The sequence below is a fragment of the Paenibacillus thalictri genome (assembly GCF_004307995.1).
GTDB lineage: Bacteria > Bacillota > Bacilli > Paenibacillales > NBRC-103111 > Paenibacillus_AF > Paenibacillus_AF thalictri.
Map to the genome: position 1 here is coordinate 230,687 of NZ_SIRE01000011.1, position 57,671 is coordinate 288,357.

48 protein-coding genes (2 of these 48 running past the window's edge) are annotated in these 57,671 nt (G+C 53.6%); 37 read left to right on the forward strand and 11 right to left on the reverse strand.

All coding sequences use genetic code 11. The features are described 5' to 3' along the window. From EYB31_RS17065 to EYB31_RS17115, 11 genes are all read left to right on the forward strand, one after another. On the forward strand, positions 1 to 711 hold the 3' portion of the coding sequence (locus EYB31_RS17065; RefSeq protein WP_206105461.1) for a multidrug effflux MFS transporter. 507 nt of this gene lie to the left of the window's left edge; the window shows 711 of its 1,218 coding nt (coding positions 508-1,218); its start codon lies off the left edge, out of view; it ends in the stop codon at positions 709 to 711. Positions 712 to 738: 27 nt separating this feature from the next. Continuing rightward, positions 739 to 1,338, forward strand: coding sequence for a L,D-transpeptidase family protein (locus EYB31_RS17070; RefSeq protein ID WP_131014573.1), 600 nt, complete (start codon positions 739 to 741; stop codon positions 1,336 to 1,338). Between the two features lie 1,074 nt (positions 1,339 to 2,412). Beyond that, the gene (locus EYB31_RS17075) at positions 2,413 to 3,729 is read left to right on the forward strand and encodes an ABC transporter substrate-binding protein (protein ID WP_131014574.1); all 1,317 of its coding nucleotides are present in this window, start codon (positions 2,413 to 2,415) and stop codon (positions 3,727 to 3,729) included. 23 nt (positions 3,730 to 3,752) lie between these two features. Further along, the gene (locus EYB31_RS17080; RefSeq protein WP_131014575.1) at positions 3,753 to 4,850 is read left to right on the forward strand and encodes a dipeptide epimerase; all 1,098 of its coding nucleotides are present in this window, start codon (positions 3,753 to 3,755) and stop codon (positions 4,848 to 4,850) included. Positions 4,851 to 4,853: 3 nt separating this feature from the next. After that, positions 4,854 to 5,798: a C40 family peptidase gene (locus tag EYB31_RS17085; protein ID WP_131014576.1), complete on the forward strand. Its 945-nt coding sequence runs from the start codon at positions 4,854 to 4,856 to the stop codon at positions 5,796 to 5,798. A 65-nt stretch (positions 5,799 to 5,863) separates the two neighbouring features. Continuing rightward, a complete protein-coding gene (locus EYB31_RS17090) occupies positions 5,864 to 6,799 on the forward strand; it encodes a carbohydrate ABC transporter permease (RefSeq protein WP_131014577.1) in 936 nt (311 codons plus the stop codon). Between the two features lie 48 nt (positions 6,800 to 6,847). After that, positions 6,848 to 7,669 carry a carbohydrate ABC transporter permease gene (locus EYB31_RS17095; protein ID WP_131014578.1) on the forward strand — a complete coding sequence of 274 codons (822 nt, stop codon included), beginning with the start codon at positions 6,848 to 6,850 and terminating at the stop codon, positions 7,667 to 7,669. Further along, positions 7,669 to 8,439: an HAD family hydrolase gene (locus EYB31_RS17100; protein ID WP_165452456.1), complete on the forward strand. Its 771-nt coding sequence runs from the start codon at positions 7,669 to 7,671 to the stop codon at positions 8,437 to 8,439. Before EYB31_RS17095 ends, EYB31_RS17100 begins: the two co-directional genes overlap by 1 nt. An 18-nt stretch (positions 8,440 to 8,457) precedes the next feature. After that, entirely contained in the window at positions 8,458 to 9,369 is a 912-nt protein-coding gene (gene murQ, locus EYB31_RS17105; protein ID WP_131014580.1) for an N-acetylmuramic acid 6-phosphate etherase, read from the forward strand. A gap of 265 nt (positions 9,370 to 9,634) precedes the next feature. Continuing rightward, on the forward strand, positions 9,635 to 11,659 hold the full coding sequence (locus EYB31_RS17110; protein ID WP_131014581.1) for a Na+/H+ antiporter: 2,025 nt from the start codon (positions 9,635 to 9,637) through the stop codon (positions 11,657 to 11,659). Between the two features lie 122 nt (positions 11,660 to 11,781). Next, positions 11,782 to 12,888: a GntR family transcriptional regulator gene (locus EYB31_RS17115; RefSeq protein ID WP_131014582.1), complete on the forward strand. Its 1,107-nt coding sequence runs from the start codon at positions 11,782 to 11,784 to the stop codon at positions 12,886 to 12,888. 360 nt (positions 12,889 to 13,248) lie between these two features. On the opposite strand, the gene EYB31_RS17120 is transcribed toward EYB31_RS17115, so the two are convergent. The 6 genes from EYB31_RS17120 to EYB31_RS17145 all read right to left on the reverse strand — a co-directional run bounded on the left by EYB31_RS17120 (position 13,249) and on the right by EYB31_RS17145 (position 20,206). Next, the gene (locus tag EYB31_RS17120; RefSeq protein WP_131014583.1) at positions 13,249 to 14,937 is read right to left on the reverse strand and encodes an IlvD/Edd family dehydratase; all 1,689 of its coding nucleotides are present in this window, start codon (positions 14,935 to 14,937) and stop codon (positions 13,249 to 13,251) included. Positions 14,938 to 15,064: 127 nt separating this feature from the next. Next, the gene (locus EYB31_RS17125) at positions 15,065 to 16,240 is read right to left on the reverse strand and encodes a UxaA family hydrolase (RefSeq protein ID WP_240762513.1); all 1,176 of its coding nucleotides are present in this window, start codon (positions 16,238 to 16,240) and stop codon (positions 15,065 to 15,067) included. Then, entirely contained in the window at positions 16,241 to 16,555 is a 315-nt protein-coding gene (locus EYB31_RS17130) for a UxaA family hydrolase (RefSeq protein WP_131014584.1), read from the reverse strand. A 90-nt stretch (positions 16,556 to 16,645) separates the two neighbouring features. Continuing rightward, the gene (locus EYB31_RS17135; RefSeq protein WP_131014585.1) at positions 16,646 to 17,905 is read right to left on the reverse strand and encodes a nickel pincer cofactor-dependent isomerase, group 22; all 1,260 of its coding nucleotides are present in this window, start codon (positions 17,903 to 17,905) and stop codon (positions 16,646 to 16,648) included. Between the two features lie 4 nt (positions 17,906 to 17,909). Continuing rightward, positions 17,910 to 18,965, reverse strand: a complete 1,056-nt coding sequence (locus tag EYB31_RS17140) for a zinc-dependent alcohol dehydrogenase (RefSeq protein ID WP_131014586.1) — start codon at positions 18,963 to 18,965, stop codon at positions 17,910 to 17,912. A gap of 56 nt (positions 18,966 to 19,021) precedes the next feature. After that, a complete protein-coding gene (locus tag EYB31_RS17145) occupies positions 19,022 to 20,206 on the reverse strand; it encodes an ROK family transcriptional regulator (RefSeq protein WP_131014587.1) in 1,185 nt (394 codons plus the stop codon). Between the two features lie 410 nt (positions 20,207 to 20,616). Between EYB31_RS17145 and EYB31_RS17150 the strand changes: the two genes are divergently transcribed. From EYB31_RS17150 to EYB31_RS17200, 11 genes are all read left to right on the forward strand, one after another. Continuing rightward, a complete protein-coding gene (locus tag EYB31_RS17150; RefSeq protein ID WP_131014588.1) occupies positions 20,617 to 21,426 on the forward strand; it encodes an HpcH/HpaI aldolase family protein in 810 nt (269 codons plus the stop codon). Between the two features lie 82 nt (positions 21,427 to 21,508). Then, positions 21,509 to 22,468, forward strand: coding sequence for a phosphoglycerate dehydrogenase (locus EYB31_RS17155; protein WP_131014589.1), 960 nt, complete (start codon positions 21,509 to 21,511; stop codon positions 22,466 to 22,468). A gap of 36 nt (positions 22,469 to 22,504) precedes the next feature. Next, on the forward strand, positions 22,505 to 23,938 hold the full coding sequence (locus EYB31_RS17160; RefSeq protein WP_131014590.1) for an NAD-dependent succinate-semialdehyde dehydrogenase: 1,434 nt from the start codon (positions 22,505 to 22,507) through the stop codon (positions 23,936 to 23,938). Positions 23,939 to 23,965: 27 nt separating this feature from the next. After that, a complete protein-coding gene (locus EYB31_RS17165) occupies positions 23,966 to 25,165 on the forward strand; it encodes a Gfo/Idh/MocA family protein (protein WP_131014637.1) in 1,200 nt (399 codons plus the stop codon). 7 nt (positions 25,166 to 25,172) lie between these two features. Next, on the forward strand, positions 25,173 to 25,910 hold the full coding sequence (locus EYB31_RS17170) for a ThuA domain-containing protein (RefSeq protein ID WP_131014591.1): 738 nt from the start codon (positions 25,173 to 25,175) through the stop codon (positions 25,908 to 25,910). A 26-nt stretch (positions 25,911 to 25,936) separates the two neighbouring features. After that, entirely contained in the window at positions 25,937 to 27,337 is a 1,401-nt protein-coding gene (locus EYB31_RS17175) for an ABC transporter substrate-binding protein (protein ID WP_131014592.1), read from the forward strand. Between the two features lie 159 nt (positions 27,338 to 27,496). Continuing rightward, on the forward strand, positions 27,497 to 28,444 hold the full coding sequence (locus EYB31_RS17180; protein WP_240762515.1) for a carbohydrate ABC transporter permease: 948 nt from the start codon (positions 27,497 to 27,499) through the stop codon (positions 28,442 to 28,444). A gap of 14 nt (positions 28,445 to 28,458) precedes the next feature. Beyond that, positions 28,459 to 29,337, forward strand: a complete 879-nt coding sequence (locus EYB31_RS17185; RefSeq protein WP_240762517.1) for a carbohydrate ABC transporter permease — start codon at positions 28,459 to 28,461, stop codon at positions 29,335 to 29,337. A 31-nt stretch (positions 29,338 to 29,368) separates the two neighbouring features. Then, positions 29,369 to 30,142: a sugar phosphate isomerase/epimerase family protein gene (locus EYB31_RS17190; RefSeq protein WP_131014594.1), complete on the forward strand. Its 774-nt coding sequence runs from the start codon at positions 29,369 to 29,371 to the stop codon at positions 30,140 to 30,142. 124 nt (positions 30,143 to 30,266) lie between these two features. Then, positions 30,267 to 30,641: a VOC family protein gene (locus EYB31_RS17195; RefSeq protein ID WP_131014595.1), complete on the forward strand. Its 375-nt coding sequence runs from the start codon at positions 30,267 to 30,269 to the stop codon at positions 30,639 to 30,641. A gap of 40 nt (positions 30,642 to 30,681) precedes the next feature. After that, on the forward strand, positions 30,682 to 31,791 hold the full coding sequence (locus tag EYB31_RS17200; protein ID WP_131014596.1) for a Gfo/Idh/MocA family protein: 1,110 nt from the start codon (positions 30,682 to 30,684) through the stop codon (positions 31,789 to 31,791). Between the two features lie 177 nt (positions 31,792 to 31,968). On the opposite strand, the gene EYB31_RS17205 is transcribed toward EYB31_RS17200, so the two are convergent. After that, positions 31,969 to 32,844, reverse strand: coding sequence for an AraC family transcriptional regulator (locus tag EYB31_RS17205; protein WP_131014597.1), 876 nt, complete (start codon positions 32,842 to 32,844; stop codon positions 31,969 to 31,971). A 233-nt stretch (positions 32,845 to 33,077) separates the two neighbouring features. Between EYB31_RS17205 and araD the strand changes: the two genes are divergently transcribed. The 9 genes from araD (at position 33,078) to EYB31_RS17250 (ending at position 46,575) form a co-directional block, all read left to right on the forward strand. Further along, positions 33,078 to 33,797 (forward strand): L-ribulose-5-phosphate 4-epimerase, encoded by a 720-nt coding sequence (gene araD / locus EYB31_RS17210; protein ID WP_131014598.1) that lies wholly within the window; start codon positions 33,078 to 33,080, stop codon positions 33,795 to 33,797. Continuing rightward, the gene (locus EYB31_RS17215) at positions 33,787 to 35,454 is read left to right on the forward strand and encodes a ribulokinase (protein WP_131014599.1); all 1,668 of its coding nucleotides are present in this window, start codon (positions 33,787 to 33,789) and stop codon (positions 35,452 to 35,454) included. Before araD ends, EYB31_RS17215 begins: the two co-directional genes overlap by 11 nt. 211 nt (positions 35,455 to 35,665) lie before the next feature. Then, a complete protein-coding gene (araA, locus tag EYB31_RS17220) occupies positions 35,666 to 37,159 on the forward strand; it encodes an L-arabinose isomerase (RefSeq protein ID WP_131014639.1) in 1,494 nt (497 codons plus the stop codon). A gap of 226 nt (positions 37,160 to 37,385) precedes the next feature. Then, positions 37,386 to 38,063: a response regulator transcription factor gene (locus EYB31_RS17225; protein ID WP_131014600.1), complete on the forward strand. Its 678-nt coding sequence runs from the start codon at positions 37,386 to 37,388 to the stop codon at positions 38,061 to 38,063. Next, positions 38,060 to 39,481, forward strand: coding sequence for a HAMP domain-containing sensor histidine kinase (locus tag EYB31_RS17230; protein ID WP_131014601.1), 1,422 nt, complete (start codon positions 38,060 to 38,062; stop codon positions 39,479 to 39,481). The genes EYB31_RS17225 and EYB31_RS17230 overlap by 4 nt, the downstream gene beginning before the upstream one ends. Before the next feature lie 175 nt (positions 39,482 to 39,656). Then, entirely contained in the window at positions 39,657 to 42,776 is a 3,120-nt protein-coding gene (locus tag EYB31_RS17235) for an efflux RND transporter permease subunit (RefSeq protein ID WP_131014602.1), read from the forward strand. 78 nt (positions 42,777 to 42,854) lie between these two features. Then, complete coding sequence (locus tag EYB31_RS17240) at positions 42,855 to 44,216, forward strand: efflux RND transporter periplasmic adaptor subunit (protein WP_131014603.1); 1,362 nt, start codon at positions 42,855 to 42,857, stop codon at positions 44,214 to 44,216. Between the two features lie 23 nt (positions 44,217 to 44,239). Beyond that, complete coding sequence (locus EYB31_RS17245; RefSeq protein WP_131014604.1) at positions 44,240 to 45,979, forward strand: hypothetical protein; 1,740 nt, start codon at positions 44,240 to 44,242, stop codon at positions 45,977 to 45,979. 122 nt (positions 45,980 to 46,101) lie between these two features. Continuing rightward, positions 46,102 to 46,575, forward strand: coding sequence for an SRPBCC family protein (locus EYB31_RS17250; RefSeq protein ID WP_131014605.1), 474 nt, complete (start codon positions 46,102 to 46,104; stop codon positions 46,573 to 46,575). Positions 46,576 to 46,874: 299 nt separating this feature from the next. Here the strand turns inward: EYB31_RS17250 and EYB31_RS17255 are convergent, their stop codons facing one another. Then, positions 46,875 to 48,314, reverse strand: a complete 1,440-nt coding sequence (locus tag EYB31_RS17255) for a glycoside hydrolase family 18 protein (RefSeq protein WP_131014606.1) — start codon at positions 48,312 to 48,314, stop codon at positions 46,875 to 46,877. Positions 48,315 to 48,661: 347 nt separating this feature from the next. Here EYB31_RS17255 and EYB31_RS17260 point away from each other — a divergent pair, with 347 nt between their 5' ends. Beyond that, entirely contained in the window at positions 48,662 to 51,034 is a 2,373-nt protein-coding gene (locus EYB31_RS17260) for an S-layer homology domain-containing protein (RefSeq protein WP_240762524.1), read from the forward strand. Positions 51,035 to 51,155: 121 nt separating this feature from the next. Here EYB31_RS17260 and EYB31_RS17265 read toward each other — a convergent pair whose 3' ends face one another. Beyond that, positions 51,156 to 51,548 carry a hypothetical protein gene (locus tag EYB31_RS17265; protein ID WP_131014608.1) on the reverse strand — a complete coding sequence of 131 codons (393 nt, stop codon included), beginning with the start codon at positions 51,546 to 51,548 and terminating at the stop codon, positions 51,156 to 51,158. A 69-nt stretch (positions 51,549 to 51,617) separates the two neighbouring features. Beyond that, entirely contained in the window at positions 51,618 to 51,779 is a 162-nt protein-coding gene (locus EYB31_RS40260) for a hypothetical protein (protein WP_165452458.1), read from the reverse strand. Positions 51,780 to 51,902: 123 nt separating this feature from the next. Between EYB31_RS40260 and EYB31_RS17270 the strand changes: the two genes are divergently transcribed. The 3 genes from EYB31_RS17270 to EYB31_RS17280 all read left to right on the forward strand — a co-directional run bounded on the left by EYB31_RS17270 (position 51,903) and on the right by EYB31_RS17280 (position 54,553). Then, positions 51,903 to 52,571 carry a DUF6483 family protein gene (locus EYB31_RS17270; protein ID WP_131014609.1) on the forward strand — a complete coding sequence of 223 codons (669 nt, stop codon included), beginning with the start codon at positions 51,903 to 51,905 and terminating at the stop codon, positions 52,569 to 52,571. 138 nt (positions 52,572 to 52,709) lie between these two features. Next, on the forward strand, positions 52,710 to 53,129 hold the full coding sequence (locus EYB31_RS17275) for an NUDIX hydrolase (RefSeq protein WP_131014610.1): 420 nt from the start codon (positions 52,710 to 52,712) through the stop codon (positions 53,127 to 53,129). Between the two features lie 167 nt (positions 53,130 to 53,296). After that, complete coding sequence (locus EYB31_RS17280) at positions 53,297 to 54,553, forward strand: MFS transporter (RefSeq protein WP_131014640.1); 1,257 nt, start codon at positions 53,297 to 53,299, stop codon at positions 54,551 to 54,553. A gap of 118 nt (positions 54,554 to 54,671) precedes the next feature. Here EYB31_RS17280 and EYB31_RS17285 read toward each other — a convergent pair whose 3' ends face one another. Next, on the reverse strand, positions 54,672 to 56,348 hold the full coding sequence (locus EYB31_RS17285; RefSeq protein WP_131014611.1) for an MFS transporter: 1,677 nt from the start codon (positions 56,346 to 56,348) through the stop codon (positions 54,672 to 54,674). Positions 56,349 to 56,486: 138 nt separating this feature from the next. Between EYB31_RS17285 and EYB31_RS17290 the strand changes: the two genes are divergently transcribed. Further along, positions 56,487 to 57,080 (forward strand): TetR/AcrR family transcriptional regulator, encoded by a 594-nt coding sequence (locus tag EYB31_RS17290; protein WP_131014612.1) that lies wholly within the window; start codon positions 56,487 to 56,489, stop codon positions 57,078 to 57,080. Positions 57,081 to 57,101: 21 nt separating this feature from the next. After that, on the forward strand, positions 57,102 to 57,671 hold the 5' portion of the coding sequence (locus EYB31_RS17295) for a radical SAM/SPASM domain-containing protein (protein WP_131014613.1). The gene runs 309 nt beyond the window's last position; the window shows 570 of its 879 coding nt (coding positions 1-570); it begins with the start codon at positions 57,102 to 57,104; the stop codon falls past the right edge of the window.

The following is a 57,671-nucleotide window of genomic DNA, read 5'->3' on the forward strand; positions in this document are numbered from 1 at the left end:
GTCGATTGGCGGGGCATTTTTCTGGTGCTTATGGGACTTGGCGTCGTCATGCTGCTGGCCGTCCTCGCCGGCATGAACGAAACCCTTCCCGCAAGCAAACGCAGCAAAGGCGATTTGAAGCATACTTTGGTCACGTATTTCGGCTTGTTTAAGGACCGGGCTTTTATGGGCTATTCTTGGGCTCAAGGGCTTGTGATGGCGGCGATGTTCGCTTATATATCCGGCTCGCCGTTCGTAATCCAGGATATTTACGGCGTTTCTCCGCAAGGCTACAGTCTGGTTTTTGCGGTTAATGCCATCGGCATTATTGCTTCCGCTCAAGTCACCGGCAGATTAACCGAACGGCTGGGCGAAACGAAGCTGCTGAAAATCGGGCTATGGGCAGCCGCTATATCCGCGCTTGTCCTGCTTGTGATGATCCTGTTAGGCGGCCCGCTGCTGTCCGTACTGATCCCGCTGTTTTTTGTCGTATCCAGTGTGGGCGTCGTTTCGACGACTTGCTTTTCGTTAGCGATGGAGAAGCAGGCGCATCAAGCCGGCAGCGCGGCTGCGGTGCTTGGACTGATTCCGTTTATTTTCGGTTCCATCGTCGCGCCGTTAGTTGGCATTGGCGGCAGTCATACGGCAGTGCCGATGGGGATCGTGATCGCTCTGACCGATCTTGGCGCTATCGTTTGTTATTTTGGACTGGTACGGCAAAAGCAGGCCTGATTTTCTTGAGGACAGGAGGGGCCGCGGATGGAAGAGAAGCAACCGGCAAGCACTCAGTTGGTACTTGTGGAGGTACCCGAGGCCCCATCGTTTCACGGTACTTTGCAAGTGGTGGAGCTTGAGGAAGGGAAATGGCGGCAAACGCTGGCGGCGATACCTGTCGTGATCGGCAGAAGCGGTCTTGCAGCCAGCGGAGACGACAAAGCGGAAGGTGACGGCAAAACGCCTTCGGGACAATACGCTCTCGGGCCCGCTTTCGGAACCAAACCTCCGCCTGCGGGTATTAAACTGCCGTATCGGTTAGTAGGAGAAGACGATTATTGGGTCGACGATCCGACATCGGACGATTACAACCGGTGGGTGCATTATACGGGCGATCCTTATACCAGGTGGAAGTCGTTTGAACTTTTGGCCAATCCGCTGTACCCCCACGCCGTAATTGTCCAATACAACGAGCAGCCTGTCGTTCCGGGCAAAGGAAGCGCAATTTTCATCCATCAATGGAAAAATGAAAACAGCCCGACGCAAGGATGTGTCGCGATGTCTTACGACAACCTTGTTCGGCTGATCGCCACGCTGGACCCGGCCAAACATCCGAGCATTCGGATCGTTCAACAGAATAAATAAAGAAAACCAGCAGTTTGTTCGCAGACTGCTGGTTTTCTTTTGGATAGAAATAATTTAACTATACTAAGGAAAAAATAAACGGATGGTAGCAGGCGTATTTGTCTGACAGTGAGCGCCGGTGTGCCAAGACTTAAGCGAAGCGAATAACACGGCACGCCAAAAGCGCGGGCCGGGGCACAGAGACGCTGGTGCGTCATCTCGCCGATTGTAGGGCGTTGGTGTGCCAAGACTTAAGCGAAGCTAATAGCGCGGCACGCAAAAGCGTGGGCCCGGGGCACAGACGACCTCCTCCGAATGGCGGGTCCAGGTTGCAGCGCACATATTGTCAGACTGCGATAAATGGCTGGTATTCAGATCGCGTATTAACCGCATTAGCGCCATCATATCGAATTAATTGGAGTAAACCGGAAAATGCCTGAACGCAGCAAATGAAGCGATACCGGTACAACTTGATTAAAATTGATCTTTGGCAAGCTGTCTGTAACGGACATCCTCGTCGCTATGGTTGGTCTTAGGCATGCGAAAGTCATGCTCCAATGCTAACGGACACCGGCGCCTTTATGTGGCAAAAAAAACGAGATTATCATTTTTAACGGACAGGTGCGACTTTATTGGCCCAGAAAAGTCGGGGAAACCGTGATAGTAGGCCAAATAAGAGCGCTGGCGTCCGTCCCATTGAGCAAACCTCAGATTTGGTTTACATAGCTGCGCACATGTCCGTTAGAGAGGGTGGCTTCTTCAACGTTAGGGTCTGCTCCAAGTGGTGGATGCACAATGGTTGAGTGATGCACAACGAATCGACAGCCTCACTCAGTCCGTTAACCATCCGGATGGGTTTTATGTCCAGAACGGGGCACGACGCATAAAAGAAACTTGATCACTCCCGTGACGATTCCCGTGACTATACCGGGGTCCATCGGCTTCTGATCTTGACAACATTCGCGCAGCGCCAGGTCCCCTCATAGGGGGATTTGATGGAATGAAATAAAATTTCTTAAAAACCTTTACAAAATGACATAATGTTTAATATAATTTGATCAGGCACTTTAAACTACTTATGGGGGGCACCATATCATGGGGAAAAAAAGTAAATTGTATTTCGGTTCGATGCTTGTTTTGTTAAGCGCTATCGTCAGTGCATGCGGAGGCGGAAGTACGCCGGCTCCAGCCGATAACAAGCAAGGCGCAAGCGGCGGCGAAGTGGCTGCTAAGCCAAGCGGCGAGAAGGTTAAGCTGACTATGTACAGCTGGAGACCTGAAGACAAGGACGGTTATGCTAAACTGATCGACGTATTCCAAAAGGACAACCCGAACATCCAAGTGGAGTTCAAACCGTTAAAATCGACCGAATACAATACGATTCTCAGCAACGCGCTGCAATCCGGCACGGATGTCGATATTTTGCAGCTTCGTCCTTATGATGGCGCGAAAGCGCTCGCCGACGCGAATTACTTGACGGCGGTCGACAATGTGAAGGGCATCGAGAACATTCCTGCAAGTTATTTGGATGCCGCTCGCGGCAGCGACAACAAAGTATACGGCATTCCATTCATGCTCAACAACGCAGTTATTTTTTACAATAAAAAGGTGTTCCAAGACAACGGTCTTCAAGTTCCCGAAACGTGGGAAGAGTTCTTGAAAGTATGCGAAACGCTGAAGTCGAAAAACATTATTCCGATCGCGCAATCCGGTAAAGCTTCCTACCTGCTTTCCATGACGCATACGGCAATCGCGCCAACGGCATACGGCGGCAACGATTTTGTGAAGTCGGTTACAAGCGGCGCTACGAATTTCAAAGATCCGAAGTTTGTCGATTCGATCAACCGTATGAAGCAGCTTGAGCCTTATTTCCCTAAAGATTTTGTAGCGATCGAAGACAAAGACGCGCAAGCGCTGTTCTTCACAAGCAAAGCGGCGATGTATATTAACGGCAGCCACCGTCTGGAAACGTTCGAAGCGAACAAGCTGCCGTTCGAGGTTGACTTTATTCCGGGATTTGCCGCGAAAAAAGGCGATCCGGCTTTGATCACCACATGGGTTGACGGCTCGTATGCGATTGCCAAAAGCTCGAAGCACCAAGCGGAAGCCCAGAAGTTCATCGAATATATCGCTTCCAGCAAATTTGCCCAAGCATTCAGCGATGAGTTGTCCCGCGTAAGCCCGGTTAAAGGCGTAACGCCAAAGCATCCGCTGCTGAAAAGAATGGCTGAGCTGAGCGAAAAGAACAGCACGCCTTACCTGCTGCTCACGAACTTCAGCCAAGGCACGCCGACCACAAAATCGACGTTTGAAGATTCGATGCAAGGCATGTTTGTCGGTCAGCTGACCCCTGAGAAGGTAGCGGAAAATACGCAAACTTCCCTTGAAAAATGGTTTAAACCGGCAAAATAATGTTGATTAGGGAGGCGGTTGCGATGGAAGTATGCAGCGTGGACGTATTCCGCCAAGCCATCCCTTTAACCAAGCCTTTTAAAACGGCACTGCGCACCGTAACCGTAGCCGAATCCGTGGTCGTGCGGATCGGTACGGCGGACGGCCGGGCAGGGTGGGGCGAAGCCCCGCCCACGGTCGTCATCACCGGTGACAGCTTGCAAAGCATCGAAGCCGCGATTGTCCATACGTTTGCGCCGCTGCTGCTTGGCAGAAGCGTACATACGTACGAGCGGCTGCTGCAATCGGTACATCAGGCGATGGTTGGCTGCACCAGCGCCAAAGCGGCGGTCGACATGGCGCTGTACGATTTGCTTAGCCAAAGCTGCGGATTGCCGCTATACCGTTTTTTGGGTGGAGATAAGGAAAGCTTGGAAACGGATTTCACGGTTAGCGTGAACGCTCCGGAAGAGATGGGAGAAGACGCCGTTCAATATGTTCGTTCGGGTTTTCGCACGCTGAAAATCAAGGTCGGGAAAGATTCCATCGGCACCGACATCGAACGTATCCGCCATATTCGCAATCTTGTCGGCAGCGATATCAAGATTAGAGTTGACGCTAATCAAGGCTGGCAGCCTAAAGAAGCGATTCGCTCCATCCGGCAGATGGAAGATATGGGATTGGACATCGAGCTTGTGGAGCAGCCTGTCAAAGCGCCGGATATCGAAGGTTTGAAGATGGTGACCGATCATGTGGATACGCCGGTAATGGCCGATGAAAGCGTATTTAGCCCCGCACAAGCATTTCATGTCATTAAATGTCGCGCCGCGGATATGATTAATATTAAGCTGATGAAGTCAGGCGGGATTTACAAAGCCCAGCTTATCAATCAGATGGCGGAGGAATTTGGCATCGAATGTATGGTTGGTTGTATGATGGAGTCGCGGATCGCCGCGACGGCGGCGGCTCATTTTGCGGCAAGTAAACGAAACGTGACGCGGATCGATTTGGATACTCCGCTGATGATGAAGCAAGACCCCGTTATGGGCGGAATCCGCTATGAAGGGCCTGTCATTACGTTCCCGGATCTTCCGGGTCTCGGTATTACCGATGTTGCGGGTTTCAATCGGACGGAGGCGTAAGAGATGAGCGGACAAAAGAAAATGCTAGTCGCTGTTTCTGTAGCGGGTGTGTGGACAACGCCGGAATCTCCCAGGGCGCTGGATGAGCCGGCGCTGCAAAATCCGGTTCGTTTACCCAAATGGTTAATGTCATTAACTATTACCGACAAGCTGGATTTGTGCGATGCCAACCGGCTGCAGACCCAAGTATTGTTTGGCGCAGAGGTAATTGTAACCGGGGAGAGCGGGGATTTCGCGCAAGTGTGCGTTCCCGATCAGAAGACGGCAAAAAGTCCGCTTGGTTACCCGGGATGGGTGCCAAAACGCCAGCTTGCCGAGCCGCCTTCGAGTTATTTCAGCGAGGGAAGCAGCGCAGCCGAATGGGTTGAAATCGTTTCTCCGCGGGCTGTTCTCACCTTAGACGGTCAGCCGGAGCTGGAGTTGAGCTTTATGACTCGGCTTCCCTACATCGGCCGGGAAGCGGACCGGGTGCAGGTTGCCACGCCGCTTGGTGCAGGAACACTGCCCGCCCAAGACATTCGCTTGGCGTCGTCTTGCCCGTCTGTTGACGCGCAAACGGGAGAACGTATCGTTGACGCCGCGCGGCAGTTTGTCGGATTGCCTTACTTATGGAGCGGGATGTCGTCTTATGGTTTCGATTGCTCGGGATTTGCCCATCATATGCATAAGTCGCAAGGGATTCTGATTCCACGCGATGTATCCGAGCAGGTGCTGTACGGAGAGGATGTTTCCGAAGACCGGCTTGAACGCGGCGACCTGCTTTTTTTCGCAAGAGACGAGGGAAAAGGAAAATTTCATCATGTCGGCATTTATATCGGCGACGGCTGCATGATTCATTCTCCGGATTCCCGGGGGGCCGTGGAAATCGTGCTGCTGGCGGAACATAAGCTGGCCAAGGAGCACAGCAAGTCGCGGAGATACTGGTCAGGCAAACCGGGAGCAAGCTAATCTTCTTAATAAGATAAAGAGGTGTTCAGAGCCATGTTTTGAACGCTTTCTTAAAGGAGCAACTTATGAATGGGACCAAACCGGCCGTAATTAAAAAGAAGAACTATACGAAGCATCTGGTGCATCTGTTCCTGCTTCCTTCTCTTATTTTTTATGTAGGCTTTATGATATTCCCGATATTTCAAGCGCTGCTCAACAGCTTGTATTCGTGGAAGGGACTCACGAGAGATCATTTTATCGGACTGCAAAACTTTATCCGTTTGTTCACCGAGTCGCCGTTTAAAGAAATGTTTACGCGGGCGCTTGGGCACAACGTAATCTTTTTCGTCGGGATGATTGTGTGCGAGCTGGCCGTCGCATTTTTATTGGCCATGCTGATCAACAGCAAGATTAAAGGAAAAGAGTTTTTCAAAACCGTCTTTTTTATTCCTAAACTGCTTTCGGTCATCGTTGTCGGTTTTTTGTTCAGCTTGATTTTGAACCCGACGTACGGCGCTTTGAACACATTTCTAGGTTTTATCGGGCTGGAATCGCTTGCTAAGCCATGGCTTGGCGACCCGAAAACCGCTTTGTATACGATCATCGTTGTCAACAGCTGGTACGGATTCGGATTTGCCGTACTGATCTTCCTTGTCGGCCTTCAGGCCATTTCCGCAGAAGTATACGAGGCTGCCCGAATCGACGGCGCTTCGGGGCTGAAGATGGTAACCAGGATTACGATCCCTCTGGCGATGCCGTCCATCATGATTATGACGATTTTAACGTTTATCAGCTCGTTTGAAACGTTTGAACTCATATATGCGATGCAAGGTTCATCCGGCGGACCGTATTTCTCGACGGATGTGTTAGGTCTTTATTTTTACCGGTTGGCATTTGGCTCCGTCAGCGGCGGCGACTCGATCGGCATCGGTTCTGCGCTTGCAGTCGTTCTGCTTGTCATTATTTCCGCGGCGACCGCCATCTCGATGTTCTTCTTCCAGCGCAAGCAGATCGAACATTAAGGCTAGAGATGCCTCTTACGACGCAAATAATATGAATGGAGGTCATCCATGGTGCTGCGGTTGCAACAAACGATCAAATACGTGATTTTATCGCTCTTTGCATTTGTTTCCATTTATCCCGTATTTCTGATGATCGCATCTTCCTTTAAATCCAAGCTGGAAATCATGGCGTCCCCGCTCGGGCTGCCGACCAGCTTCTCGTTCGAAAATTACGTAAAAGTATGGAATAAGGTGCATTTTGCCGACTATTTCCTGAACAGCTTGTATGTCAGCATCATTTCCGTTGCGTTGATCGTACTTGTTTCATCGATGGCTGCGTTTTACTTAGCGCGGTATGCGTTCCGCTGGAACGGCGCTTTGCTGTTCTTCTTTATGCTCGGCCTAATGCTGCCGATGAAACTGGCGATTTCGCCGCTGTACATGATGATGCTGAAGTTGGGTCTGGTCAATACGCTGAACGCGCTCATTATCGTCTATGTGGCGGGGCATATCTCGTTTGCGGTATTTGTCTTCTTCGGATTTTTCCGCACCTTGCCCAAAGACTTGGACCAAAGCGCGCGGATCGACGGCTGCAACGACTTTCAGGTTTATTACAAAATCGTGCTGCCGCTGATGCGTCCGGCGATTGCTACCGTATGCATCGTCGATTTGATCAAAGTATGGAATGACTTCTTTTATCCGCTTATATTTATTAAAAGCTCGGAGCTCGGCACGATTCCGCTGGGGATGCTGACCTTGTTTGGCGAAAACGATACGGAATGGAATTTGCTGTTCTGCGGTTTGACCTTGTCGTCGCTGCCGATGATTTTAGCGTTTTTATTCGCCTCCAAGCAGTTTATCGAAGGCATGACGTCAGGAGCGATCAAATAATGAAAAAATGGATTACGTTTGACCTCGACGGTACCTTGATGCAAAATCCGTTTGGCAAATGGGTGTTTCCCGAAGTGGAGGAGCTGATTTCGCAGCAGCTGAAGCAGCCGTACAAATCGACGGAAGCGCTTGTCCGCGAGCATGAACGGAGGATGAAGGAAAACCGCACGGTCGAAGCTTATGACTGGGACGAAATGGTGCGCGAGCTGATCGGCGAGTTGAAGCTGGAGCTTGCCATCGATGTCGAGCAGCTCGTGCTCAAGCATTCGGCGGCTCCGAAAATTTATTTGCTCGAGGAAGCGGTCATTCCGGTGCTCAAACAGCTGAAAGTGCAAGGTTATTCGCTGGCTACGGTGACAAACGGCTTTTATAAATATCAATATCCGGTCATGAAAGAACTGGGCATCAGCGAATGGTTTGAAGAAATTGTTACGCCGGAGCTGGCGGGCTGCGGCAAGCCGAATGAACAAATTTTCGACGGACTGCGGAAGAGCGGCGAAATTGTCGCACATGTGGGCGACCGGCTCGATCATGACGTGTATATGGCCAATAAGACCAATGTGCCTTCGATTTTCATATACCGGCAGCTGCCGGAAGCGCTGCGGGCGCTAACTCCGCGGGAACGCTCTACCCATGCGGACTTTGCGCCGCTGCTCCGGAAAAAGCTGGTATCTGAAGATCCGGCGGCGAATATAGATCCATTATCGGAAAGTTATATCCCGACCCATGTCATCTGTACGTTGGATGAATTGGCGGGATGCTTGGAATGACGGTTGGGAGGAACTGATATGGGGCAATTCAATGCCGATATAACAATTACAGAACAGAGAAATGAGACTTCTTTGCATATCGATACATTACCCATTTACGATATCGTGGCGTTAATGAACAAGGAAGATAAATCGGTTGCGCTTGCCGTGGAGTCGGCGCTTCCGCAAATATCCGCGGCGGTCGAAGCTATCGCGGCTGCTGTAAAGCAGGGCGGCCGGTTGTTTTATATCGGCGCTGGAACGAGCGGCCGGTTGGGCATACTGGACGCTTCCGAATGTCCGCCTACGTATGGCGTCGCCCCGGAACTTGTGGTCGGCATCATCGCCGGAGGATCGGCGGCCATTACGCGTTCGATCGAAAATGCAGAGGACGATCCGGAAGCAGGCCGGCGCGATATTACCGCCGTCATTACGGCGAAGGACGTGCTGGTCGGGATCGCCTCCAGCGGCACGACGCCATATGTGCTGGGCGCATTGGCGGAAGCCAAACGAATCGGCGCGATCACGGTGGGACTCAGCTGCAATACCAATACGCCGATCAGCGCGGCTTCCGATTATGCGATCGAAGTTCCGGTAGGCCCGGAGATCGTCACCGGCTCCACCCGGCTGAAGGCGGGCACGGCCACCAAGATGGTGCTGAACATGATGTCGACGGCAACGATGATCCAGCTTGGCAAAGTATACGGCAATTTGATGGTTAACGTTCAGGCGACCAATGCCAAGCTGCGCAAACGTGTAGTGAAAATCGTCATGGAAGCGACGGGCGCCGATGAAGCGACGGCTGCCGCTTATAGCCAAGAGGCAAATGGCGACGCCCGGATTGCGATTCTGATGCTCAAGATGGGGATTACCGCAGAGCAGGCGGCGGGTGCCTTGGAGCAGATGAACGGGCATTTCGGCAATACGGTACACTTGCTGGAAACCCAATAAGCGCACGGTAACCGATGCGCCAAAGCTTAAGACCGTTGAGGCGGTCCGACAGCTTTGGCGCTTTTTTTGCATTTTCATGGCCCTACGATTGTCAACTTGTAATTATTTCTTGCAGCTTGCAAAATAGTTTAATAGAATATATTTCGTATAAGTAATATTTTGCGCCCCATGGGTAAACCATCCGCAGCATCCAGAAACAACTAATGACTTTTTGCGAATTGGAGCATAATGAAAAAAGATCATTTTGGTGAGGAGATCAGCTTGAATGGAGACGTTCTTAGTCATTTTAATACTGCTGGCGCTGCTGGGCGTATCAAACATCATCAACCGGGTCATTCCGTTTGTGCCTGTTCCGTTAATCCAGATCGCGTTAGGCGTTATTGTCGCCCAGATGCCTTCGGGTATTCACCTGCCGCTCGAACCGGAGCTGTTTTTTGTGCTGTTTATTGCTCCGCTTTTGTTTAATGACGGTAAGCGGACTCCACGCGACGAGTTGTGGAATTTGCGCGCGCCGATCTTGCTGCTCGCCGTAGGGCTTGTGTTTATCACCGTGCTGGTCGCGGGTTACGCCATTCATTGGCTTATTCCGACGATCCCGCTTGCAGCGGCGTTTGGCCTTGCTGCCATCTTATCGCCGACCGATGCGGTTGCCGTCGGTTCGCTGGCGGGACGCATTAATTTGCCCAAGCGCATTCTCCATTTGCTTGAAGGGGAAGCGCTGATGAACGACGCTTCGGGTCTTGTCGCTTTTAAATTTGCTATCGCCGCGGCCTTAACCGGCGTATTCTCCTTGCCTCAAGCGACGGTCAGTTTTTTTATCATATCCATCGGCGGGGTCGTGATCGGCGTTGTCATGTCGATGATGATGATTTGGCTGCGGATGCTGCTGCGGCGGTTCGGGATGGAAGATGTTACCGTACATATGATCATTCAGATCATTACTCCGTTTCTGCTGTATCTGGTCGCTGAGGAATTCGGCATGTCCGGCATTTTGGCGGCGGTTGCGGGAGGCATCGTGCATGCCGTCGAGCAGGATAATTCGCAATCCACGATGATCAAACTGCAGATGGTGTCGGCCAATACGTGGTCGGTGATCCTCTTTGTGCTGAACGGTCTTGTGTTTGTCATATTGGGGTTGCAAATTCCCGCCGTGTCCAGCGTCATCTTTCGAGATCCCCACTACAGCAATTATCAATCGCTTGGGTACATAGTCATCATCTACGTGCTGCTGATCGTTTTGCGGTTTTTGTGGATTTCGCTGTACACCAGATTTTACCAATACAAAGGTGGCGAATCGCCGGGGATTAAATCGATCGTGCTGACCTCGCTTTCCGGGGTGCGCGGTGCGGTAACGCTGGCGGGCGCATTCTCCATTCCGCTGTTTCTGGAGGACGGCAGTCCGTTTCCGGAACGCAATCTGATCATTTTTGTGGCGGCCGGGGTCATTCTCATCTCGCTTATTTTGGCGAGCGTGCTGCTGCCGCTGCTGACCAAAGAGAAGGAAACGATGGATGAAGCGGAAGAAGAGCAGCTGGAAAACAATGTGCAGATTCAGATCATGAACGCCGCTATCAAAGCGGTCAAGCTGGAACAAAACGACGACAATGAGGCAGCCGCACACTCCGTTATTCTGGAGTACAAAAGATGGATCCAGCAGCTGGTTGCTACCGACCGCGAACGCTCTCATTTTCAATCGCGCGAAAAGGAAGCGGAGCTGCGGCAGATCGCCTTCAATAAGGAGCGGGAGGTGGCGCGCGAGCTGATTGCGGGCGGGGAGCTGAGCCCGATGGCGGCCGTGTTTTTTAAGAAGACACTCGATCAGACGGAGCTGATATTGGCCAACCGGTTTCATGTGTGGAGAATTTTGTTCAGTGTGCTGCTCAAGCGGATCAAAGGAGCGTTGTTTGGCGGCAAAGACAATAAAATGAAAAAACTTACGGAACGCGACGAAGAAAAACTGAAGAAACTGAAGGTCAAAACCTCGGAAGCGGCGATTGCGGAACTCAGACAACATATGACTAAAGAAAACGAAGCCGCGGCTTTGAATCTGATCGCTTATTATAGCACGATTATCGAAAGGTTGTGCCGGATGCCGGCACCCAATCAAACCGAAGACGAATGCTACTGTGAGCAAAAGAAAGAGCTCCATACCGCCGCCATTCAAGCGGAACGGGACGCCGTGCAGGCTCTTTTCGAAAAAGGCGAAATCAACCGTGCGACAGCAAATAAGCTGCGGCAGCATATCAGCTTCCGGGAAGCCGCCGTGTTTGAAGAGGATGAAATCGGTTAGCCTGGCAGGGCATAAACAGGGCCGACTCATTTTCTGAAAATATGTACATACAACTTCCGGTAATGGTATAATGGTGAATACGTGTTTGAGTCACCAGATTGGTTTAAGGAGCAGTAGGAGTCATGTCGCAGCACAAAGCGGTGCCGAAATATTTGCAGTTAAAGCAGGAAATACTGGGATGGTTTGAAGTGGGGCAGCTGAAGGAAGGCGATCAGATGCCAACGGAGCATGAAATCGCCGAGCGGTTTCAGATGAGCCGTCAGACCGTACGCCAGACGTTTGGCGAGCTGGAACGGGAAGGCTGGCTGCAGCGCATGCAGGGCAGGGGCACTTTCGTATCCCGGCCGGGTGTATCCGGTTATGCGGGCCAAAATCAAGAAATTCGCACTATCGGTGTAGTGACCACATACATATCGGATTATATTTTTCCTCATATTGTGCGCGGGGCGGAGGCAGCACTTCGCGGCAGAGGTTACCGGATGCTGTTGTCCAGCACGGACAACGACAAGCTGAAGGAGCGGGAAAACCTGGAGATGATGCTGGGCCAGCCGCTCAGCGGCATTATGATCGAACCGACGCGCAGCGCGGAAGGCAATCCGAATTTGGATTTATATTTATCGTTGGATTATAAAAACATTCCTTATATTATGATTAATGAACGGTATACCGAACTGAATTGCCCGGTGATCAAAGTGGACGACGAGGCGGGGGCTTATAAGGCGGCTGCGCATTTGATCGAACTCGGCCACCGGCATATCGCCGGTTTTTTCAAAATGGACGATCTGCAGGGAGTGAACCGGCTGAAAGGTTTTTTGCGGGCCCATCATGAACGCAAGGTGCCGCTGCTGCCGGATTCCGTCGTACATTACACGACCGGAGAAAAGGAAACAAGGCCATATGAGGCGGCGCTGCGGTTGCTGCAGCAGGAGACGGGAGCGAGGCCTTCGGCTTTCGTATGCTACAATGACGAGCTTGCCGTCAAGCTGCTCGAGGCGGCCCGGCAGCTCGGCTTAAGCGTACCCGAGCAGCTGTCGGTTGTCGGCTTCGACGATTCCTCGCTGGCCACCGCAACCGAGGTGAAGCTGACGACGCTGACGCATCCGAAAGCGGAGCTCGGCCGATTGGCGGCGGAATGGCTGATGGACATGATCGAAGGCAAGCAGCCGGCGCAAGCCTCCTATATGTACGAACCGGAATTGATCGTAAGAGACTCTACCCGCGCGGTATAGTCTCTTTTTTAATGCGGTGGGCGTGCGGAATAAAAGTCCCTGCCGGATTCTGGTTTTTGGCAGACGCAGGTGCCTGAACTCGAATTGTGCGCTTCCCATAATAGGGAATTTGCATTTGCGCAACTTCTTCCGGCGCCGCGCCAAACAAGCTCAGATCTTTCCGCTGCCGGAAAAAAATCTGAGCATGTAAATGGTGTGATTGGTTGCGCAATCCGGCGTCGGGTGCGGGATGCGGCGCCAGAAACTTGGCGGCAAATGAGGCCGAAACGCCGCAGCATCATGCACAGCGTGGGGTTCGACCGCCACCATGCGACGCCGGGACGCGCACTCGGAATTTGCGTGTGTTGGAAAATATGGCGATTATTTATCCGTTTCTTCGGGAAGCAGGAAATCGAAGTCGCAGCCTTCGTCGGCCTGCAGCACATGCTCCCGGTACAGCCGCGTATAACCTCTGCCTTGAATGACCGGAGGGGACCATTCGTTTTGCCGTCTGGCCAGTTCCTCGACGGGTACGAGCAGCTGCAGCCGCCGCTGCTCCACGTCCAGCTCGATTTCGTCGCCGGTACGCACCAGCGCGATGACACCGCCGACCGCCGCTTCCGGCGTAACGTGCAAAACGACGGTGCCAAAAGCGGTGCCGCTCATCCGCGCGTCGGAGATGCGCACCATATCGCGTACGCCTTGCTTCAGCAGCTTCTCCGGTATCGGCAGCATGCCGACCTCCGGCATGCCCGGCGCGCCAATCGGACCGGCGTTTTGCAGCACGAGGATGTCTTCCGGCGATACTTCGAGCAGCGGGTCGTTAATACGCGTTTCCAGATCCTCCACCGAAGTAAAAACAACCGCTTTGCCGCGGTGCTTCAGCAGTGATTTGGAGGCTGCTTTTGTTTTGATCACGGCGCCGCGCGGCGCCAAATTGCCGTGTAGCACGGCGATACCGCCTTCCGGATGCAGCGGGTTATCGTAAGGGCGGACGATGTCGCGGTATGTCTCGGAAATCGTCACATCTTTCAGCCATTCGCCCAACGTTTCGCCGGTAATCGTCATTTCGCCGAGATGCAGCAGGGGAGATAGCTCCTTGAGCACGGCAGGGGCGCCGCCTGCACGGTACAAGTCTTCCATCTGGTATTTCCCGGCCGGTCGTAAGTTGGCCAAAAATGGGGTCGTCCGGCTTAATTCGTCGAATAAGCCAAGCGGCAGCTCAATGCCCAGCCGGCCGGCAATCGCGATCAAGTGAATGACCGCATTGGAGGAGCCGCCGACCGCCATCAGTAGGCGGATCGCATTTTCGAAGCTGTTCCGGGTCAAAATTTTGGAAGGGGTGAGCTTCAGCTTGACCGCTTCCACAATACATTTGCCGGTTTCCTGCGCGGCGGCCATCCGTTTGTTGTGGGTTGCGGGAATAGCCGCCGCTCCCGGCAGCATCAAGCCAAGCGCTTCGGAGCAGACCGCCATCGTGCTGGCGCTGCCCATGACCATGCAATGTCCGGCGGTAGGGGCTAACGCTTCGTTGATTTTGACCAGCTCCGCTTCGCTTACGCTGCCGCCGCGGTATTCCTGCCAAAAATACCGGCAGTCGGAGCAGGCGCCGAGCGTGCGGCCTTCGTATTCGCCGTTGGCCATCGGCCCGCCGGTAAACATAATGGCGGGAATATCCGCGCTGGCGGCTCCCATCAGCTGCGCCGGGGTCACTTTGTCGCAGCCGCCGAGCAAGACGACGCCGTCAATCGGCTGGGCGCGGATCATTTCTTCCGTATCCATGGCCGCCAGGTTGCGGTACAGCATCGTGGTCGGGCTGGTGTTGATTTCGCCTAGCGAAATGGTGGGAAACTCGAGCGGTACGCCGCCGGCCATCACAACGCCGCGTTTGATCGCTTCGATCAGCGGGCCGAGGTGGGAGTGGCAGCGGTTGACTTCGCTGAACGTATTGCAGATGCCGATGATCGGCTTGTCGAAATCTTCCTCGCTATATCCGAGATGACGGTTAAAGGCTCTGCGCAAAAATTGGCTGAAGCCGCGGTCTCCATATGATGTAACAGCTTTGGTCATGTTCGCGAACCTCCAAAGGGTTGTTTTATCGGCTCTCACAGGCGGCAGGCGGCGGAACGCCGGAGCGTGTCCCGCGATCGCCGGTCATAAATACATATTTGCCGCTTTATTCCCGCCGGACCGGCTCCTATGGCAGGCGGGTGACGCAAAATTGCTCGTCATGTCCAAGCAGCTCGGACTTGGTCATTTTGCCGGAAGCGACGTCGACGATTTCCCGGTATATGTCTTCGCCCATCGCTTGCAGGCTTGATTCGCCGGTCAATACGCGGCCTGCGTTAATGTCGATATTTTCTTTCATCTTGGTATATGTAGTCGGATTGCCGGTAATTTTGATGACAGGGACCCCCGGAAATCCGGTAGGTGTTCCCCGGCCGGTCGGAAACAAGATGATTTGCGCACCCGCCGCCACTTGGCCGGTCGATACTTCCCCGTCGTGACCGGGGGAATCGAGCAGCAGCAGCCCTTTGGCCGTCGGCGTCATGCCGTATTGCACGGTTCCGCTGAACGGGGCGCTGCCGGATTTTTTCATGCTGCCAAGCGATTTCTCGACAACGCTGGACAATCCGCCGTCATAATTGCCTTTGGAGATGAGATGGGTACGGCTGGCGTTGCTCGACTGCTGCGTCTGGCGGCGCAGCTTCTCCTCCGTGCGGGCGATAATGCCGCGAATTTCCGCGGCGACGGTATCGTTTGCGGCGCGGCGCGCCAAAATGTCTTCGGTGCCGATCAGCTCGGTTATTTCACTGAGGATGGACGAGCCGCCGCGGGCGACAAGTTTATCCGAAGCGATGCCCAGAGCCGGATTGGCAATTAGCCCCGAAGTCATATCGGAGCCGCCGCAGTTAAGGCCGATCGTCAAATGGCTGACCGGCGCTGCCTCGCGTGTTTGGCTGGAGGCGATCTGCTGCATTTCGCGCGCGTATTTCGTACCTTGCTGGATGGCGGCCAGCGAATCGCCTTCCTGCTGGATCACCACCGTGGCCAGCATCTTTTGCGTCGGGGCAATGCCGTCGGCGAGCTCGTAAGGCGAAAAGCGCTCGCAGCCGAGACCAACAACAACGACGCCGGCGAAATTCGGATTGCGGCCGATTTGGATCAGCGTTTTGGCCGTAACCTCCAAATCTTCGCCCACCTGGCTGCAGCCGACGGGATGACGGAAATAAATCGAACCCGGCACTTGGTAAGCGATACGTTCGGCGACTTTGGCCGAGCAGAAGACGGAAGGGATGATCGCGATCAGGTTGCGCACGCCCACCGAGCCGTCCTTGCGGTAATAGCCCATAAATGTGTCCGGCATCGACATTTATTTAAGCCCTCTTTCGCAGTACATATTGTGGTTGTGCACCCAGCCGCCTTTGCGGAGCGGGGCGGACATTTTGCCGATTTCTTCCCCGTATTTCAATACGGGCTCATGCTCTTGAAAATCGCGCAGGGCGATTTTATGGCCGAATGCAATCGTTTCTACCGCCGTGATTTTTTCATGGCGATCCTCCGGATACCTGACCGTGCAGCGGTCGCCCTGATGCAGCGCGGTTAAGGCGACGGCGACGTTATCGCGCGGATCGAGAACAAGCGCGGTTTTGGTTTCGCTGTCTGCGGCGAACGGCTCTTTGCTCATGACTGCCTCCTTACTGTGCGGTTTAGGGAATTGGCACGCTTCCTCTAATCTAATGGAGTGAAAAAAATTGTATAGCGGCTTTTCTTAACGTTATACGGTAATTCTCGACGTGAGCCGGCCGGTACCATCAAACGACAGACGGGTGTGGCCTGTCACTTTGCACACCACGCCACGACGTTCCATCTCCTCAAGCACGGAAGCGGACACAAGCATCCTCTCAAGATGCAGCGTATTCGGAATTTGGATCAGCTTCAACGCCGCAGCGCTGCGTTCCGGCCCCAAGCTTCTTAAAGCGGCTTCGATCGTTTCTTGTTCCGTGTCAAAAGCCATCGGCAGCATCGCCCGCTGCAAAAACGTGCTCGTAATCGTGCTGGTGTAGGTGGCGGCGGTATCGATCTTGCTTGTGAGCGCTTTCGTCGTGAAATCGGCAAGCCCGACGCCTTGGGCGTTGCCCCCGGAGCTGTCGGCCAGATCCAGCACGGCGAGCCGCCGCACGTTGGGCGCGGCGGGCTCCGGCATGCCGGCAATCCGCCAGCGGCCGATGATGTTTGGGTCCATGCCGGAGCCGCTGAACGTTTTGCCCATCTGCTCGACGATCAGCAGATCGAGGTCGTCCGCCGGCAGCCGCGGCATCATCGCTTTGGAGCGCAGCAGCAGCTCCGCTTCCTTGGCATGCCACGCTTCCGGCTGCACGCCGACCACATCGGCGGTATCGTCGCTGCCGTCCTCAAGGATCGCCACGCCAAGCGCGATGGGCGCATGCTGCAGTGCATACAACGAGATGGCCTCGATGTGCTCAGCCATGTTCTGTACGCCTGCGCCGTGGATAAACGAAGCGCCGGTGATCTTACCGAGGCCGATCGCGATCATTTTGCTCAGCCCGCTTTCGATCCGGCCGCGAAAAGCGGTATGCGCTTTAATCCGGTTGACGACGATAATGCCGTCCGCCGAGCACGCTTCGCTGTCCATATACACCGGCAGCGGTAGCGGTCCCGGCGTACGCCCGAGCAGCGTTACGTCCATGGACGAACGGATCGGGGCGCCGACGGACTGCTCCGTAATGCCAAGATGGCGCAGCACTTGGGTCTGCCCCTCGGCGGTAGCGCCCCCGTGGCTGCCCATCGCCGGAACAACGAAGGGCTCCAGCGAAAAGGAGCGCAAGGCGGCGACGATGGCCCGCAACATGTCCGGCAGATGGGCGATTCCCCGGCTTCCCGCCGTAATGGCGACGGAAGCGCCTTGCGGCAGCCGCCGAATGGCGGGAGCTTCCAATACGATACGCCTCACCGTACCTTCCACATCGGGTAACCGTTCGGCGGGAAACGAAAGTTTTACTTCATATAAGTCCATATGGTCATACTCCGCCGTCCGGCGTTGGTCTGACGATCGCTTTAATAATATGCGGATCGCGGTTTTCCATTTGCAGCAGAGAAGTTTCAAAATCGTGAAGCCCGTATTCGTGTGTAATGATGTCGCGGACGGGAATTTTGCGCTGCTCGACCATTTTAATGGCTTGTTTCCATACATTCGGGCTGGAGACCGAACCGTATATTTCCAAGTCCTTGCGCACAATCGCATTGGCGTCGATTTCCGATTTGCGGTCGAAAATGCCGATCAGACATATTCTGGCGCCCGGCGCTGTGAGATCAAACAAGCTTTCAAAAGCCGAATGGCTGCCGGAAGCTTCGAGGATGACATTAAACAACGTACCTTCGGTCGCTTCCAGCGCTTTTTCCAAATAATTGTCGGAAGACAAGTTGATGGTGTGGTCCGCGCCCAGCTTCTTGCCGACATCCAGGCGGTTTTGCCGGAAATCGACCAAGGTGACGGAGCTTGCGCCAAACGCCTTAGCCGTGCCGACGGCGAGCAGACCGATCGGACCCGCCCCGATCACAAGCACATGGTCGGAGGGGGATACCCGCACTTTTTCCACGCTGCGGTACGCCACGGCGGTTGGTTCGATCAAACAGGCTTCCTCAAACGGTAAGTCGCTGGAGAAAGTATGAAGCGTGTAATCCGGCACGACGATATATTCGGCGGCGGCGCCGTTGCGCCCAAACACGCCGTTCTCCGCACGCTGCGGGCAAATGTTGTAGTTGCCTTTGCGGCAGGTGGCGCATTTGCCGCAGGGGATTGTCACCTCGCCGACAACCCGCTGGCCGGGGCTGAATGCAGTGACGCCTTCGCCGACGGCGGCCACTTCTCCGGACCATTCGTGTCCCGGAATGATCGGGAAGGTGACGCGGTGATTTTGCAAACCTTGGTACAGATGCAGGTCGGTTGCGCATACGCCGATGCAACGGACGCGCACGAGCACCTCTTGAGGGCCGCAGGCCGGAATTCCGGTGGAGCGTACTTGAATGACGCGTTCTTTATCTACCATAACGGCCAGCATTTCGTTAGTTGACATGTTTGTTTTTCATCCTTTCGCCCGCAAAAGCAAAAGCCAAAGGTGCACCCGAGCGATTACAGCTTTTGCTCGTAGGAATAAAACCAATAGTGGATGACTTCGCAGGCCGCCCCAATCGAAGCGGCCAGCTCGCCAAACCGGCTCGGAACGATTTCGATGCGGGTGGACGAGTAGAAGTAGCACCGTTCCGACAACGTGCGATGAATCGGATTCAGTATCCATTTATCGGCTCGCGCCATGTCGCCGCGGATGATGATGACTTCCGGATTAAACGTATTGACAACATTGGCGAGGCCGATCCCCAAAAATTCCCCGGTTTCCGTTAACGCTGTAATCGCTTCATTGTCACCTTGGTTGGCGAGATCGATGATCTCGCCTACTTTCGGCGGGGACTCCAGATTTTTGCTTTTCATAAAATTGCGGATCAGCGCTTGGGGAGAGGAATACAGCTCCCAGCAGCCGCGGTTGCCGCAGTTGCAGCGGGGACCTTCCATGTTGATGGTCATATGGCCCATCTCCCCGGCGAATCCGTCTTGTCCGCGAAACACTTTGCCGTCGATAAAAATACCTACGCCGATGCCGCGGTTCGTGACGCTGATCAAAATTTGCTGGTTTCTTCCTTTACCCGCTCCGAATGTCGATTCGCCGATGACCGATGTATTGCAATCGTTATCGACAAACGTTTGGATGCCCGTGTACGTTTCCACCAAATGCTTCAGCGGCAAATTTTGCAAGCCCGCATTGGGGGCGATGACCAGCGTGCCGGTCTGGTGGTTGACGATGCCGACAACGCCGATGCCGATGCCGATAATGCCTAACGCCGATGCCGGCGCAGCCTCGCGTGCTTCGTCGATCGATTTGAACAGCTGGGCGACAATTTCTTTTTCATCGGTGGAGATCGGGTATGTTTTTTTCCAATGTACGCTGGCGTTCAGATTAACGACAATCACGGTCATAAACCCGACGTTCAGCTCGATGCCGATCACATGGCCCGCATCCCCGTTAAAATTGACGAGGGTAGGCCGGCGTCCGCGCTTCGATTTCACTTCGCCGATCTCCATGACATATCGCTTGTAGATCAGTTCTTCTACCATAGAAGAAACGGTTGCTTTATTGAGCTTGGATATTTTGGCTATTTCAATTCTGGAAATCGGTCCTTTTTCACGGATGATATTCATAACAAGCGTTAAATTGATTTGCTTGATGAGGTCCGCATCTCCGGTAATATCGCGTTTGATCATGGGAGCCCCCTATAGATTAAGTTAGTTACAATAAGTTTATCGTATAAACTATAGGGCAACAAGCTGCTTATAATAGTTTAAATAATAAACAAAAGAAAAAGCGAAAATCCGATAAACCAACCGATGGGCAATCAGTCGGTTTAGCTGGATTATAACGCACGTATCTATAATTGTATAGGGGGAATCAGCGAAAAAATAAATTTTTCAAAAAATAAAAGAAGCATCTAGACGGCGTGATTTTTGTTTGTTAATATGTGGTCGTGGGATTATTTAATTTAAGTGATAAACAAAAGAAAGTAAAATTCGATGATTTTCTTTTTGGGCGTATTCCAGCAGTAAGCGCTTTCGGTGTCCCGTGATAACGGATGTGCACCACAAGACGCTTGCCGGACATAAGGAGCGAAAGGACGATGAGAGAAAACACGGTCAAAAGACGGCTGCGCGAAGGGAAACCAAGCGTAGGCACATGGCTCTCCATTCCGAGCCCGTACACCTCCGAGGTGATGGCTCAGGCCGGCTACGACTGGCTGGTCATCGATATGGAGCACAACCCCATGTCTGTTGAAACGGTGGGGCTGATGATCTCTTCGATGTTTCCGACCCGTACGGTTCCGCTGGTGAGAATACCATGGAATACCGGCGAAAATATTAAGCGGGTGCTTGATATGGGGGCATGGGGCATCGTGGTCCCCATGGTGAACTCGAAGGAAGAAGCGGAACAGGCTGTCCGCGAAGCGAAATATTATCCGCTGGGACGGCGCAGTATTGGAGGCCGAAGGCATGCGGTAGGTTTCGCCACGGACGCTTCCACCTATTTTGAGAAAGCCAATGAGCAGATCGTAGTTATCGTGCAGATTGAACATATCGAAGCGGTGCGCAACATCGATGACATTGTAAGCGTTCCCGGCATCGATGCAATTTTTATCGGGCCTAACGATTTGATGTCGTCGATGGGACTAAAGCCGTCTCTGGAAAGCGCCGATCCATCCGTGGCCGCCGCGATCGAGACGGTCAAACAGTCCGCCCGCCGCCACGGCGTACCGACCGGCATCCATGTGGCGAACCCGCAAGTGGCCAATCAGCGCATAGCCGAAGGTTTTCAATTTATTGCGATTGCCAGCGAAGTTGCCGGAATGCTCGGCAAAGCGTTGTCCGATATTGCTCAATTGGAAGAGTCGGCGCTGGAGAGCAAATCTTCTGTGAAAGAAGTCCGGTATTAAGCGGATGGTTTTTTATATCCGTGCTGCCGCCGCAGATTAACTGTAACTGGCGCAGATTTACAGGTTAGGAAGGAGAGTTATAATGTCTGGTAAAGTGCTGGTCACACCGGATATGTTTCACCCCGATGCCGTCAATGTGCTGAAGGAGGCCGGGTTCGCAGTTGAATTTACGAAACCGACCCGGATGGTGACCGAACAGGAAGTCCGGGAAAAAATCGCCGACGCCGACGCTTACGTGGTCGGATCCAACAAATTGACGGCGGAATTGATCGGCGCAGGCCAAAAGCTGAAGCTGATCGCCCGCTTCGGTGTCGGTTACGATTCGATCGATTGGCGGTATGCGCTGCAGAGCGGCATTGCCGTGACGGTAACGGCTGGAGCCAACGAGCAGTCGGTCGCCGATATGGCGTTGGCGCTGATGCTGAGCATCTCCAGGCGAATTCCTTATTTCGACCGTTCCGTCCGGGAAGGGGAATGGACGCCGCAAATATTGACCCATGAGATGTGGGCGAAAACCGTCGGCATTATGGGAACGGGAAGAATCGGTAAAGCCGTCGCCAAACGGGTCAGCGGTTTCGACGCCAACCTATTGGCTTATGACGCTTATCCCGACTACACATGGGCGCAGCAGGCCGGAGTTACATATGTAAGCAAGGAGCAGCTGTTGTCCGAATCCGATTACGTCACATTGCATCTGCCTCTTAATGAGGATACCAACCGTATCGTCGACGCCGGCTTTTTGCTGCAGATGAAGCCAACCGCCTTCCTGATCAATACGGCGAGAGGGCAGTTGGTCGACGAAACGGCTCTCTACGAAGCGCTTGTTCAGCGTTCCATCGGCGGGGCTGCCTTGGACGTCTACGCCAAAGAACCGCTGCCGCGCGATTATCCGTTTTACGAGCTGGACAACTGCGTGCTTACTCATCACGTATCGTCGCATACGCAAGAAGCGATGCGCCGCATGAGCCTGCTGTGCGCCGAAGAAATCGTGAGGATGAACCAAGGGTTGCCGCCGCAATATCCTATTCCGGAAAAATTGTAGGCAGCGTGCTATTTATTAAGGAAAGGAAGGATCGCAATGAAAGGATATCTGTACATTAACGGCAAGTGGGAGGAACCGGTCTCGGGCCGCTATTTTCCTTCCTATAACCCGGCCACCGGGGAACTTGTAGGCGAAGCCGCAAACGGCTCGGCCGAGGATGCCAAACGCGCGATTGCCGCCGCATCTCAGGCGTTTCCCGTCTGGTCGCAGATGACCGCGCTGGAGCGGGCCGATCTGATGATGGATTGCTACCACCGCATCAACGAGCAATTTGAGCAGTTGGCGGAAATTTTGACGATGGAGCAAGGCAAACCTCTGCAGGAGGCGAGAAACGAACTTGTTTACGCCAACAGCTTTTTCCGCTGGTTCGCCGAAGAAGCAAGGCGCATCTACGGCGATATGGTACCCGCAAACAGCAAGGATAAACGGCTGCTTGTGATCCGCCAGCCTGTCGGCGTTGTCGCCGCCATCTCGACCTGGAATTTCCCGCAAGCGATGGTAACCCGCAAAATCGCTCCGGCGCTGGCGGCCGGCTGTACCATTGTAGTTAAACCGGCTAAAAACACGCCGCTCAATTCGGTCGCGTTGTTCCAAATTTTCGATAAGGTCGGATTTCCGCCCGGCGTGCTGAATCTCATATCCACTGCGTCGTCCACCGATGTGGGAGAGGAGTTTCTTACGAATCCGGCTGTCCGCAAGATCACTTTTACCGGTTCGACGGATGTCGGCAAATATTTGATCAAACGTTCCTCCGAGCAGGTGAAAAAAGTATCGATGGAGCTTGGCGGTCATGCGCCGTTTATCGTCTTTGCCGATGCCGATCTGGAGGATGCGGTGAATGGCGTGATCGGCAGCAAATTCCGCAATGCCGGGCAGACATGCATCTGCGCCAACCGAGTGTATGTGGAACGATCGGTGAAGGAACGCTTCGAGCAGTTGTTTGTGGACAAAGTCAACCAACTGAAGCTGGGCAACGGGCTTGATCCGGAAACAACCATCGGTCCGCTGATCGATGAAGGTGCCGTGGCCAAATCGCAGGAGCATGTGGCCGACGCCGTGACCAAGGGCGCGAAGGTGCTGACCGGCGGCAAACGGGCGGAGCAGCCGGGACTTTTCTTCGAACCGACAATTATTAGCGACGTTAACGAAAATATGCTAATCTGCACAGAGGAGACGTTTGGTCCGGTCGCGCCGATCATGGTATTTGACACGGAGGAAGAAGTGATCGCGCGGGCCAACAACGTACCGTACGGCTTGGCATCTTATTTCTACACGAAAGATTTAAGCCGGGCGTTCCGCGTAGCCGAAAAGCTGGAATACGGCATCGTTGGCTTAAACGATCCGTTCCCGTCCGTAGCCCAGGCGCCGTTTGGCGGCGTGAAGGAATCGGGCATCGGCCGTGAAGGCGGCAGGGAAGGGCTTGACGATTTCCTGGAAACGAAATATATTTCCATGAAGCTGGATATATAATCCGGGGGGAAGCAAGAGATGGATGTAATGCAGCAGGCGCAAGTGCGGATCGGCATGATCGGTTATAAGTTTATGGGAAAAGCGCACAGCAATGCGTACCGGCAGGTTCCGTTTTTTTACGGCGGGTCTGCGGTGCCGGTGCTGCAGGCGATCTCCGGCAGGGATGCGGAGGAAGCCGGAGCGGCCGCCCGGCAGCTTGGCTGGGCGGAGGTTGAAACCGATTGGCGGCGGCTCATCGAGCGGGACGATATCGATGTGGTCGATATCGCTACCCCCAACCATATGCACGCGGAGATGGCGATTGCCGCCCTTGCGGCCGGCAAACATGTGTTATGCGAAAAACCGCTGGCGATGAGCCTGCAGGAAGCAAAGCGGATGCAAGAAGCCGCCGCACGCTCAGGCAAAGTGAACATGCTGATGCACAACTACCGTTTTGCCCCGGCGGTGCAGTTCGCCAAAAAGCTGATCGAGGAAGGCAAGCTGGGCCGGATCCGCCATATTCGCGCCGTTTATTTGAACCAGAGCATGATCGATCCGAACAGGCCATTCCGCTGGCGGCTCAGCAAACAGATGGCCGGATTCGGCGCGCTTGGCGACATCGGCAGCCATATTATCGATTTGGCGCGGTTTCTTGTCGGCGAATTTCAGGAAGTGTCGGGCCTGATGGAGACGTTTGTGAAACAGCGGCCTGAAGCGGATCGCAGCGGGCAGCCCGACTACAGCCGGATGATCCCGGTTGATGTCGATGACGCTGCCGCATTTTTGGCCAAATTTGAATGCGGCGCGTTTGGCGTCTTCGAAGCTACCCGGTATGCGGGAGGCAACAAAAACGGCAACCGTTTCGAAATCAACGGGGAGAAAGGTTCGGTCCGCTGGGATTTCGAGCGGATGAACGAACTGCAGGTGTATTTTACGGATGAAGACGAGGCGTTCCGCGGCTTTCGCACGGTCAACTGTACCGAGGCGGCGCACCCTTATGCATCCGCGTTTTGGCCGCCCGGACATGTGTTAGGTTATGAGCATACCTTCATCAATTTGATCCATGAGCTGGTTGAAGGTGTGGCACGCGGCACGCGGCCCCGGCCCGATTTTGCGGATGGCGTCAACAATCAAGCGGTCATGGAGGCGGTGGCCCAATCCGCCGAGCTTGGCCGGCGGGTGCGTATAGCCGAGCTGATGGGACCGTCAAGCGGCGAACATGCGATGTTTTCACACGGAAAGGAATGAACAGGTTTTGGATAGCCCAATCAAAGTTACCGTTTGGAACGAATTTGTGCACGAACGAACGATGGAAGACGTAAAAAAGCTGTATCCGGCGGGCATTCACGCCGTGCTGGCGGATTATTTGAACAAAGCCGGGATGGAAGCGGTTACGGCAACGCTGGATCAACCCGAGCACGGCTTGACGGACGAGGTGCTGGACCGCACGGAGGTGCTGATCTGGTGGGGGCATATGCACCATCATGAAGTGGACGACGAGATCGTGGAGAAAGTGCGCCGCAAGGTGCTTGCCGGAATGGGGCTGATTGTGCTGCACTCCGGGCACAATTCGAAAATATTCAAACGGCTGCTTGGTTCCGATTGCCGTCTGAAATGGCGCGAATCGGGGGATGCCGAGAGATTGTGGGTCGTCAAACCCGGCCATCCGATTGCCGCAGGCGTCGGCGATTACATCGATTTGGAGCACGAGGAAATGTACGGCGAAATATTCGACATTCCCGACCCGGATGAGCTCATTTTTGTCAGCTGGTTTTCGGGGGGCGAAGTGTTTCGCAGCGGCTGCACGTTCACCCGCGGCAAAGGGAAGATTCTCTACTTCAGGCCGGGTCATGAGACGTATCCGACGTATTACAACGAAAAAATAATAAGAGTGATTCAAAACGGGGTTAAGTGGGCTCGGCCTATAGAAATATCACCTATCGTATTCGGACATGTAGAGGCTGGCGGAGTCGGGCAAACGCATCCCAAATAGTTTTCTAAATATGAGGAGGGGTTGTTTTGAAAACGCTTAAAAAAGGATTGTTTCAAGCTTTTGCAGTATCCCAGGTGTTGGCGCTTGTGCTTGCCGGCTGCAGTTCCGGAGCTCCCGCGGCTTCCGGCACACCGTCCAAAGACGCCAAACCGGAAGCGCCGGCGGCGGCCAAACCGGCGGATGACGCCAAAAAACAGGTGAAGCTGACATGGCTAGTGCGCAGCGAACCTTCCGTCGAACCTTGGTACAACGCGATGGTGAAAGGTTTTGAAGCGAAAAATCCAAACATCAAGATCGAACTTCAGGTCATTCCTCAGGCTGAAATCGACCAAAGACTGACAACGATGATCGCCGGCAAAAACGTGCCCGACGTGTGGTCCCCGAACTGGGCTAACTCCGGTTACCCGACTTACAAAAATATGGACGCGCTGCTTGATTTAACCCCTTATATTACGAAGGATCGCGCGTTCTATAAAGGAATTCCCGACGAAGTGTTGAAAATCTACTCCAAGGATGGCAAATATTACGGCTTCCCGATGTCCAATACGTCGACGTTCCTCTTCTACAATAAGGATTTGTTCGACGAAGCGAAGCTGCCGTATCCGAGCCTTGATTGGAACGATAAGTCGTGGAACTGGAACGCCATGGTGGAGGCGGCGAAAAAGCTGACCAAAAATGTCGGCGATCCCAGCAAACAGGTGTTTGGCTTGTGGAACGCCCAGCCGGCCAACAAGACGGCATGGATGTTCGGCGGCGACTTCTTCCAGAAAGAAGCGTACGATACGGGAAATATGGGAGTGCCGCAAGCTTCCAAAAATCCGAAAAACATCGCAGCCATTCAAGCCAACGTCGACCTGATCAACAAAGATAAGGTATCGCCGAATCCTGCGCAATTAAGCGCCGCATCGCAGCTTGGCGATCCGTTTATGACCGGCCATGTCGCGATGGTGATCCAAGGCGGCTGGGGCTTCAGAACGTACAAGGACGCCAAGTTTAAATGGGCGGCCGCAGCGGTGCCGTTCTCGCCGGACGGCAGCAAGCAAATCCCGCTTTACGTCGACCCTTGGTGCATCAGCAAGACGTCGAAAAATCCGGATGAATCTTGGGAATTTATCAAATTCCTGACCGACCCGGCTGGAGGGGCCAAGGAATACGTCAAAGCCGCGATGTCTTATCCGGCCAACCTGGATTTAGCCGAAGATTGGTACAAAGCGACAACTTCCGTAGCGGCTATGTCCATGGATGAAATTAAGAAAGTATACGAGGGCTCCATTCCGTTTGGCCGTCCGTCCGATAACCACAAAATCGCCAAATTCTCTACGATCTTAACGACAAGCAACCAGACGATCGACGCTATTTTCAACGGTAAGGTTCCGGTGGAGGAAGGACTTAAAACGATTGACCAGAACTTAAGCAGCTTAAAATAAGCGGCAGGAGGGGCGGCAAAAAGCATAAGGCAACGCGATACGTTTGCGTCGGATACGGCCTGTGCTGTATCCGCACGCATTCGCGATAGGCGCTGTCGCATAAGCAGCTGTTTGCCGCCTTCCCATCATGCCCATAAGGAAAGACGAGGTGACTGCCCATTGCTGGCGGAACGGGTATCGAAACAAAACATGGCAGCAGCGGTTAGCAGCAAAGCCAAAGGAGAACGGCGCAGGGAGGAAAGAGCCTTCTGGTTGTTCATCTCTCCTTGGGTTGTCGGGTTTATTTGTTTTGTAGGGGGGCCGATGGTCGCTTCCTTGTTTATCAGCTTTACTTCGTATAATGTCATCGAAGCGCCGGAATGGCTCGGATTTAGCAATTATGCCGGCTTGTTTAACGATAATTTGTTTTTCCAATCGCTCAAAGTGACGGCGTTGTATGTCGTGATGGCGGTGCCTTTTACGATCATCGTCAGCTTGCTGCTGGCGGTGCTGCTGAACTTCAAAGTGAAGGGGCAGTCGTTTTTCCGCACGATTTATTACGCGCCTACGATTGTATCCGGGGTGTCGATCGCATTTTTGTGGTCATGGCTGCTCAACCCGGACTTCGGCGTGGTGAACTCGCTTATTTATCAGCTGATCGGCGTGAAAGGGCCGGGCTGGTTTACGAGCACCGCATGGGTTGTTCCTTCGTTTGTGCTGATGCGGTTTACCGCGCTGGGCAGTACGGTAGTGATTTTTTTGGCGAGCTTGCAATCGCTGCCCGACGAGCTGTACGAGGCCGCTGCAATCGACGGAGCAGGCCGGATGACCCGTTTTTTCAATATCACGATTCCGCTGATTTCGCCGGTCATTTTGTTTAACAGCATCGTCACGCTGATCCATTCGTTTCAAATTTTTACCGAGGCTTATGTCATCACGAAGGGCGGGCCGGAATGGGGCTCCTTTTTCTACATCTTGTACTTGTTTGACACGGCGTTTGCACAGTTTCGGATGGGTTATGCATCGGCTCAAGCGTGGATATTGTTTATCATTATCTTTGCGTTGACGATGTTGTCCTTATGGATTTCCCGCAAGGCGGTTCATTACGAATACGACAACAAACATTAGGAGGCGAGGCGAACTTGAACGGGAATACCGGCATTTCAAAAGGAAAAAAAATATACCGCATCGGCGAGCTGAGCCCGCTGGAGAAAGCGGTTGCCTATATATTGCTGATCGCTTTTGCGTGTTTGTTTGCGTTTCCGCTTATCTGGATGATTTCCACGTCGCTGAAGACGCTGGGAGACATCCACCAAATCCCGCAAACGTGGATTCCTTGGCAGCCGCAGTGGGGCAACTTCACCCAAGTGTTCCGCGATGCGCCATTTAACGTGTACATATGGAACACTTGCTGGTATACGCTTGTGACCGTGTTTATAACGGTGTTTGTTTCGTCGCTGGTGGCTTTTGCTTTTGCCAGGCTGCGGGCGAGAGGCAAAACCGGGTTGTTTGCGCTGGTGCTCAGCACAATGATGATTCCCCATGAAGTTGTGATGATCCCGCAATACTTGATTTTTAACAAATTAAACTGGCTTGACTCGTATTTCCCGCTGATCGTTCCGGCGATTGCCGGCAGCGCGTTTCTGATCTTTTTGCTGCGGCAGTTTTATATGGGCATCTCCCGCGAGTTGGACGAAGCGGTCAAAATCGATGGCGGCGGCTACTTTGTGCTGTATTTCCGGATCATTTTGCCATTGTCGATACCGGCGATGATTACGGCGGCGATCCTTGAATTTATGTACCGCTGGAAAGATCTGATGGGCCCGCTTATTTATTTGAACACCCGGAGCAACTATCCGCTGTCGCTGGGTCTGGCGAACTTTACCGCCGCTTACGGGCAAACGCCGTGGCATCTGCTGATGGCCGCATCTTTATTGGCGGTTATCCCGCCGCTGGTGCTGTTTTTCCTGCTGCAAAAATATTTTATCCGGGGTATCGTCATTTCCGGCTCCAAAGGATGAGGTTTGTAACTAGTGAAAGGGGAGAATTGTCATGCGCGAACGATTTGCCGTGCAGCTGTATACGTTAAGAAATGAAATTGAGGCTGATTTTCCGGGAGTGCTGAAGCAGCTTCAAACGATGGGCTGGGCCGGGGTGCAGATGCGGGTGCCGCAAGCGTACAAACCGGCGGAAGCGGCGCGAATCGCCAAGGAGCTGGGGATCGTAACGGCCGGCATGCATTTTCCGATCGACCGCTTGGAGCATGATGTGGATGGCGTCGCCGCGGAAGCCGAGCTTTTTGGCACAAAAGACATCATCTGCCCTTATCTGACCGAGGACTGGCGGAACGAAGAAGGGTACCGGAAGGTAAAGCGCATCTTGACCGAGGCGGCGGCCAAGCTGGGCCCGGCAGGTTACCGGATCAGCTACCACAACCACGATTTTGAATTTTACACCCAGGTTGACGGCGCAAGCGCGCTTGAATATATATTAGATCCCGCAGGCGGCAATCCGATTTTGGCGGAAATCGACGTATATTGGGTGAAAAAAGCGGGGGGAGACCCGCTGGCGTTTATCGATCGGTATGCCGGACGTATGCCGATCATTCATCTCAAAGATATGACCGCCGATGACAAGCGGACGTTTGCGGCGATCGGTACCGGTTCGATTGATTTCGCCCCGATTCTCTCGTGGTGCGTCAATTCCGGAGTGGAATGGCTGGTCGTCGAGCAGGATGTTTGCCCGGGCGATCCGATGGAAAGCGTCAAAATCAGCTTGGACAATCTGAACAAGCTGGCCGACCGGCTGGAAGCCGGAGCGGTGTGAGAGCGGGGAGACGGTTGACACCCATCCGCCGGCCAACATGAAAGATGAAATGCCGGTTCAGACGGCGTAACTGAACATGAAGTTGCGCAGCCAAAAGTTGCCAACAAGAAGGGGCGAGGGGTTTATGTATGAAGGAATCCAGCATGTCTCGCTTGCTGTAACCGATTTGGGCCAAGCGAAGGTGTTTTACGGCGGGGTATTAGGGTTTAAGGAAACGCCCAGGCCTGCGTTTCAGTCGAAGGGCGCCTGGTACGATATAGGAGGAACACAACTTCACCTGATTGAAAATAATGGGAGGACGCTGCGGGGAACGGATATCATTGACGATAAGGACGGGCATTTTGCCGTGCGTGTGACCCGTATGCGGGATGTGCTGGATATGCTGAACAAAGCGCTGGTGCCTTACGTCGACAGGCCGCAAAATTTAACGATGTGGCATCAGGTTTACGTGACGGACCCCGACGGCAATGTGATCGAATTTAATGCGGCAAGGGAGTAGTTCCCTACAATTGAAATAAACAAAAGGCGGTGCTGGAGCAATGAGAAAAGTGAAGGTCGGCTTGATCGGCTGCGGAGTGATCAGTGAAACGTATTTGAAGGTGTGCACGGAGTCTTTTGATGTCATCGACATCGTTGCGTGTGCGGATTTGGTTCCCGAGCTGGCCAGGCAGCGCGCGGAGCAGTTCGGCATCGCGAAAACGTGCAGTGTGGAGGACATGCTGGCCGATCCGGAGATCGAAATGATCTTGAATCTGACGGTGCCGAAAGCTCACGCCGAAATCAATATGAGGGCGCTTGAAGCGGGAAAACATGTGTTTACGGAGAAGCCGTTTGCGCTTGCGCAGGAGGATGCGGAGAAGGTGCTGGCGCTCGCCGAAGCCAAAGGGCTGCGTGTCGGCTGCGCCCCGGATACGTTTTTGGGGGGCGGCATTCAATCGTGCATCAAGCTGATTGACGACGGCTGGATCGGCACGCCGTTTGGCGGCAGCGGGCTGATTTTAACCGGCAACGCCGCGGACCGGACGCACCGCTCGCCGGAAAACTTCTTGTCGTTGGGCGGCGATCCGCTGTTTGACGTCGGCGTGTATTACATCACCGCGTTTGTTGCGATGCTGGGCCCGGTGCGCAAAGTGAGCGGTTCGGCCAGCCAGCTGCGCACGGAGCTGAAGCTGCTCAACCCGAAGTCGCCGCGTTACGGCGACACCGTGCCGGTGACCGCGCCGATGAATACATCGGCTGTGCTGGACTTTGCCTGCGGCGCAACCGCAACGCTGACCGCGGCCAAAGAAGGCTTCGGCTACACGCCGCGCATGGAAATATACGGAACGGACGGAATCCTGTACGTCCCCGATCCGAACGGCTTCGGCGGCCCGATCCAGGTGAAGCAGCGCAGCGGCGAGATCGTGCAATTCCCGCTGTCGCACGGCTTAACCGAGCAAAGCCGCGGCGTAGGGCTTGCCGACATGGCTTATGCGATACAGTCCGGCAGGCCGCATCGGGCCAGCGGCAGTCTGGCGACACATGTGCTGAACGTGATGTTTGGCATTTTTGAATCGTCGCAGACGGAGCGGCACGTGCCGGTTCAGTTTCAATGCGAGCGCCCGGCTCCGTTTCCGCTGGGACTCCGATTCCATCATCTCGACGAATAGGCCCAGTGTGCGGCTTTGCGCAGTATAGGCGCAGGAACTGTGCGCGCCCCGAACCGTTGCTGCATGGTGACTTTGCCGGCAAATACGCGGTTTTGTCCGCGACGATATTTCAGGAAAATACAAACACGCCTTTTCCCCGGCTGTGCCGGGAAATGAAGGCGTGTTTTTGTACGTACATTAGTTGTTTTTCACAACCGGTATCCAGATTTCGCTTCGATAGGCCGGCGAAGCCGCATCTTGATGTTCGTTCCACAGCATTTCCGGACCCACGTTCAGCTCGTAACCCGAGGAGGGGAACCATTCGGCATAAACCCGTCCCCACACATTTTGCAGCGTCTCGGGAAAAGGGCCGACCGCTTCGAATACAGCCCATGCCGATGCGGCCACTTCAAGCCGGGCCAGTCCGTCCGGAGCAACGTTTGTCGTAGCGACGCCGATGTAATGATCGAGCTCGCCTTGCTCTTCCATTCTGCCTTCGGAAAAGTTCGCCGACGCGCTGATGATCCCCGTCGGCTCCACATTGGAAAGCCGTTTTAATATGCCAATCGTCTGATCGTCCAAACGTTTGGCCATCGCGGCAATTTCCGGATTCACCCCGTTAAACACGATCGGCACTCTTTTCATCAAACCAACGATGCGAAACGCCGGTTTCTCCACAATCCGATAGTTCATTTCTACTCCTCCTTGAATTGTCAGCTGGAAAGACATCCGAGGATAAGCTTTAAATGATCGGCCGTGCTGCTTGGCCTCCGAAGGGGCGATGCCGTGCAAGCTTTGAAACGCTCTGGCAAACGAATCCGGCGAGCTGTAACCGTATTTCAAGGCGATATCGATCACTTTTGCCCCGCTTTGCTGCAGTTCAAATGCGGCCAACGTCAGCCGTCTGCGGCGAACGTATTCCGTCAAAGAGATCCCCGCCAAATACGAAAACATCCGCTTGAAGTGGTATTCGGAGCATAAGGCTAATTTCGCGGCTTGCTCGTAATCGATCTCTTCGGTCAAATGCCCTTCGATATAAGCGATCGCCCCGTTCATCATTTTTAGCAAATCCATCGTGCACCTCCCATATGTATACAATAGCAGGAGTAAAAAACGTTCACCCGACAATACGCATACCGCTTTTGCAGGGTTGTATTGCGTTTCAGTATACCATATCCGGCACAGCGCGACGTGCGCAGGCTCTTAAGCGGCAGCAGCAAGCTTGCAAAAAAAGTATAGCCAATTTGTACGTACAAATATATAATAAAAAGACGAAATACACGCCAAACGAAAGGTGTTGAGTGGTGTTGTTAGTACAATTGAAGGAGCAGGTGCTGCAAGCCAACCTGGAACTGCCGAAATACGGCCTTGTTACATTTACATGGGGCAACGTCAGCGGGATCGACAGGCAGTCGGGGCTTGTCGTCATTAAGCCAAGCGGCGTCCCGTATGAGGAGCTGCGGCTGGAAGACCTTGTTGTGCTCAATTTGGAAGGCGAAGTTGTGGAAGGAAATTTGAAGCCATCCTCCGACACGCCGACACATATTGCTTTGTACCGGGCATTTCCGCATATCGGCGGAATTGTACATACCCATTCGCCGTGGGCGACCAGCTGGGCGCAAGCGGGGACCGGCATTCCGGCGCTGGGCACAACACATGCCGATTATTTTTACGGCGAAATCCCGTGCACTCGTCCGATGACGTCCGGGGAAATCCGCGGCGCTTACGAGCTGGAAACCGGCAATGTCATTATCGAAACGTTCCGCAGCCAAGGAATCGACCCGCTGCAAATTCCCGGTGTGCTTGTACACAATCACGCTCCGTTTGCTTGGGGGAAAGACGCCCATCAGGCGGTGCATAATGCGGTTGTGTTAGAGGAAGTCGCTAAAATCGCCTTCCATACGCTGCAGCTTAAAGGAGCCTGCCCGCCGATGGAGCAGGAGCTGCTGGACCGGCATTTTTTACGGAAACACGGGGCAAATGCGTATTATGGACAAACAAAGGAGTTGAAACGAGATGGCGCATAAATACGCGATTGGCATCGATTACGGCACCGAATCGGGCCGCGCCGTGCTTGTCGATTTGACGAACGGAGCGGAGCTGGCCGAGCATGTCACCCCTTACCCGCACGGTGTGATCGATGAAGTTTTGCCGGGGTCCGGTATCAAGTTGGGGCATGACTGGGCGCTGCAGCATCCCGGAGATTATCTGGAAGTGCTGCGCAGGTCGGTTCCCGCTGTGCTGGAGGCGTCCGGCGTGTCTTCGCTTGATGTGATCGGGCTGGGTATCGATTTTACCGCTTGTACGATGCTGCCCGTTGATGCCGGAGGCCAGCCGCTTTGCCTCAGCGAAGCGCATAAGGACAACCCGCACAGCTGGGTGAAGTTGTGGAAGCATCATGCGGCGCAGGATGAAGCGAACCGGATCAACGAGCTCGCGGCGCACAGCAGCGAGCCGTTTCTGGCCAGATACGGCGGCAAGTTGTCATCGGAATGGATGTTGGCCAAAACTTGGCAAATTTTGAACGAAGCTCCGGACATTTATGAACAGACCGATTTATTTATGGAAGCGACCGACTGGGTCATTTACCGGATGACCGGAAATTTCGCGCGCAACAGCTGTACGGCGGGATATAAGGCCAACTGGCATAAACAGGACGGGTATCCGGACAAAAGTTTTTTCCGCGCGCTGGACCCGAGGCTGGAGCATATTACGGAAACGAAGCTGCGCGGCAGCGTTGTTCCGCTGGGCACTAAAGCCGGGGGTTTGCGCGAAGATATGGCGGCCATGATGGGGCTTGAGGCCGGTACCGCCGTGGCGGTCGGCAATGTTGACGCCCATGCGGCCGTGGCGGGGGTCGGCGTCGTCACGCCGGGCAAGCTGGTGATGGCGATGGGCACCTCGATCTGCCACATGCTGCTCGGTACGGAGGAGAAACGCGTCGAAGGCATGTGCGGCGTCGTGGAAGACGGCATTATTCCCGGTTATCTGGGGTATGAAGCGGGGCAGTCGGCGGTCGGCGACATTTTTGCCTGGTATGTGGATGAAGCGGTGCCCGCATATGTGAAGGAAGCAGCCGAAAAAGCCGGAATCGGCGTTCATGAATGGCTGGAGCGCCAGGCTTCGCAATATAAGCCGGGCCAGACGGGACTGCTGGCGCTCGATTGGTGGAACGGCAACCGGTCGGTGCTCGTTGACACGGACCTCACGGGATTGCTGGTCGGCTGCACCTTGCTGACGAAGCCGGAAGAAATATACCGCGCCTTGCTGGAAGCGACAGCTTTTGGCACGCGCAAAATCATCGACGCTTTCCATGAAAACGGCGTGGAAGTCAACGAGCTGTACGCGTGCGGCGGACTGCCGCAAAAAAACCGGCTGCTGATGCAAATTTATGCCGATGTGACGAACCGCGAAATCAAAATCGCCGCGTCCAAACAAACTCCTGCGCTGGGGGCAGCGATGTTTGGCGCCGTTGCCGCTGGTGCTGGGGCAGGAGGTTACGACAGCATCGTGGAAGCCGCAGCCAGCATGGCGCGGGTGAAAGAAGAGACGTTTAAGCCGATACCGGAGCATGTTGCGGTGTATGAGAAGTTGTATCGGGAGTACACGCAGCTGCACGACTATTTCGGGCGGGGCGGCAACGATGTGATGAAACGGCTGAAAGCGATCAAAGAGCAAGCGTAACATTGCCACGTGCGCAAGTTCCGAATGAGCGCCGCATGCGATGCGTGGAGTTCGACCGTCGTCAGGCAATGCTGGGACTCGCGGTCGGAGGAGACCCCGCGCAGTATGTTGCAGAGCACGTTTTCTTAAGGAAGCCCGGTTACAGGCCGGAATTTTCAATTGTTGTACTTATTGCCTTACATTCGTTCCTAATCGTGGAGGTTAATTAATGATGTTAACTATTAAGCCTTACCAATTCTGGTTTGTCACCGGAAGCCAGCATTTATACGGTCCGGAAGCGCTGCAGGAGGTGGAAGCGCATTCCCGGGCGATGACGGAAGCGCTGAACAACAGCGGGACGCTGCCATTTGCGATTGAGTGCAAACCTGTGCTGACGACGCCGGATGCCATTCACCGGCTGTGTATGGAAGCGAATGCGGCCGAGCTTTGCGCGGGGATTATATGCTGGATGCATACGTTTTCTCCGGCCAAGATGTGGATCGCCGGACTTGCCGAGCTGCGCAAGCCGCTGCTGCATCTGCATACCCAATACAACCGGGATATCCCGTGGGACAGCATCGACATGGATTTTATGAATTTAAATCAGGCGGCGCACGGCGATCGCGAGTTCGGTTTTATCGGGGCGCGTATGGGCGTGGCCCGCAAGGTGATTGCCGGATACTGGGGAGACCGCGCGGTGCAGGAGTGCATGGCGGGCTGGATGAGCACGGCGGCGGCGCATACGGAGAGCAGGCAGCTGAAGGTGGCCCGTTTTGGCGATAATATGCGTCAAGTTGCGGTAACGGAAGGCGACAAGGTGGAAGCGCAGATCAAGTTCGGCTGGTCGGTCAACGGTTACGGCATCGGCGATTTGGCGGCCCGCATGAACGAGTTTCAGGACAGCGACGTGCATAGGCTGTTCGGCGAATACAGCGAGCTTTACGATATCACGGCGGAAGCGAAAACGTCCGGCCCGCTGCAAGATGCCATCTTGGTGCAGGCACGCATTGAGCTGGCGCTGCAATCGTTTCTGAAGGAAGGCGGGTTTGGCGCTTTTACGACGACATTTGAGGACCTGCACGGCTTAAAGCAGCTGCCGGGACTTGCCGTGCAGCGGCTGATGGCGCAGGGTTACGGCTTCGGCGGGGAAGGCGATTGGAAGACGGCGGCGCTTGTCCGTACAATGAAGCTGATAGCCGCAGGGGAAGGCACTTCATTTATGGAAGATTACACGTACCATATGGAAAACGGAAGCGAACTTATTCTCGGTGCCCATATGTTGGAAATATGCCCGACGATTGCCGCAGACCGTCCGCGGATCGAGGTGCACCCGCTTTCGATCGGCGGCAAGGAAGATCCGGCCCGGCTCATTTTCAACGGTCGCAGCGGCCAGGCTGTGAATGCTTCGCTAGTCAACATGAACGGCCGTTTCCGCTTGATTATCAACGAAGTGGAGGCCGTTGCCCCGCAGCGCGACATGCCCAAGCTGCCGGTTGCGCGGGTGCTGTGGAAACCGCAGCCGTCGCTTGGCGAATCGGCGGAAGCATGGATTTATGCGGGAGGCGCGCATCATACCGTATTTTCTTACGTGGTGACCACAGAACAACTGCTTGATTGGGCGGAGATGGCTGGCATCGAATGTGTGGTCATCGACCGGGAAACGCGGTTAACCCGTTTCCGCAACGAGCTCCGCTGGAATGAGCTGTATTGGAAGCTGCATTCGTAATTGGTTATGTTTAAAGCGGGATAACACGCAAGTCATTAATAACTGTGAAAACGTGCGGGATGATTCACGAATGTCCCGCGTTTTTGCAGTTTTTTTTGCATTGTTCATATTCAGTTCATGCAACGGCATACAGGCGCTTGTATACTTAAGAGTGGAAAGATTGCCGTGTGCGCGCTGCGTGACGAAGCGGCGGAACACAATGAACACCATGGAATGAGGAACGGATATGGCGAAAATACTTGTTGTCGACGACGATCCATTTATTCGGCAGTTGATCAAGCTGGCGCTGCGCGGGGAAAACGTGCAGCTGCTCGATAGCGTGAACGGAGCGGAAGCGCTGCGGCTGCTGGAGCGCGCGAAAGTGGACATGGTCATATTGGACGTCATGATGCCGGAGATGGACGGCTGGGATACATGCAAGGAGCTGCGCAGGCTGTACCCGGAACTGCCTGTGTTAATGGTCACCGCCAAAGGCGAAACGGCGCATAAGGTCAAAGGGTTTCAGCTTGGCATCGACGATTACATCGTCAAACCGTTTGACCCGCTGGAGCTGAATCTCAGGGTGAAGGCGCTGCTCAAGCGGTACAAAGTCAACAGCTCGCAAATATTGCAGGTGGGTAATGTGCAGCTCAATCGGACGAGCTTTGAAGTGCTGCATAACGGCGCACGGCACCAGCTTCCGCTGAAGGAGTTTGAGCTGCTGTTTATGCTTGCTTGTTATCCGAACCAGGTGTTTACAAGATACCAGCTGGTCAGTCAAATATGGGGGCTGGATTACAAAGGGGAAGAACGTACGGTGGATGTGCATATCAAACGCCTGCGGGAGCGCTTTGCGGAGGACACGTGCCGATTTGCCATCGTGACCATCCGTGGGCTCGGCTACAAGCTGGAGCTGGCGCAATGATCCGCTCGTTATATTTACGCGTCGTATTGACGTTTTTGGCGGCGGTTGTGCTTGGGGTCGTCATCGCTTTTTTCGTTTCGGGTTATTTGTTTCGCGATTCCTTCGCTACCCAACTGCAGCGGAACTTGCTTGAATCGGCCAAAGATTTTGCGGCAACCGTTGAGCAAACGCAAGACGTCCGTTCGGCGGATTTGCAGAACCTGCACTGGATCAACAACTATTACCTCACTTTATACGATCCGGCCAAAAACAAGATCACCTACGGCACCCGGCAAAATCAGCCGGACATCGAAAACAGTGTGATCGATCAGGTGCTCGGCGGCCGTATCGTCACGCAAGAAGGCGATCCGCGCGAACAGTTTGTGGGATACCCCTTTTCGCTGAAAGGCGGCTCGTATGCGTTATTTGTACAGGTCGTCGACCGCAGGGAAATGGATAATTTCCGGACGATTGCGCTGACGATTTTAACGATTACTTTGCTGATGGGCAGCGTCTTTGTGATCATTGCGGCCAGGTATTTGGTTAAACCGCTGAAATCGATGACCAAAGCGACCCGGCGCATATCCAAAGGCGATTTTAATATCTCGTTTGGCTCGATGCAGCGTTCGGACGAGGTCGGTGAGCTGGCCCGCAGCTTCAGCCAAATGGCCGGTGAGCTGAAGCAGATGGAACAGATGCGTCAGGATTTCGTCTCCAGCGTGTCTCATGAAATCCAATCGCCGCTGACGTCCATTGCCGGTTTTTCCAAATTGATGAGGGTTCAGGATATGGAGAAGGAAGAACGCGATCAGTGCCTGGAAATCATTCAGAAGGAAGCGGAACGTCTGTCCCGTTTAAGCGACAATTTATTGAAGCTGGCGTCTCTTGATTCCGAGCATCATCCGTTTGTTCCGAAATCGTACCGGCTGGATGAGCAGCTGCGGCGGATTATCGTTTCGATCGAACCGATCTGGTCGGCCAAAGAGCTGAAGCTTCAGCTGACGCTGCCGCCGGCGATGGTCACCGCCGATGAAGACCAGCTGAGCCAGGTATGGATTAATTTGCTGCACAATGCAATTAAATTTACCCCGCTGCACGGCGTGATTCAAGTCAAAGCGGAGCTGCTGACGGACAGCGTGCAGGTCACTGTGCGGGATTCCGGACTCGGTATTGCCGAGAGCGATTTGCCGCATATTTTTGAACGATTTTATAAAACGGACCGTTCCAGAGAACGCGAAGCCGGAGGCAGCGGGCTGGGGCTTGCCATCGTGCACAAAATCGTGGAGCTGCACAGCGGCTCCATCGAAGTGCGCAGCACGATCGGCCAGGGCACGGCATTTCGCGTGGCGCTGCCCGCGCCTGCCGTAAGGAAGCAGCCTCCCGCCGCCGCAGAGCAACCTAAAATTAAAGAAAATACGAGAATTTCCGCTTCATTGTGATCGTTGTCCTATCATATCGGGTTTTCCTTCAGCCAGCCCTTCAGGTGCTGGTTTTTTTGCCGTTGCGGCAGGGCTCCGGGAAATTTTGAAATTATTCATACTAAGTTCATACGGTCATCTTATTCTGGTCATGGGTTGTTCAAAACAACGAAAGGATCCTTAAGGGAGTGGACCAATGAATCATTTAACCCGGTTTTCCATGAAAAATATGGCCGCATTATTTATTATGATGATTTTGCTGTTCGGCAGCGGCATGTATGCGGCTAATAAGCTCAAGGTCGAAAATATGCCTAACGTTTCGTTCCCGGTCGTCGTTGTCAGCACGTCGTATACGGGTTCCCCGCAGGACGTGATGGACCAGATCACCGATCCGTTGGAGAAAAAGCTGGCCAATATCGAAGATTTGGATTCGATGACCTCGTCCTCAAGCGACAACAGCTCCAGAGTGATTCTGCAATTTAAGCAGGGCACCGACACCGACAAAAAAAAGCAGGACATCGAAAGCCTGCTGCAAGAGGTGAGTTTGCCATCGGGAGCGGGAACGCCCAAAGCTTCCACTTTCGGAGCTTCGTCGATGCCTTCGTTATATTTGGTGGCGTCCGCCGAAAACGGCATGAGCCAGACGGAGTTGGACAAGCGTTATGACGACACGATTAAGCCGGCGCTGGAATCGTTGAAGGGCATCGACCATGTGGACTCCATCGGTGTCCGCGATACAAGCCTTGACATCAAGCTGAAAGCGGAGGCTTTGCAGCAATACGGTTTTACCCCGAGCCAGGTAACGGCGGGCATCAAAGCGGCCTTAACGAAGAGCCCGATCGGCAGTGTGGAGATCAGCGGCAACGACAAGATGGCCCGAGTGACCGGCGATCTGCAGAGCGTATACGACCTGGAGCAGCTGGAGCTGACGACGGCCAAAGGCGACATTGTGCAGCTCGGGCAGTTGGCACAGGTGGAGGCGATTACGGAATCGAAATTTAGCGCGCGTCTCACCGGGAAACCGGCGATTTCGATGATCTTGTTTAAGACAAGCAGCGCCAATGCGGTCGATTTTTCCGACGATGTGGAGAAGTTGAAGGTACAGTGGAAAAAAACGCTGCCGGGCGCTTCGTTTATTACGACATACGACAGTGCGGATGAAATCAGGGAATCGATTCAAGGCATGCTGCGCGAAGGCGTCGTCGGGGCGGTTCTGGCTTCGCTGATGATTCTTGTTTTTTTAAGAAACGTGAGGATGACGCTGATCGTGCTGGTTTCGATTCCGCTGTCGATCCTCATTACGCTGCTGCTGATGTGGCAGCTCGGCTTGACGCTTAACACGATGACGTTAGGCGGGATGTTTATCGCCGTCGGGCGGGTCGTGGACGACTCGATTGTCGTTATTGAAAATATTTACACCTCGCTGGAGAAAGCGCATGAAAAAAACGAATCGGTCATTTTGCTGGCGACCAAGCAGGTGGCTATGGCGATTACTTCTTCCACGCTGGCAACGGTAGGGGTGTTTGCCCCGATTGGCATGGTCAGCGGCATGGTAGGCGGATTTTTCCGGCCGTTTGCGATTACGCTGGCCTGTGCGCTGCTGTCGTCGCTGCTTGTCGCGCTCACCGTCATTCCGATGCTGTCGAAGCTGCTTGTGCTGAGAAGCCGCGCCAAATCCGGCAAACCGCACGATCATGAAACTCAGGGGAAATGGATGGGCTTCTATGAATCGGCGCTGCGCTGGTCGCTGAACCACCGGCTGATCTCACTGCTGCTTGCTGCAGCTTTATTCGTCGGGACGCTGATCGCGACGGTTCCCAATTTGGCGCTTTCGTTTCTTCCGAGCGGCAAATCGTCAAGAACGATGTATTTCGTATTAAAGCTGCCGTACGAAACCGGCTTCGAAGCGACTGAGGCCAAAACGAAAGAGCTGGAGCAGCTGCTGATGGCGGAGAAGGACAGCATGGGCCAATCATTGTTCACCTATGTGGAAGGACTGGCGGGTTATAACGGCAATGGCGATAACCGTTATGCGTATGCGGCGCAAATTTATGCGGAAGCCAACGAGCAAGTCGATCCGGATAAAGTCAAGGAACAGGCCAAGCAGTTCATCTTATCCGAGCTGCCCAAAGGTTCCGAGGTGGAGCCTAAAAGCATCGGCGGTGGACCGGGCGTATCAACGACCGACTTCAGCTACCGGCTGATGGGCGACGATCAAACGACGCTGGAGCAGGCGGCGCTGATCATAAAAGCCAAGCTGCAGGAATTTCCCGAGTTGAGCGAAATCGAGGACAGCTTAAGCGATGGAAAAACCGAGGTGCAAATTACCGTCGATCAGAAAAAAGCCCGCGCTTACGGTTTAACGGCCACAGCGGTGAAGGAAACGGCGGGAGTTTGGATTCAAAAGCAAAATTTAGGCGATCTGAAGCTGGACGGACTTACGTATACGACCACGGTTTCGATGGACAAATCGGACAAAGATACGCTTGACAAACTTGGCAACATTCCGTTGTCCGCCGCTTCGGGAACAACCGTCTATTTGAAAGAAGTCGCTTCGGTCAAGCTGGTGGACGGTCCGGTCTCCTTAAGCCGGACCGATCAAAAGCAGCAGGTCAGCGTAACGGCCAAAATCAACGCCGACAATAAAAACGGCGTCAGCGCCCGCGTTGTTGCGGCGCTCCGCGGTCTGGAGCTTCCCGATGGAGTCACAACCGAGGTCAAGGGTGTATCCGCTGACATTAACGAAAGTTTTTCGCAGCTGTTTATGGCGATGGGCGTGGCGATTTTTATGATCTATCTCGTGATGGTGCTGGCGTTTGGCAATGCAGGGGCGCCGTTTGCCATTCTGTTTTCGCTGCCGCTGGCTGCCATCGGCGGTTTGGTCGGCCTGATTGTGACCAAAGAAGCGCTAAACGTCACTTCGATGATCGGTTTTATGATGCTGATCGGCATCGTTGTAACCAACGCGATCGTGCTGATCGACCGCGCCCAGCAGCTGCGCGAAGAAGGCTACGTGGTCCGGGAGGCACTGCTGGAAGCGGGCAAAATCCGGATGCGTCCGATTATCATGACAGCAGGCGCAACCATTATGGCGCTGTTCCCGCTGGCGCTTGGCTTATCAGGCGAAGGGGCGCTGATCGGCAAAGGCCTTGGGGTCGTTGTGATTGGGGGACTGATTACCTCTACGATATTAACGCTTTTTGTCGTACCTGTCGTTTATGAGCTGATTGAAGATTTTAAAGCTTGGGTGTACCGATTGTTCCACCGCAGCGGCGATGACCGCAATGTGAAACCGCACGCTGGGCTGGACGTTTAGCGGGACACTTGATTAACGGCTGAAGAGCCGGAGCGGCGCGTTTTTGGATGAGTGAAGCATGCAAAGGAGGCAAATGGAATGAGTACGTGGAACCACAAAAGAACAAAACGGAGATGGCGTCCGGTCAAAACGCTGGTGCTGCTCGCTGCGGTCGTCGCCCTGGCGGCGGGCTGTTCGCCCTCCGGCGGACCGGGCGGCATGGCGCAAGCCGAACTGAAGGCAAGAGCGGTCAAGACGGAACCGGTCGCGCGCCAGCGGATCGGCGATCCAACCGAACAGGTGGCGGATATATCTGCGGGAACGGCGCTGGATATCGTTTCGAAGGCCGGCGGAGAAATCGTCGAGGTGTTCAAAAAAAGAGGGGATTACGTAGAAAAAGGCGATGTCTTATTCCGGCTGGACAGCCGGGATGCGGAATCGGCGCGGCAAAAAAACGAGCTGTCGCTGCGCAGCTCGCGCGAAGCGCTGCAAAAAGCGAAAGATGACCAAGCGAACAACCGCAAAGATTTGGCCGATGCCGTCACCAAAGCGGAGGTCGCGCTGAAAAACGCGCAGCAGGACTACAACAAGCTGCGCAACGATTACGACGCCGGCCAAGCAAACGACCATCAGCTGGATCAAGCGCAGCAGCAGGTGGATACGGCGCAGATGAATGTGGAGTCGGCCAAAAACAAGCTGGCGGCCAACGATAACAACAACACGATTGCGACCAATGAAACGCAGGTGGGTTCGGCGGAACTGGCCTTGAGCGATTCTGTCCGCACCTTGGACAATTACAGCGTCAAAGCGCCGGCGGGCGGCATTTTGACGGATTTTACTCCCGAAGCGGGACAGACGATCGCAACTGGAGCCAAGCTTGGTCAGGTGCTGCAGATCGATCCGATCAAAATCAAAACCGAGCTGAGCGAATCCAATTACAGGCTGGTGCAAGGCAAAACGGAGCTGGTGTACTACAACCCCGATACGCCCGACGTCAAAAAGACGGCCAAGATCAACTATTTGGCAACGGTCATGAGCGCGCAGACCAAAACGTATTCGCTGGAGCTGGAGGTGGCGAATCCCGAACATCAGATCAGGCCGGGCACTCGTGTGATGGTTCAATTGACTACGGAGACGGAACAGCAGGTTGTGGCGATTCCGACATTAAGTGTCATTCGCGAGGAAGCGGATACGTTTGTGTATGTGTTGCAGGACGGACAATACCGGAAACGCAAAGTCAAGCTGGGCAGAATCAACAAGTCGTATCAAGAGGTGCTGGACGGTCTGAAGGAAGGAGACCAGCTTGTCGTGACAGGGCAGCATCAGCTCCAAGACGGGCAGAAAGCGGAAGCGGCTGTAGGTGCCGCTCCGGCAACGGCGGATAAAGCTGCTTCCGCCCCCGCGGATAACCCGGGTCAGAACGCGGAATCCAAAGCGGGCGCGAAGGCCCCAAGCAAATAAGCAATCGGGAAGGAGAGCTTAAGATGATCAACAAGTGGAATAAAACGCTGCTTGCTGTGCTGATTGGCGCGGCGCTGTTCGTCGAAGGGGGCTTTGGCTTTGGCGTCACTGCTCTGGCCGCCGGCGGCGAGCAACCGCAAACAGCCGATACCGCTGCTGCCGCAGGGCAGGCAAGCTACAGCTTGACTCCGCTCATTCAGGCGGCAGTGCAGAGCGCTTCCGTGGAAGCAGCCCCGTCCGGGAGACGCATCGCGGTTACGGTGCGCATGTACAACAGCGGGACAGAGCGGCTTCGCGTGCCGGATTTTGAGCTGCGGGCGCAGACGGCGGACGGTCTTGAATATAAGCTGGATGCAAGTTCCGGCAACAAAAAAGCGTTGAAACCGCAAGAAATTGCGGAAATGGTGTTTATGAGCGTGGTGGACAGCACATCGCCGCTGGAGCTGGCGGGTTTGTCTTTTGTCCATGTCGACGAATACGTGTACCCGAAACAAGAAACGCAGCTAGTGAGTCTGCCGCTTGGTTCCGATGTGTGGTATGGAGGCGCCGGCAGTACGGATCGGCTGCCAACACGGGTTTGGGGGCAGACGTTTGCCATACCCGGACTGAATTCCCGGCTGGTGTACACGCCTGCGGGATTTTCAAGGCAAACTACCGAAAAGGGACCGGCCGTCGTTGTTACCGTCCTGGCGGAAAACAAAGGAACGGGACGCGAAGCGGTCCCGGATTTCCGGATCGACGCGGCGTCGGATCAGAAGAAGTATGCGGGCGTCCGCACCGAGCAGGGCAATGTGCAGCTTGAAGCCGGGGAGAAGGCGTATATTCATTATGCAGTTCAGTTGGAGGCTAACGCGCAGGTAGATCGGCTGATCGTGATGACGACGGAAACGTTTGCCGCAGACGGCCAAACGACGGCGATCGATACCGGCAAAATCGTCATCGCCGTGCCGGATGGGGGATTGGCTGAACCAACGCTGGATACCGGTTATTCCATCGGTACGCCGATCCGTATCGATCCGTTGTCCAAGGCGATCGACCACACCGAAATATCGCTGGTGGAGCTGCATATCCAGCAAAATCCGGGCGACAGCTACAAGACGGGTTTCGCCAAATTCCGTTTGACCAATACAAGTGATAAGTCGGTTCCGACTCCGTCATTTGAAGCAGAGCTTGTCTCCGCAGGCGGAGCGGCTTATTCCGGGATGCGGCAAACCAGCGTGCCGGATACATTAAACCCGGGGCTGGGGAGCGTCATTAGCTATGCTTACCATATTCCGCTGTCGGAATCAAGCGGCGGGTTTGTGCTCAAGCTGCTGGACGGCAAGACGGCCTCGCCGTACAACCTGACGATCGCCGCGCTGCAAGTCCCTGTGCAGCAGGAAGTGGATAACGGCACGACGCTGCATCTGTACCCGTTTGATATGACGCTGGAGGACTGGTCGGTAGGCACCAATTATGTGGCCACCAATACGACCTATTCGTATAAAATGAAAGTGACGCTGGATTTGAAGCAAGCCGACAACGTGGTGGTCGACAGCAATTTCTCCAAGCTGCATTTCGAAGTTGTCGATAAGCTGGGGCGGGTATTGGGCACGGGCGACAGCGCTTTTACCGGCACTCAGAAGCTGGTAAGCGGTTCGCAGACGCTGGCTACCAGCAACATTCAAAGCGAGCAGATCGAGTTTCCGGTCATTTTAAATTTATATGAACAATTCGATACGGCAAGCGGTGCGGCCAAACGTTTCTTAAAGACGCTGCAATAGCTGCAACAGCCAAAAACGTCCAAACGTCCATCCGCCATCCGTATTTCGCAATCCGCAAGAAACGATCATCGACGGTTGTGATACAATAGAAGAAAAAACAACCGTACAAGGAGACCCTGCCGATGATTACTTTGAGTCAACCGCCTGTAGTGAAAGCGGACATGCTGATCCGCAAACCGGCTGCAGAAGTGTTTGAAGCTTTTGTCAACCCTGAAGTGACAACGAAGTTCTGGTTTACCAACAGCAGCGGCAGACTCGAAGCGGGAAAACGCGTCCGCTGGGCATGGGAAATGTATGGCGTCGGTACCGACGTCGAGGTCAAAGAGATCGCGGAAAATGAGCGGATCGTGATCGAATGGTCAACGCCGGTCAATACGGTGGAGTGGACGTTTACGCCGCGCGGCGAGCATGAAACAATGGTCAGCATCACCAACTTGGGGTTCGCGGGAAGCGGCGACGAAATCGTAGATGCGGCCTTGGACTCTACGGGAGGGTTTACGATGGTGCTGTGCGCGGCAAAAGCTTATCTTGAGCACAATATCATGCTGAACGTCGTGGCGGATAAAGCGCCGGATGCTCATGTGAACAGCCAGTAACCGCGATTGCGCCCCAGGCGCAGTCGTAAGCGACTGGATGCCACTTAAGTTACGGCCCCCAAAACGGCAGCTCCCCTACAAGGTGCTTGCCGTTTCTGCATTGCAACTCAAAAGTAAGCCGCTAAAGCGCACAAAAGAACCCGGTCATTCAGGGGCCGCAGAAAAAGCAGCGGAGTGAGCGAAATCATGCTGGAGAAACGCCGGCGATCGCAAGCATGATTTGCTCATGCAGCATTCACCTTTTCAGCGGCCTCCCATTCAGCCGGGTTGCGGTTTTTTCTCCATAGTGCGGCTGTTTCTCAGCTGCCACCGGATGCCGATGCCGTGGAATATTTCCGCACATTAAAATTTGCCTCCAGCAAATACCAGTTTTGCGGAAACGGATAACCGAGCACCCAGTAACTGAGGCCGCGCAAATCATACTCTTTGACCAGATCAAACTTCGCTTGAGCGCTTCTGGCATCCTCGAACCAGACCTCATGTCTCCGTCCCTGATTGTCGGTGTACCGGAAAAATGGCGACGCCGCCGTTTCGTTGTATTGAATTTGCACCTGATGCTCCACGGCCCGGCGAATCGCCTCTTGCATATCAAACGTTTCGGCTTCCTGACCTTGCACGTGTGGCAGCAGCCAATCGCGCGCATATACCTGAAAGCCCATTAAAATCTTATCGCGGGGAATGACCGTCACGGCGTAATCAAGCACTTTTCTGATCTGATCGATCGGGGATATCGCTTGCGGCGGCCCTTTGCGGTAACCCCATTCATAAGTCATCAGTACGACAAAATCAAGAATTCGGCCGTGTGCCTCATAATCGTGAGCTTCGTACAGCAGACCGGTTTGCTCCGAGCTTGTTTTTGGAGCCAGATCGGAAGAAACGAAATATCCTTCCGGATGCAAGCGGTCGACGGCGCGCTGCAGAAATTCGTTGTAATGGACGCGATCTTCCGGCGAGACATTTTCAAAGTCGATATTCAGGCCCCTGTACCCTTTTTCTTTCATGATGCCAAGGATGTTCGAAAGCAGCTTTTCCTGAAGTTCCACACTGGACAAAATCGTATGCGCCAGCCCGGTCCCGGCTTCGGTTGCCGAGAAATTCGTAATCGCCATCATCGGCAGCACATTGCTGGCCAAAGCTACGCGAATGAGCGCGCTGTCGTCGACACCTTCCAACGTGCCGTCCGCTTTCATCCGGTAGGCGAACGGGCTGACATACGTTAAGTGGGATGCGACATCACGTACGTCTTGCGCGCCTTTTTGCCCGAATTCCGTCGTAAACGCGTTTACGTCGATCGTGCGTTTTGGCTGTTCGGGCATGCGCAGCATTTGTCCGGGATAAATGGCGCTGGCGTTCATTATGCCGTTGGCCTGCATAATAGCCTGCGCCGTTGTGCCATACCGCTCGGCAAGACTCCACAGCGTATCTCCGCTGCGGACGGTGTGGACGACTACCGGAATCGTAAGCTGCTGTCCCGGATAAACGGCTCCGGGATTCGTAAGCCGATTGGCCTGCATGATGGCCAGCGCGGTCGTGCCGAAATTGGCGGCAATCGTGAAAATATTGTCTCCGGGCTGAACGGTGTATGTATAGTAGGATGTCGGAATAATGACGGCTTGACCGATGAGAAGCTGGTTCGGGTTCTCCAAACCGTTAGCGGCTACAATCTGCTGGGTGCTGACGCCGTATTGCTGCGAGAGCTGCCACAACGTATCTCCGCCCTGCACTACATGAATCTGCACAGCCACAACCCCGCTTTCTTCGTAAAGTGTATATCTAACTTTATTCCGCCGATGTTGCGAAAATGCGCTTGGAGTCAAATTCGCTGCGGACCCCGCTGAATTTCTCTCCACTCGCTGCCGGCCGGTCCGGAGCAGAAAATTACCGATTTCGGGGTCGCCCATGCAGCGTTCACTTTTACAGTGGCCTCGGATGGGGCGTACCGCTTTTTTTAGAAGCTGAACGGTCCGCAGAGCTGCATTCCGCGAAAAAAAATTTTTTCAATCGCAACTTTTTCCAAAACCGTCACGTCAAGTAGTTAGATTCGATGATCATATCGATGACAATAAGGAGGAAGATTCGTTTGAAGATGCTAAAAAAGGCGGGTACAGTAGCCCTTGCTTCAGCCATTTTATTAACCGGCGCCCCTCAGGTATGGGCAGATGAAGTCGCAGCGACCAGCGCGAGCGCTTCCGTTAGCGCCTCCGTATTACCCGGCAAAGGCAGCGAAAATGTCGCGGATGCGAAAATTTCCAAGGACCAGGCGCTTGAGCTGGCAAAAAAATACGTATATATCCCCGAAGGGTATGTGCTGAATTCGATCAATTTGAACTCATACGGTTATCCATACGGCCAAAGTTCGTTAAGCTGGAGTTTGAACTTTAGCAAAAAAGTGAAAGAGCAATTTTACGGCAACATCAGTATGACCATTAACGCCAATAACGGCAGATTGACCAGTTATTATATCAATGAAAACGATCCTGAATTTAAGCCGACCTATCCGCCAAAAACGGATTTTAAAGGGGCAAAACAGATTGCGGCGGCTTGGCTTGACAAGATGAACCCGCAGGAACAAAACCAGCTGCAATATAACGACCGCAACGAGAAATCGTTCCGTACACCGCTTGACGGCAATTATCAATACAGCATCCGGTATGACCGCACTGTAGACGGCGTGTTGTATCCGCAAAACGGCGTCAGCATTAACGTCAACGGAGCCGGTCAAATTATTTCCTACAATTATAATTGGGACGATTCCGCGACATTTGAGAAAAATGTCAAGCCGATGACGTTGGAGCAGGCTGCTCAAGCATTCCGCGATAAAGTGAAGGTGTCGCTAAACTATGAAATTCCGTACCAAGCGAAAGGCGACAAAAAGCCGATCGTATCGTACAGAATGGACTCGTTTATGCTGGATGCCGCAACCGGCGAACCGTGGAATCCCGGCGGCGTTCCCGCACAAGGATCGGACAATACGCAGCCGTTGACCGACAAGCCGCTTGCGGCTAAACCTGAGGCAACGCTCAATTTGACTAAAGAAGAAGCGATCGCGAAAGTAACTTCCACATTCAAGCTGCCGGACAATGCGAAGCTGCAGGATGCGTCCTACAATGAATACACGAATCCGGATACCGGCGAGACGTCTTCCAGCTGGAATTTGAGCTGGGTGAAAACTGCGGGCGGCAGCGCGGCCGATTTAAAAATGCCTTCTTATAACGCATGGGCGACGGTGGACAGCAAAACCGGAGAAGTGAAAAATTTCTACATGAACCCTCCGTACATGCCGCAATCGGAAATGAAAGACGTTGAAGCTAAGGTGTCGCAGGATGAAGCGAAAGCCCAAGCGGTTGAGCTGATCAAAAATCTGCTGCCTGCTTATACGGATCAGCTTGTGCTGGACGTAACCGCTGAAAAAGATATTCAGCCCGCACAGTTGAAAAAAATGAAGAACTGGGATATTAGCTTCAATCGGGTGATCGACGGCGTCAATGCCAGCTCGGAGTCGGTTCATGTCAGCATCGACCGGGAGACCGGTGAAATTGCTAACTACTCCAATTCGATCAGCACGTTCAAGTATCCGCAGCAAAAACCGCAGATTATTTCGCTGGACAAAGCGAAGGAACTGCTGTTCTCGCAGTACGATATTCAATTGAATTATGAGCAGGATATGTCGAATAACCCGATGTATTCGGAAAAATACAAGCTGATGGTCGCAGCCGGAGAAATTCGTCCTGGAGAAGAGCCTAACGCAAGCGAAGAAAAGAAACCGGCCAAGCTGATCTATTCGTTAGTTAATAAAAATGTTCTGCAGCCGGCTGTGCTTGATGCGGAAACCGGAACTTGGAAAAACGCCTCCACCGGCGAAACCGTCATTTTGGAACAAGTGAAAGCCGACGATATCGAAGGCCACTGGGCGCAAACCGAGCTGCAGCTGATGTTGGATTATCAGGCGCTTGACGTGAAGGATGGAAAGGTAAATCCGAACGAGTCGATCACACGCGGCGAGATGATCAAAATGCTCGTCATTGCGATGAACGGCGGCAACGTTGGCATTCAGTACGGCGCAGAGCGGGCAGGTTCGTTTGCTGATGTGAGCTCGTCGTCCAAGTATTTTGCTTATGTGGAAAATGCGGTTGATCGCGGCTTGTTATCGCCGGGTTCCGATTTCAGACCCGAAGCCAAAATGAACCGCGAGGAAATGGCGGAGCTGATCGTCAAAGCGTTGGGGCTGAAAGGGCTGACGAAATACGACAGTGTGTTCAACGGCAATATTGCCGATAAAGCGAAGCTGAAAAATCTCGGAGAAGCGGCGATTGTCGTTGGTCTCGACATTATGTCGCTGACAAACGGCAGCTTTAATCCCGAGCAGGAAGTAACCAAAGCGCAAGCGGCTACGGCGTTTTTCCGTTACTTGCAAAAACGCGCGGAGATTCAGGACCGTCAATACCGTCCGTATTATTAAACGTCACATAATAAATTAAGCTGGAATAACCGTCCGGGTATGAATCCCCAATTGATAGATACAACGATCAATGGGGATTCAGCCCGGACGGTTTTTTTATCAAGTGCTACTTGGTAACGAATTACGGATTTTCTGCGTTGGTGAAATCTCTGAACATTTCTCCGGCGTACAGATCTGTAACGTTCATGCCTTCATAATAAGGCGCATAATAGTGAATCATCAGCCACGGAGCCATATGCATGCTGGACAAGCGGATTTCCACTTCAAAGCTTGTCACATTCGGAAAAGCAATTGCCGTAAACAGTTCGGACAACTCATCCGTTTTGTTCCCAGTAATTGTAACTACGCCCGTATCAAACATCGACTGCTTTACAGCGAGCGCTGCAGACGTATTCCAGACGATAACGCGGTAAGTTTGGTTGGTGGTTGTACGGTTTTCTATATTTACCGAAACCCGAAAATTCGTTTCTACATTGTGAGAAACAGGACCTGAAGAATAAACATATACCGACATGTAATTCCCTCCTTTCCTGACTTGTACTTTATTAAATGCGCTGAGTGGACGGGGTGACAGGGACGAGTGTCAGGCGGCAAACATGGAAATCGGGATCATTTCCAAGCCGGCAATGGGGTCTGACATTCGCCGCCTCGGAGCGCAGATGAGCTGAAACGGCGGATTGCCCGGATGACCGGGGGAGTCGGCGTCCGGACCTGATGCCGAATCATATGCTTCGAACGCTTTCATCTCCGCAAATAGCGGATTTGAAGGCGTTTTTGCATTTACGGGGCTTGATGTGTAAAGCAGTGCCGACTGCAGGTAAATCATGTATAATGAGTGCAAAGGACAATAGCCAACAGGAGACTAGCCATGTACCAACGGGACTATATTCTTCGCATGATCGAGCAAATTACGTATGTTGTGGCAACAAAGGTGTTTCAGCTGAAACAGATGAAAAAATACGAAGATGCGCTGGCGGCCATGGGAGAGCTGTTTACCAGACTGTCGCTGCCGAGCAGCAATGCCATCCGCAATATGTCCGCCCGGCAAATCGCCGATATGATGAGTGTCAGCGGCATTTTGCCCGTAGAAAAAGTCAAAGCGGCGGCGGAGCTGATCGAAGAAGAGGGATCAATCCGCGAGCTGATGGAAGAGCCGGAAACCGCTGCAGCGGCATATGCCAAGGCGCTGCAGCTACATCTGTTGGCATATGCCGAAGACGATGAGGACAAAGGGGCGGAGCGGATCGACAGATTGCTGGATAAGCTGACCTACCGCAACTTGCCTTATGAAAGCGGGTTGCCGATAGTCCGTTATTACGAACGGACGGGACAATTCAGCCGGGCGGAGGATGTATTGTTTTTGACATGGAATGAGTATCCTTCAGAGGAGCTTTTGGCGGGAGGGCTTAACATGTACGAAAGACTGCTGCTCAAACCGGATTCGGAGCTTGAGGCAGGGGGACTGCCGAGAGGCGAAGTGCTGGATGGACGGACCCAACTGCAGCAGTTGGCGAATGAGTGGGATCAAGCAAAGTAGGCTGGTATTGTTTAATGGTGATGGCATACATAAGCAGAAGGGATGGCGGCGTCGGTGTCAGAGATCGCTTCGTTGCGATCAGGCTAACTGGGCGAAAGCGTCAGGGATACCGGACGATTCGCGGAATGGGGATAACATATGAAAAGAGTCGATGTGACGTATTCTTTAATTTACGATGAGCAGCAGCAGCGCATTCTGATGGTGTACAACAAAGATTCGGGGTTCTGGTCTTTGCCTGGCGGAGCTGTCGAGCAAGGCGAAACGCTGGAGCAGGCCGCCGTCCGCGAAGCGTATGAAGAGACGGGGCTGACGGTACGGCTTGAGCATGTGGTTGCGGTAAGGGAAGCATTTTTGAACAATGGTCAAGATCATGTGTTATTTATCGTGTTTCGCGCGCAGATTACCGGGGGCACGGTTCACATTCAATATCCGGATGAAATTTCCGAGGTCACATGGAAACCTGTCGATGAGGCGATGCAGTTGATGACTTATTACGGCGAAGATTTATTGGCGATGTTGAAAGCAGCGTGTCCTTACAGATTTGAAAGCGCGAGATAACTCGCGTGAGCCGCATTTTATCTTTTAATTGCCGCATATATTGCGGCGTTATTTTTTTAGGATCAGGTACGTGCGGTCATACCGTTTGACTTGGATGTATAGTAAATTTTCGGTGTGGAAACACTTTCCATGAGAGCATACTATGATTCGGAAAAGGAACCTTTATGATGAGTGATGCAGCTGAAATAAGCAAACCGAAACGGCGGAAACTGCTGTTAAGCGCCGGTATAAGCTGGATGTTTGATGCGATGGATGTAGGGATGATTTCCTTTATTGCCGCGGCGCTGGCCGTGGAGTGGAGTTTGGGCGCGCAGCAGATCGGGCTGCTGACGGCGATCAATTCGGTCGGCATGGCCGTTGGCGCCGCTGCGGCCGGTTCGCTTGCCGACCGTTACGGGCGGAGGTCCGTGCTGCTGTGGACGCTGCTTATATTTTCGATCGCAAGCGGCTTATCGGCGCTGGCAGCGACCTTTTTTGTCTTATGCGTGCTGCGCTTCATTGCAGGCTTCGGGCTTGGCGGCGAACTTCCGGTTGCGTCCACGCTGGTATCCGAATCGGTTCCGGTGCAGGAACGGGGGAGGACCGTTGTCCTGCTGGAAAGCTTTTGGGCCGGCGGCTGGATTTTATCGGCGTTAATCTCGTTTTTTATCATTCCGCATTACGGCTGGAGAACGGCTTTTGTGATCGGGGCGGCGCCGGCGCTTTTTGCCTTATGGCTCAGACGAACGATTCAGGACTCGCCGCGGTTTACGAAGCAGGCTGAGTTCAAGATGACCTTCGGGCAGCGGGTCGCTTCGGTATGGTCCCCCGAATACCGCAGGTCTACAGTGACGTTGTGGATTTTATGGTTTACCGTCGTGTTTTCTTATTACGGCATGTTTTTGTGGCTCCCGTCGGTTATGGTGCTGAAGGGCTTCAGCCTTGTGAAAAGTTTCCAATACGTGCTGATCATGACACTGGCTCAGCTTCCCGGTTATTTCACCGCCGCTTATTTTATCGAAAAATTCGGCCGGAAGTTCGTCCTTATTGTCTATTTGCTGCTCACCGCCGTCAGTGCGATCTGGTTTGGCAATGCCGGGGGAGAAGCTTCGCTGATTGCTGCGGGCATTTGCCTTTCCTTTTTTAATCTGGGAGCGTGGGGAGGCATGTACGCGTATACGCCGGAGCTGTACCCGACTGCGATCCGCTCCACGGGCGTTGGCTTGGCCGCCTCTTTTGGGAGGGTTGGCGGCGTAATCGGTCCGTATCTCGTAGGTTATCTGGTTGCGCAAAAGATAGCGATCAGCGGGATTTTCGTCATTTTTTTCGTGGCGATTGTGATTGGAGCGCTGGCCGTAATGTTTCTCGGCAAGGAAACCAAAGGTGTCGATCCGGATCGCGAAGCGGAGCGGAAGTTGTCCGTTCGTGGCGGCGAGCTGGCGTAATGTTAGTGGTTGGCCGGATGTAAAAAAAGCCTGGATCTGCAGGGTTGTGCCCTGCGAATTCAGGCTTTTTACTATTTGGGAAATTAGGCAACCTGCAGATTGCCGGATTTTATCGTGGTTACGCGGTTTTTCGGTTGTTTTTTCTGACCAATTCGTAAACAAGCGGCAGCAGAGCCGCGGTACATATCGCGAGCACATATAGGCATAATTCATAGCTAAATGCGTAATTGTACGCATTGGCTTGTTTAAGGCCGGAGAACATTACATTGTTGATTTCGGGGCTGCCTGCCGGTAAGCCGCAGCCGGACGGAACCGCCGTTGGGTCGGCCGAATGCGCATATTGGTCGTAGCAGCTTTGAAAGCTCGCGACCACTGCGGCGTTTTGCTCTGCAGGCAGCTTCAGCCCTGACAATTGCATTTGCAGCTGCGGCGCGAGCTGAACGCTAACCGTATTCGCATGCTGCCCCAGCGTGTTCAGGAACAAGATGCCGATCAACGCAATGCCGATGGCGAAGGCAACTTGTATGCCGGTCGTGACGAGCCCCGATGCCGAGCCGATATCGCTGCTGCGGACTTTGGACAAGATGGCGTTTGTTAACGGCGCGGCAATCGCTCCTTGGGCGAGACCCAATAAAGCTAATGCGGGAATCCATTCGTACCCTTGAACGGTAATTCCGGTCCAGTGTACCGACAACGCGAGCAGCAGATATCCTGCGCAAGTCATCGCTGCGGCCCATGTCATGACATGCGGCCCGAATCTGGCGATTAGTTTGGCCGAATACAGCGATGCAAGGAAATACCCGATACCCATAGGCAAGATGAACAGCCCCGCCTTCAGCGCCGTAAACCCTAACCCGATTTGCAGAAAATAGGCCGATACGAGAAAATAAGCCGATTGCGAGCAAAGCAGCAGCAGTATGACCAGCATGCCAAACGTAAAGCTTTTTTGTTTGAACAACTCCACGTTGATAAAAGGCGAACCGCCTGCACGTGCAACGCGGCGCTCATGCCAGACGAAAGCCGCCAATACCGGCACGGAGAGAATAAGGCAAAAAACGATGCTGAGCGGCCAGCCTTCCTTTGGGCCTTGCACAAGCGGATAAATCAGCATCAGCAGTCCCGCGGCCGCACCTGCGGCGCCGATCCAATCGAGCTTGGCGTGCGATTCGTTTTTGGATTCGTTAATAGATGGAAGCATGCAGAGGATCAGCAAACCGACCGGCACGCTGAAAAAAAACACCGTTCTCCAATCAAGCTCAAAAGGGTTCCAGCGCAGCAGCAGACCGCCGATAAGCTGGCCGCTGGAAGCGGCGATTCCTTGCGCAGCGCCGTATAGGCCAAATATGGCTGCGCGCTGCTCGGGGGCGTAATTCGCTTGGATCAGCGAAAGAATTTGCGGTGCCATCAGCGCGGCGGATAAACCTTGAGCGATGCGAAAGACGATCAGCCACGAAACTCCCGGGGCAATGGCGCACAGGAACGAAGAGACTGTAAACCCGGCGACTCCGATCAGCAGCATCCGCTTGCGGCCAAACCGGTCTCCGAACCTTCCGCCGATAATGAGGGCGATCGCGTATGCAAGCGTATAACTGGCAATAACGAACTGCACTTCCGAGAAACCGGCGTGAAGACCGCGTTGGATGGAAGGCGTGGCGACGTTGACAATAAAAATGTTGGCGACCGACAGAAACACGGTGAGCAGCATCACAACAAGCAGCAGCTTCGGTTTGGACCGTGTCTGAGCTTCGGTAACTGAATGTGCTGAGGGTGCCGAGGAATTTGTTACGGACATCATGCATTCTCCTTTGAAATGTGATAGAATGTGAATGAGCCAGAAAAGAGACAGTTCTGTCTCATCTGTTATTTACGAATGATACAGACAGATCTGTCTCGTGTCAACCATCATTTTCTTTTTTCACAGGAGTGATCCGTCTTGGATAAAAAAGAATCGGCAAAAGAACGGATTTTGCATATCGCTTCGGACCTGTTTTACCGGGAAGGCATCCGTGCTGTCGGTATCGACCGGATCATCGCCGAATCGGGGGTGGCCAAAGCGAGCTTTTACCGTAATTTTGCGACTAAGGACGATTTGGTCGTCGCGTTCCTGGAACAGCGGCACCAGCGTACCCTGGGCAGGATTGCCGAAGCGCGCAGCAAGTTTCCGGACGACCCCGCTGCCCAACTCTATGAACTGTTCCGGATGTTTGAGGTAAGAATGACGGAGCCGAATTTTCGCGGCTGTCCTTTTATGAATACGACGGTTGAATTTCCAGATAAGGACCACCCCGGACATCATAAATCAAGGGAATGCCGACTGGAGACATGGCGTCAGGTGGAGCAAATCGCCCGCGAGGCCGGAGCTACGGAGCCGGCGGAACTGGCGACGCAGCTGGAAATCCTGTACAGCGGCGCGGTTATGACGGTTTGCTTGTATGGGCCGGAGCATAGCGGCGATTTTCTGAAGACTGTAAAGCTGCTGATGAAGCAATATATTCCCGCTTGTTCGCTGCAAGAAGAAACGGTGTGAGCCGCGATTGGAGTTATTACGATGAAAAAATTCAAAAAATTTTATATTGAAATTACGAGCGTCTGCAATCTTGCCTGCTCCTTTTGTCCGCAGACGAAACGGCAGGCCAATTTTATCAAAATCGATGATTTTAAGAAAACGTTGGACCAGATCAAACCTCATGCCGAATATATTTATTTTCATGTCAAAGGCGAACCGATGATGCATCCAAAAATCGACGAGCTGCTTGACATCAGCCATGAGAAAGGTTTCAAAGTGACTCTGACGTCCAACGGTACGTTAGTCAATAAAGTCAGGGATAAAATCTTGATGAAGCCGGCGCTGCGGCAAATTAATTTTTCGCTGCACAGCTTTGACGGCCACGAAGGTTCGACCGATAAGGAAGGGTATTTGGAAAGCATTCTCTCTTTTGTACGCGAAGCGCTTGCCAAAACGGACATGCTGATCTCCCTCAGGTTGTGGAATTTGACTCAGGACAACACGGTGAATGTGCAAAGAAACCGCAACAGCGAAATATTGCAAACTCTCGAAAAGGAGTTTCAGCTGGACTACAACATTGAGGATAAATTCGAGCGCGGCACAGGATTGAAA

Bases quoted from the DNA above. Each gene is read 5' to 3' on its own strand.
- EYB31_RS17235 (WP_131014602.1), top strand. From the start codon at position 39,657: ATGAATCATTTAACCCGGTTTTCCATGAAAAATATGGCCGCATTATTT.
- araA (WP_131014639.1), top strand. From the start codon at position 35,666: ATGTTAACTATTAAGCCTTACCAATTCTGGTTTGTCACCGGAAGCCAG.
- EYB31_RS17085 (WP_131014576.1), top strand. From the start codon at position 4,854: ATGAGCGGACAAAAGAAAATGCTAGTCGCTGTTTCTGTAGCGGGTGTG.
- EYB31_RS17090 (WP_131014577.1), top strand. From the start codon at position 5,864: ATGAATGGGACCAAACCGGCCGTAATTAAAAAGAAGAACTATACGAAG.
- EYB31_RS17225 (WP_131014600.1), top strand. From the start codon at position 37,386: ATGGCGAAAATACTTGTTGTCGACGACGATCCATTTATTCGGCAGTTG.
- EYB31_RS17080 (WP_131014575.1), top strand. From the start codon at position 3,753: ATGGAAGTATGCAGCGTGGACGTATTCCGCCAAGCCATCCCTTTAACC.
- EYB31_RS17200 (WP_131014596.1), top strand. From the start codon at position 30,682: ATGAGAAAAGTGAAGGTCGGCTTGATCGGCTGCGGAGTGATCAGTGAA.
- EYB31_RS17275 (WP_131014610.1), top strand. From the start codon at position 52,710: ATGAAAAGAGTCGATGTGACGTATTCTTTAATTTACGATGAGCAGCAG.
- EYB31_RS17195 (WP_131014595.1), top strand. From the start codon at position 30,267: ATGTATGAAGGAATCCAGCATGTCTCGCTTGCTGTAACCGATTTGGGC.
- EYB31_RS17215 (WP_131014599.1), top strand. From the start codon at position 33,787: ATGGCGCATAAATACGCGATTGGCATCGATTACGGCACCGAATCGGGC.
- EYB31_RS17120 (WP_131014583.1), bottom strand. From the start codon at position 14,937: ATGACCAAAGCTGTTACATCATATGGAGACCGCGGCTTCAGCCAATTT.
- EYB31_RS40260 (WP_165452458.1), bottom strand. From the start codon at position 51,779: ATGAAAGCGTTCGAAGCATATGATTCGGCATCAGGTCCGGACGCCGAC.
- EYB31_RS17110 (WP_131014581.1), top strand. From the start codon at position 9,635: ATGGAGACGTTCTTAGTCATTTTAATACTGCTGGCGCTGCTGGGCGTA.
- murQ (WP_131014580.1), top strand. From the start codon at position 8,458: ATGGGGCAATTCAATGCCGATATAACAATTACAGAACAGAGAAATGAG.
- EYB31_RS17150 (WP_131014588.1), top strand. From the start codon at position 20,617: ATGAGAGAAAACACGGTCAAAAGACGGCTGCGCGAAGGGAAACCAAGC.
- EYB31_RS17250 (WP_131014605.1), top strand. From the start codon at position 46,102: ATGATTACTTTGAGTCAACCGCCTGTAGTGAAAGCGGACATGCTGATC.
- EYB31_RS17145 (WP_131014587.1), bottom strand. From the start codon at position 20,206: ATGATCAAACGCGATATTACCGGAGATGCGGACCTCATCAAGCAAATC.
- EYB31_RS17095 (WP_131014578.1), top strand. From the start codon at position 6,848: ATGGTGCTGCGGTTGCAACAAACGATCAAATACGTGATTTTATCGCTC.
- EYB31_RS17205 (WP_131014597.1), bottom strand. From the start codon at position 32,844: ATGGATTTGCTAAAAATGATGAACGGGGCGATCGCTTATATCGAAGGG.
- EYB31_RS17130 (WP_131014584.1), bottom strand. From the start codon at position 16,555: ATGAGCAAAGAGCCGTTCGCCGCAGACAGCGAAACCAAAACCGCGCTT.
- EYB31_RS17245 (WP_131014604.1), top strand. From the start codon at position 44,240: ATGATCAACAAGTGGAATAAAACGCTGCTTGCTGTGCTGATTGGCGCG.
- EYB31_RS17190 (WP_131014594.1), top strand. From the start codon at position 29,369: ATGCGCGAACGATTTGCCGTGCAGCTGTATACGTTAAGAAATGAAATT.
- EYB31_RS17160 (WP_131014590.1), top strand. From the start codon at position 22,505: ATGAAAGGATATCTGTACATTAACGGCAAGTGGGAGGAACCGGTCTCG.
- EYB31_RS17280 (WP_131014640.1), top strand. From the start codon at position 53,297: ATGAGTGATGCAGCTGAAATAAGCAAACCGAAACGGCGGAAACTGCTG.
- EYB31_RS17070 (WP_131014573.1), top strand. From the start codon at position 739: ATGGAAGAGAAGCAACCGGCAAGCACTCAGTTGGTACTTGTGGAGGTA.
- EYB31_RS17240 (WP_131014603.1), top strand. From the start codon at position 42,855: ATGAGTACGTGGAACCACAAAAGAACAAAACGGAGATGGCGTCCGGTC.
- EYB31_RS17075 (WP_131014574.1), top strand. From the start codon at position 2,413: ATGGGGAAAAAAAGTAAATTGTATTTCGGTTCGATGCTTGTTTTGTTA.
- EYB31_RS17115 (WP_131014582.1), top strand. From the start codon at position 11,782: ATGTCGCAGCACAAAGCGGTGCCGAAATATTTGCAGTTAAAGCAGGAA.
- EYB31_RS17260 (WP_240762524.1), top strand. From the start codon at position 48,662: ATGCTAAAAAAGGCGGGTACAGTAGCCCTTGCTTCAGCCATTTTATTA.
- EYB31_RS17100 (WP_165452456.1), top strand. From the start codon at position 7,669: ATGAAAAAATGGATTACGTTTGACCTCGACGGTACCTTGATGCAAAAT.
- EYB31_RS17155 (WP_131014589.1), top strand. From the start codon at position 21,509: ATGTCTGGTAAAGTGCTGGTCACACCGGATATGTTTCACCCCGATGCC.
- EYB31_RS17125 (WP_240762513.1), bottom strand. From the start codon at position 16,240: ATGTCGATGCCGGACACATTTATGGGCTATTACCGCAAGGACGGCTCG.
- EYB31_RS17265 (WP_131014608.1), bottom strand. From the start codon at position 51,548: ATGTCGGTATATGTTTATTCTTCAGGTCCTGTTTCTCACAATGTAGAA.
- EYB31_RS17285 (WP_131014611.1), bottom strand. From the start codon at position 56,348: ATGATGTCCGTAACAAATTCCTCGGCACCCTCAGCACATTCAGTTACC.
- EYB31_RS17270 (WP_131014609.1), top strand. From the start codon at position 51,903: ATGTACCAACGGGACTATATTCTTCGCATGATCGAGCAAATTACGTAT.
- EYB31_RS17165 (WP_131014637.1), top strand. From the start codon at position 23,966: ATGCAGCAGGCGCAAGTGCGGATCGGCATGATCGGTTATAAGTTTATG.
- EYB31_RS17135 (WP_131014585.1), bottom strand. From the start codon at position 17,905: ATGGACTTATATGAAGTAAAACTTTCGTTTCCCGCCGAACGGTTACCC.
- EYB31_RS17230 (WP_131014601.1), top strand. From the start codon at position 38,060: ATGATCCGCTCGTTATATTTACGCGTCGTATTGACGTTTTTGGCGGCG.
- EYB31_RS17140 (WP_131014586.1), bottom strand. From the start codon at position 18,965: ATGTCAACTAACGAAATGCTGGCCGTTATGGTAGATAAAGAACGCGTC.